Consider the following 55,670-nt stretch of genomic DNA (forward strand, 5'->3'; position numbering starts at 1 on the left):
GCCGTGCGTCGTCCGGCCAGGCTCCACGCACGCGTGCCCGCGTGCGAACGGACGTGCTGTTCTGGCTCGGATGCGCGGGCTTCGCCCTCGTCCTGGCCCTGGTCACGGCGCTCACTCCGCACCGCGTCTGGGGAGCCTGCGCGGCCGTCGGGTACGCCGTCGCCGCCGAGCTCGCCCGTCGGTCGCCGGGCCCGTGGGGCAGGCGCAGTGCGATGGCCGCGCTGCTCGGATCCGTCGTGGTGCCGCTGACGCTGATGGTCGCGGTCGGTTCCGCGCAGTCGGAGGTGCATGTCGTCGAGCACTCGGGCGTCCTGCTGCTGGACGCGGGCAGCCCGTACGTGCCGCACCCGGCCGACGTCGACGACTACGACCCGTACCTGCCCGGCATGGCGCTCTTCGGGATACCCCACGTGCTGTTCGGCGGTACGCCGCTCGCGGATGCCCGGGTGTGGTTCTGTGCGGCGTTCCTGGCGTGCCTGCTGGTCGCAGCGCGGAGGCCGGGCCGTAACTCCCTGCGGCGGAGCTGGACTCAGGGCAGGAGGGGCGCGGGATACGAGGCATCGGCCGTGGACGCCGTACTGCTCCTCGCGGCCTTTCCGGCCGTCGCGCTGCCGCTGGCCGTCGGCGGGATCGATCTGCCGGTGATCGGGCTGATGTGTCTGGGACTGGCGTTGGCCGGTCGGGGCGGATCCGGTACGGCGGCGGGGCTGGCGATGGGGGCCGCGGCCGCGCTGAAGTGGACCGCCTGGCCGCTGCTGCCGGTGGGGCTGGTGCTGCTCGCGGTGACGGCGGGGCTGTGGGTGGCCGTACGGGCCGGGGTCGTCGCCGTACTGGTGGCCGCGTCGGCCGTGGTGCCGGTGGCGTTGGCCGATCCGCGCGCTTTCGTCGAGCACGTGGTGCTCTTTCCGCTCGGCGAGGGCGGGGTGCGTTCGCCGGCGGCCAGCCCGTTGCCCGGACATCTGCTGGCCACGTACGTCCCCGGCGGCTCCGTCCTCGCCATGGCCGCCCTCGCGGCGGCCGCGTCGGCGTGGCGGTGTCATTGGCGGTACGCCCGCCCCGGACCGTCGTCGCGGCCGCGGACCGGCTGGCGATCGGGCTGGGGCCGGCGATGTGCCTGATCCCGGCGACCCGGTTCGGATACCTGGTCTACCCGCTGGTCCTTGCCGCGTGGTTCCGGCGCGCGGAGCTGGTGACGGCTGCTCGGAGGGTGGGGCAGTTGGTGCGGGGCGAACGGTTCGTGGGGGTCGGGCGTGCGTGAGGGAAGGGGCGTGTCCGGCGCGGGTCGCGGGGTTCGCGGTGATCGGACTGGTCGTGGCGCTGTGTCTGCCGTCGGTGGGGCAGCACCCGGATCGGCGCGCCTCGGTCGTCGGCACGGGAGTCGGCACGGGGATCGACAGAGGGATCGACAGGGGCGTACACGGAGTCGGCGATTCCCGGTGAGGGGTGGTGGCCGAGGCCGACTCGCGCGGGCGCAGCGGGCTCGCGTACACGCGCGCGTACGTCCCGTCCCGCTGGAACGAGGCCCTACGCGCGCGTGCCACCAGGCGGCTCCGGCGACTGCAGGGCCGCCTAGGCCGCGAGCCGCTGCGCCAGCCGCTTCGCCTTCGTGGCGGCCTCGTCCAGGGCGCGCTCACGGGAGGCCTCGAAGAGGGGGACCAGCTCGGCCATCTCGGGGTTGGCCGGGGCCATGGTGAGCTCGGGGACGATGAACTCGACGTCGGCGCCGAGGAAGTCGGCCAGGATCGCCGACAGGTAGTTCTGCACGTACTCGTAGCCCTCGCGCGGCGTGCCCGGCCCGTACGCGCCGCCGCGGCTGGCGACGACGGTGATCGGGGTGCCCTTGACCGACTGGGCGTTGCCCGCCGTACGGCCGAACAGGACCACGTTGTCCAGCCAGGCCTTCAGCGTCGACGGGATCGTCAGGTTGTACATCGGGGCGCCGATCAGCACGGCGTCCGCGCGCTCCAGTTCCTCGATCAGCTTCAGGCGCTCCGCGAAGGCGGCGGCCTGCTCGGGGCTGTGCGTGGCCGGATCGGAGAAGCCGGCGGTGTGGGCGTGGGCGGTGATGTGCGGAACGGGGCTCGTGGCGAGGTCGCGGTGGATCACCGTGCCCTCGGGGTGCTGTTCCTGCCAGGTGCGGCGGAAGGCGTCGGTGACGGCGCGGGAGGCAGAGGCGTCGGTGGGGAAGACCGAGGAGTCGATGTGCAGGAGCGTTGCCATGGGGATCTCCAGAACGAGGGACTGAAAGTTCGTACTCGACTATGGATAACACAGTCACTTACTTTTTTTCACCCCCCTACGGGAGAGCAGTACCCTGAACGCATGGCGGTGGGTGAGCAGAGTCACGACGTAGCGCGCTGCAAGCGGGTGGACGAGGGGATCACCCGCGTCTTCCAGCTGCTCGGAAAGCGCTGGACCGGCCCGATCGTGTCCGTCCTGACCGCGGGGCCCGCTTACTTCGTCGCACTGCGCCGGGCGATTCCCGGCATCAGCGAGCGGATGCTGTCCGACCGGCTCACCGAGCTGACCGCCGCGGGACTCGTCGTACGCGAGGTGTACGAAGGGCCGCCGCTGCGGGTCATGTACCGGCTGACGGAGGCTGGTGCCGCACTGGAGCCCGCGCTGGACGAGCTGGGCGGGTGGGCGAAGAAGTATCTGGCCGAGGGGGAGCGGCCGGAGGGGTGCTGAGGCCGTGGCTCCGTGCAGGGACCGTGCCGGTTTTCCACAGCGTGTTTTCCACAACCGCGTTTTCCACATCGGTGGAGTTGTCCACAGGGTCTGACGCGTTTCGGCCACCGGCGGTAACGTCGGCACGAGTTGATGTTCGTGTGTGAGCGGGGGAGGCGGTCGCCATGACCGAGGCCGGTGCGGAGACTGCGGCGGAGGCGGCTGCCCTGACGTCGGAGTCGGAGGCGGGAGCGGCACCGCGACCCGTGGTGCGCCGGCTGCCCCGGGTGGGCGGCTTCGCCGAGTGGCCCGGGGGCGGGTCGCCCAAGGAGGAGGGCAAGGCGCTGCGCAGGCGGGTCCCGCGCGGTGAGCACGCGGTTCTCGATCTGGACGCCGCCCGGCCCGACGCCGTGACCGCAGTCGAGGAGTCCAACCTGGGCCGGCTTCCCGAGCTCACGCCGATAAGGGTCGGCCGGATGGCGGCGACGCCCTTCGCGTTCCTGCGCGGCTCGGCGGGGCTCATGGCGTACGACCTCGCCCGCACCCCCATGACCCGCATCCGCGCCCAGATCTGCGGTGACGCGCACGCGGCGAACTTCGGTCTCTACGGCGACGCGCGCGGCGGACTCGTCATCGATCTGAACGACTTCGACGAGACGCTGTACGGCCCCTGGGAGTGGGACCTCAAGCGGCTCGCGGCCTCGCTGGTGCTCGCGGGCCGGGAGGCGGGTGCGGACGAGGACGCGTGCCGCAAGGCGGCGCACGACACGGTAGGTGCCTACCGGCGCACCATGCGGCTGCTGGCCAAGCTCTCGGTGCTGGACGCGTGGAACGCGATCGCGGACGAGGAGCTCGTCTCCCACACCGACGCCCATGACCTGCTCGGCACGCTGGAGCGGGTCGCGGAGAAGGCGCGGGCCAACACCAGCGGGCGCTTCGCGGCGAAGTCGACGGAGCCGACCGAGGACGGCGGCCGCCGGTTCGTCGACGCACCGCCGGTACTGCGCCGGGTGCCGGACGCGGAGGCGGCGGCGGTCGCGGCGTCGCTGGAGAGCTACGTCGCCACGCTCTCCGAGGACCGTCACCCCCTTCTCTCCCGCCATGCGGTGCACGACGTGGCGTTCCGCGTGGTGGGCACGGGCAGCGTGGGCACCCGCTCGTACGTCGTCCTGCTCCTGGACCACCGGGGCGAGTCGCTGGTCCTCCAGGTGAAGGAGGCCCGTCCCTCGGCCCTCGTCCCGCACCTGGTGACGGCCGGTTTCGAGGTGCCGGAGGTGGCGCACGAAGGGCGGCGCGTGGTCCTCGGGCAGAAGCGGATGCAGGTGGTCAGCGACATCCTGCTGGGCTGGACGACGGTCGACGGGCGCCCCTTCCAGGTGCGCCAGTTCCGCAACCGCAAGGGCAGCGTCGACCCGGCCGCCCTGGCCGCCGATCAGGTGGACGACTACGCCCGCATGACCGGCGCCCTCCTGGCCCGCGCCCACTCCCACAGCGCCGACCCGCGCCTGATCTCCGGATACTGCGGCAAGAACGAGGAACTGGACGAGGCGATCGCCACATTCGCCGTCACCTATGCCGACCGCACGGAGGCGGACCATGCGGCACTGGTGGCGGCGGTGCGGGCGGGGCGGATCCCGGCGGAGCTCGGGGTGTGACTCGGCGCGGATGCGTGGTCGGGATGCCTGCGGCGGCGCGCCGACGGTCGGAGGCTGCGCTTCTCGACGCCGGTCCGCGCCAGTCAGCCCGTCCGGCGTTTGAGGACGAGGCCCGTTCAGGGCCGAAGCGGGGTCTGGGGCGGCAGCCCCAGCAGGCCCGCAACAACGCCGGTGCTGTCTGGGCGGCAGCGCCCGGGCTCGGCTGACGCGGTCACCGGGCGGCGGTGCCCGGGGCTCGGCTCGGCTGACGCGGTCACACGTGGCCTACGCTGGTCGGGTGACGACGCCCGAAGCTGAGCAGTCCCAGGCCGAGCCCGCAGGTGCGGGGACGCGGGGCGGTGCCGAGGTGCCCGCCGGTGAAGCCGAGCAGGGTGGTGAGGCGCGGATGACGGTCGAGGACGGTGCGGCGCGGCCCGAGGAGCGGCTGGAGCGGGCTGTGCGGGCTGCCGAGCAGGCGTTGATCGAGTACGAGATCGCGGTGGAGACCTTCCGCGTCGAGGTGGAGAACTTCTCCCGGCTGCACCACCAGAAGCTCGGCCCGATGTACGCCCGACTCGACGAGCTGGACGCCTGTATCGCCGAGGCGACGGCCGCTCGCACCGGCGACCCCGAGGACATCCGCAAGGCCGACGAGGCACGCGCTCGGGTGCTGCCCATGCCCGGCGTCGAGGAACTGTTCCACGGCTGGATGGACGGCGACGGGCTGTCCCCGGAGGCCGCGGCGATGCTCACGGACCAGTCGGTACGGCCGCCCCAGCGCGTGCGCCCCAGCGACGAGGCCCGGAAGCTCTACCGGGAACTGGCCCGCAAGGCCCACCCCGACCTCGCCCAGGAGGACGCCGAGCGGCGGCGGCGCGAGGAGTTCATCACCCGCGTCAACGCGGCCTACGCCCGCGGCGACGAGGCGCTGCTGCGGGAGCTGGCCGAGGAGTGGGCCGCCGGACCCGCGCCCAAGGAGCAGGGCCCCACCCCTGCCGAGGAGCTCTACGCCCGCCTCGAATGGCTCGCCCAGCGCAAGGAGATGCTCACCCTGGTCGCGAAGGACCTGGAGGAAAGCGCGATCGGCGCGATGCTCCGCCTGGCCCCCGACGACCCGGACCGCCTCCTCGACGAGATCGCCGAGCAACTTTTGGCGCAGGTGGCGGAGCGGGAAGCGGAACTGGCAGCACTGCTCGGGTAGGCGGTGCGGACACGCCCTCAAGCGGCGCGGGGCTGTATTGATATGCGGCTCCGCCGCGTGGGCGCGACAAACCAAGACGAAGCCCGCACTCTCCGGACGGCCGTTCCACCCACCCCCTCAGGAGCCCGGCACCGGCCAGCGCAGCGTCCGGTAGCGTCGAAGCCATGAACTTCGGATCCCCCGTACCCACAGTCGAGGTCACCGACCTCAAGGACGACGACTTCCTCCTGGACGTCCGCGAGGCCGACGAGTGGCAGGCGGGCCACGCCGAAGGCGCCCTGCACATCCCGATCAGCGAGTTCGTCGCCCGCTACGGCGAGCTGACCGAGGCCGCCCCGCAGGACGCCCGCGTCCATGTGATCTGCCGCTCCGGCGGCCGCTCGGCGCAGGTCGCGATGTACCTGGTCCAGCAGGGCATCGACGCGGTGAACGTCGACGGCGGCATGCAGGTGTGGTCGGCGGTGGGACGCCCCGTGGTGAACGACGAGGGCCAGCCCGGCTACGTCCTGTAGGTCGGCCGGCGTCCGCCGGCTACCCCAGCGGATGCGCCGCCAGCAGATCCCCCAGCGCCTCCTCGTGCGCCGCCGCCGGGCCGAGCGCCAGCTCCAGGTGCTTGGCCCAGGCGTGGTACCGGTGCAGCGGATAGCCGACGTCGGCGCCGAAGCCGCCGTGCAGGTGCTGGGCCGTCTGCACGATCCGCCGTACGCCCTCCGAGGCCCAGATCTTGGCCACGGCCACGTCTCCCGAGGCGGGCAGCGCCCCCGGTGCCCCCGAGGCGATCCGCCAGGCGGCTTGCCACAGCGCGGCCTCCATCGCGCGCAGGTCGATGTAACGGTCCGCGGACTGCACGGCGACCGCCTGGAACGTGGCGATCGGATGCCCGAACTGTTCCCGCTTGCTCGCGTACTCCGAGGTCATCGCCAGCACCCGTTCGCCCAGCCCGAGCGCCAGCGCACACGTCCCGGTGGCGAGCAGCTCCCGCAGCCACTCCCACGCCCCCTCGGCGTCGATGACCTGCCGCGCCGCGAGCCGCACCGACTCCAGCCGCAGCTCCCCCAGCCGCTCCCCGCTGGTCGAGAACTGCTCGCCGAGTGAGACGCCCTTCGCACCGCGCGGTACCACCGCGAGAACGGTCCGGTCGGCGGCCGTACGGGCCGGCACGACGACGAGATCGGCGTCGTACGCCCAAGGCACCGCGGTCTGCATCCCGTCCAGCACCCACACCGAACCGTCCTCCCGCGCGGTCACCGCGAGCTCCGCCGGGTCGTGGCCGGTGCGGCCGTGCGCGGCGACCGTCAGCACGACCTCACCCCGCCCGGCCGGCGCGAGCACCTCGGTCTTCAGCTCGGGACCGCCGTACTCCTGCACGGCTGCCATCGCGGCGCTGCTCTCCAGCAGCGGCACCCGGGCCAGCACCTTCGCCGACTCGCGCAGCACCAGGCACAGCGCGATGGAGTCCAGGCCCGCCCCGCCGTACTCCTGCGCGAGGAGCAGGCTCAGCAGGTCCGCGTCCGCGAGCCGGCCCCACAGGGGGCGGTCGAAGTCGTCGGCGACGGCACCCGGCGTGAGCGCGGGAGAGGGCACGGCGTCCGGCGCGACCCCGGCGAACACCCCGCGCGCCGCCTCGGCCGCCGCCTGCTGCTCCTCGGTGAAGGTGAAGTCCACGGTCCCTGCCCTTCCACACACGCACGGCGATCTGACGGTGCGTCAAGATAGAACAGGTTCTAGAAGAAGGGAATGCCGCGTCGGCGACCCGTGTGGAGGACCCGCGTAGGGTCCCGTATCACGCCCGTACGGGCTTGTGGGACCCCCGTATGGTGTGGACGACCGCGGCCCGTCAGGGGCTGTGCCCGGCGGGTGGGCCTGAGTACCGTTCCCGTGCGAGCGCTTCAGGCAGGACGGAACGGACCGGAATCGGGGAAAGAACGGCATGGCAGACGCGTACGACGCAGGCTCGGCCGCCCCCCAGGGGCAGGAGCAGGAGCCGCAGGACGCGCTGCCCGCCGTCCCGCCCCCACCTGCGCCTTCAGCCGTTCCGCCCTCACTCGCGCCTTCCAGCGTCCCGCTTTCGACCGCGTCTGCCGCTGTCCCGCTTTCGCCCGCGCCCTCCGCCCTCGCGCCCTCACCCGCGCTTTCCGCCCCGCCGCCCCCCGAGCCCCGCACGGGCGTGGCCGCGCTCTCCCTGCGGTACCAGATCGGTGCCGCCCTCGCCCTCGCGCTGGTGGCGATCGCCGTCTGCGTCCACGTGGGCCTCGTCTTCTTGCATGTCGCCCCGCCCAACACGGTCACCAAGCAGCACGGACGGGCGATCGACGACTGGATATACCCGGAGTTCGAACAGAACTGGAAGCTGTTCGCTCCCAATCCGCTGCAGCAGAACATCGCGGTGCAGGTCCGCGCCGAGATCGGAACGGCCGACGGCGACAGCCGCACCACCCGCTGGTACGACCTGTCCGCCCAGGACGGCCGGGCCATCGACGGCAATCCGCTGCCCAGCCACACCCAGCAGAACGAGCTGCGCCGGGCCTGGGACTTCTTCGTCGCCACGCACGACGTCCAGAACCGCCCCATGGGCCTGCGCGGCGCCCTGTCCGAGACGTATCTGCGGCAGATAGTGGAGCTGCGCCTCGACCGCGCCGGCGCGGCCGGTGAGGGCGGCGTCGTCGAACGCGTCCAGGTCCGCTCCCGGACCACCAACGTCCGCCCGCCGAAGTGGAGCGACGAGCAGGTCTCGGACCGGCCGACCTACCGCGTGCTGCCGTGGTGGTGGGTCCCGGCCGACGAAGCCGACGAAGCCGACGCAACCGAGGGGAACGCCCGGTGAACCGCTTCTCCCTCGCCATCTCCTCCGGCATCGCCCGCGTCACCGAGTCCGCCCTCGGCCCGTACCAGACGGCCGTGATCCGCATCGGCTTCGCCGCCACCTGGCTGCTGTTCCTGCTGCGCGAGTTCCCCCACCGCCAGGAGATGTACGGCCCCGACGGCCCCTGGGACTTCGATCTGGCCCAGCAGCTGATCGGGACGAACGGCTCCTTCACCGCCCTGATCTGGTCGAGCGGCCGGTTCTGGTTCGAGACCGTCTACGCCTTCGCCGTCCTGACCAGCGTTCTGCTGCTGCTCGGCTGGCGCACCCGCACGATGTCCGTGCTGTTCATGGTCGGCGTGCTCTCGCTGCAGAACCGCTCCATCTTCATGGGGGACGGCGGCGACAACGTCCTGCACCTGATGTGCGTCTACCTCGTGTTCACGCGCTGCGGCCAGGTCTGGTCGCTGGACGAGCGCCGGGCACGGCAGGAGCGCGAGGCACGCGCGCGTGGCGAGCGCGTCGGTCCGGACCGGGTCGGTCCGGCCCTGTGGAGCGTGCTCGGGTTCGCGCTGGTCGCGGTGACCGCGGCGGGCCGCCTCGACGGCGACCTGACCGTGCCGCTGATCCTGTGGGGTGTCTGGCTGGGACTGGGCCTGTGGTGGATCGTGGTCCGCCGTGCGCGGACCGCCCAGCCCCGCATCCTGCTCGACGTCATCGGCAACATCGTGCACAACGGCGCCCTGCTGGTGATCATGGCCGAGGCATGCCTGATCTACGCGACCGCCGGCTGGTACAAGATCCAGGGCTCCCGCTGGCAGGACGGCACCGCCGTCTACTACCCGCTGCACCTCGACTACTTCTCACCCTGGCCCGCCCTCGCGGACCTGCTGTCCTCCAGCGGCACGATGGTGATGCTCATCACCTACGGCACGGTGATCGTGCAGGTCGCGTTCCCGTTCACGCTGTTCAACCGGCGGGTCAAGAACGTCCTGCTCGCCGCCATGATCACCGAGCACGCCGTGATCGCGGTCGTCCTCGGACTGCCGTTCTTCTCGCTGGCGATGATCGCGGCGGACGCGGTCTTCCTGCCGACGTCGTTCCTGCGCCGTCTGGGCGGCTGGGCGGCACGCGCGCGTGGACGGCTCCCGCTTGCGCTTCGGCGCGGCGACGACCGTATGCCCCCGCCCGCGCCGCGCACCCCGGAGGACCCCGAGCACGCGCACGTAGGCTTCACGGCATGACCGTGACCTCCTGGAACCGGCTCGCCGAGACCTCGGTACTGCTCGACGGCTTCCACGCGCTGAAGCACGCCGTGCGCTTCGGCGCCGAGGTCCCGGTGGCGGTCGCCGTCGACCGGGAGGGCACGCTCGCCCTCGCCGAGGAGCTGGCCCCGGACGTCCGGGAGACGCTCGAGGCGCTCCTGACCGAGGTGCCGGAGGCGACGTACGCCTCCCTCGTGCCCCGCCCGCACCCGACCGGGGTGGCCGCCTTGGCGGTACGTCCGTCCCGCACGGCCAACCTCGAGAAGCTGGCGCGCACCCCGCGCACCGCCCCGGTCGTGGTCCTCGACAACCCGCGCAACCTCGGCAACGCCGGGGCCGTGATCCGCCTGGCCGCCGGGTTCGGCGCGACCGGCGTGGTGACCACCGGCACCCTCGACCCCTGGCACCCGACGGTCGTGCGCGGCGGCGCGGGCCTGCACTTCGCGACGGCGGTGGAGCGCCTGGGCGTGGCCGAGCTGCCACCGGGGCCGCTCTTCGCACTGGACCCGGAGGGCGACGACATCCGGGGCACCAAGCTCCCGGACGACGCCGTCCTCGCGTTCGGTTCCGAGCGCAGCGGCCTGTCGGCCGAACTGCGCGCGCGTGCCGACCACTTGCTGTCCCTGCCGATGCGCCCCCAGGTCTCCAGCTACAACCTGGCGACGAGCGTGGCGATGACGCTCTACCACTGGAGTCTCACCGGGGGCGCTGTCCGGGCCTAGCCCCCGGCTCAGGCCTCCCGCCGCACCTCGACGACCCGGAACCGGTTGGCCACGAACGCCCCGTCGCACAGCGCCGAGTTCGCCGCAGGGTTGCCGCCCGACCCGTGGAAGTCGGAGAACGCGGCCGTCTGGTTGACGTACACGCCGCCCGTGAGGTTCAGCGACAGCTGGGCCGCCTCCTCCAGGCACACCTCCTGCACGGCCTGCTCGACCTCGTCGTCGGTGGTGTACGCCCCCACCGTCATCGCACCCTTCTCGCGGACCGTGCGCCGCAGCAACTCCACCGCATCCGCAGCGGAATCGACCGCGACCGCGAACGACACCGGCCCGAAGCACTCGCTCATGTACGCGGCCTCGTCGTCCGGCTTGGCCCCGTCCAGCTTCACGATCACCGGCGTACGGACCACCGCGCCGGGGAACTCCGGGTTGCCGACCTCCCGCGAGGCGAGGGCGACTTCGCCCAGGCCCGCCGCCGCCTCCAGACGCGCCTTGACGTCCGGGTTGACGATCGCCCCCAGCAGCGCGTTCGCGCGGGCGTCGTCGCCGAGGAGGCCGTCGACCGAGCGGGCGAGGTCGGCGACGACCTCGTCGAAGGTCCGGGGGCCCTCCTCGGTGCGGATGCCGTCGCGGGGGATGAGCAGGTTCTGCGGGGTGGTGCACATCTGGCCGCTGTACAGGGACAGCGAGAAGGCCAGGTTGGAGAGCATCCCCTTGTAGTCGTCGGTGGAGTGGACGACCACCGTGTTGACGCCGGCCTTCTCCGTGTAGACCTGCGCCTGGCGGGCGTTGGTCTCCAGCCAGTCACCGAACGCGGTCGAACCGGTGTAGTCGATGATCCGGATCTCCGGGCGGGTGGCCAGCGTCTTCGCGATGCCCTCGCCGGGCCGCTCGGCGGCCAGCGCGACCAGGTTCGGGTCGAAGCCCGCCTCGGCGAGCACCTGGCGCGCGACCTGCACGGTCAGCGCGAGCGGCAGCACCGCGCGCGGGTGGGGCTTGACGAGGACCGCGTTGCCGGTGGCGAGGGAGGCGAACAGGCCCGGGTAGCCGTTCCAGGTCGGGAAGGTGTTGCAGCCGATGACCAGGGCGATCCCGCGCGGCACCGGCGTGAACTGCTTGGTCATGGCGAGCGGGTCGCGCTTGCCCTGGGGCTTGGTCCACTCCGCAGTGTCGGGCGTGCGGACCTGCTCCACGTACGCGTACGCCACCGCCTCCAGACCGCGGTCCTGCGCGTGCGGGCCGCCCGCTTGGAACGCCATCATGAAGGCCTGGCCGGAGGTGTGCATGACCGCGTGCGCGAACTCGTGCGTCCGGTCGCTGATCCGCTTGAGGATCTCCAGGCACACCACCGCGCGCATCTCCGCACCCGCGTCCCGCCACTGACGCATGCCGGACCGCATGGCCGGCAGCAGGACGTCGATGTCCGCGTGCGGGTACTCGACACCCAGCTCGATGCCGTACGGAGAGGTCTCGTCGCCCACCCAGCCGTCCGTGCCGGGCTGGCCGAGGTCGAGGCGGCCTCCGAGCAGGGCGTCGAAGGCGGCCTTGCCCGCCGCCGCGTCCAGGCTGCCGTTCTCGCCGTAGGCCTTGGGGTGCTCGGGGTGCGGGGACCAGTACGCGCGCGTGCGGATCGCTTCCAGCGCCTGGTCGAGAGTGGGCCGGTGCTTGGCGATGAGCTCGTGGGTGGTCAGTTCGGCGGGGGCCATGCGGGACCAACTCCTCGTTTCCTGAGCTCTCCGTTGAGCTCATGACCTGGGCAGAAACATGGGCAGGAACAGCCAGTCAGAGTTAGAGTAACCGAACGATCGGTCGGGACAAGGGGGTCCGCCGCATCTGTGGAAAACCCCGTGCGGGAGGATCGCGCACATGACAGCACTCGACCTCAGCAGCCCCGTGGCCGTCGTCGGCACCGGCACCATGGGCCAGGGCATCGCCCAGGTCGCGTTGGTCGCGGGCCATCCCGTACGGCTGTACGACGCCGTGCCCGGGCGGGCCCGGGACGCGGCCGACGCGATCGGCGCGCGCCTCGACCGGCTCGTCGAGAAGGACCGCCTCACCGGCGCCGACCGCGACGCGGCCCGCGCGCGGCTGCTGGCCGCGGAGAACCTCACCGATCTCGCGGACTGCGCCCTCGTCGTCGAAGCCGTCCTGGAGCGCCTCGACGTCAAGCAGGAGCTGCTGCGCGAGCTGGAGGGCATCGTCGGCGAGGACTGCCTGCTCGCCACCAACACCTCGTCCCTGTCCGTCACGGCCATCGGCGGCGCCCTGCGCAATCCCGGCCGCTTCGTCGGCCTGCACTTCTTCAACCCGGCGCCGCTGCTGCCGCTCGTCGAGGTCGTCTCCGGGTTCGCCACCGACGTCACCTCGGCCACGCGCGCGTACGAGACGGCACGCTCCTGGGGCAAGACGCCGGTCGCGTGCGCCGACACCCCCGGTTTCATCGTCAACCGCATCGCCCGGCCCTTCTACGCCGAGGCCTTCGCGGTCTACGAGGCGCAAGGAGCCGACCCGGCCACCATCGACGCCGTGCTGCGTGAGTGCGGCGGCTTCCGGATGGGCGCGTTCGAGCTCACCGACCTCATCGGGCAGGACGTCAACGAGTCCGTGACGCACTCCGTGTGGCAGTCCTTCTTCCAGGACGTGCGCTTCGCGCCCTCGCTCGCCCAGCGGCGTCTGGTCGAGTCCGGCCGGCTCGGCCGCAAGAGCGGGCACGGCTGGTACGACTACGCGGAGGACGCCGAGCGCGCAGAGCCGCACACCGCCGAGAAGGCGAACCCGCCCGCCTACGTCGTCGCCGAGGGCGACCTGGGCCCCGCCTCCGAGCTGCTCGCACTGATCCGCGAGGCGGGCATCGCCGTGCGCGAGGAGGACGAGGACCACGGCACCCGCCTGGTGCTGCCCGGCGGCGGCCAGCTCGCGCTCGCCGACGGCCAGACCTCGGTGGAGTTCCGGGACGTCGTCTACTTCGACCTCGCCCTCGACTACCGCCGGGCCACCCGCATCGCCCTGTCCGCCTCCCAGGACACCTCGCCGCAGACGCTCGCCGAGGCCACCGGCCTCTTCCAGGCGCTCGGCAAGGACGTCAGCGTCCTCGGCGACGTCCCCGGCATGATCGTCGCCCGCACGGTCGCCCGGATCGTCGACCTCGCGCACGACGCCGTCGCCAAGGGCGTGGCCACCGAGGAGGACATCGACACCGCGATGCGCCTCGGCGTGAACTACCCGCTCGGCCCCTTCGAATGGAGCCGCAGGCTCGGCCGCAACTGGGCCTACGCCCTCCTCGACGACCTGCACCTGCGCGACCCCTCCGGGCGGTACGCGCCGTCCCTCGCGCTGTACCGCCACGCGTACGCCTCCGACAAGCGCGAGGGCAGCACCTCATGACCCGGGAGGGCAGCACCGAATGACCACCGCCAAGCGCGACACGTACACGCCCGAGACGCTGCTCTCCGTCGCCGTTCAGGTCTTCAACGAGCGCGGCTACGACGGCACCTCCATGGAGCACCTGTCCAAGGCGGCCGGCATCTCCAAGTCGTCGATCTACCACCACGTCACGGGCAAGGAGGAGCTGCTGCGCCGCGCCGTCAGCCGGGCGCTCGACGGCCTCTTCGGGATCCTCGGCGAGGAGCACGCGCGCGTGGGGCACGCCGCCGACCGGCTGGAGTACGTCGTACGGCGCATGGTCGAGGTGCTCATAGCCGAGCTGCCCTATGTGACGCTGCTGCTGCGGGTGCGCGGCAACACCGAGACCGAGCGCTGGGCCCTGGAGCGGCGCCGCGACTTCGACCACCGGGTCGCCGACCTGCTGAAGGCGGCCGCCGCCGACGGGGAGGTGCGCGCCGACGTGGAGGTGCGGCTGGCGACCCGGCTCGTCTTCGGAATGATCAACTCGATCGTGGAGTGGTACCGCCCGGACGGCCGCGGCATGAACGAGCGCGAGGTCGCCGACACGGTGGTGCGGCTGGTGTTCGGCGGGTTGCGCCAGGAGGGCTGACCGGCGCCTCCCGCGGCGGCCGTCTGAGTACGCGCGCGTGGCCGGGTGAGTACGCCGCCCGATGCGCGCGGGCGGTCCGGGCTGGTGAGCTGTGCCGTATGACCGAGAACGACGCCCAGCTCCTCGCCGCCGACCCGACCTGGTGGAAGGCGCCTGTCGTGGCCACGCTGCTCGGGCTGCCGCTCCTCGTGTGGGAGCTCAGCTTGTACGGCGTCGACAGCTACCTCAGCGGCCCCGAAGTGATGATCTACGGGGGCTTCGCGCTGCTCGCGATCGCCTGGACGCTGCCGCGCCGTCGCTCGGCGCGCATGCTGCGGATCACGGCGGCCTGCTGCGCTCTGGGGTGCGCGGTCCTTCCCTTCGTGTTCCTGGTGATGATGGCCATGGCGATGGCCTCCGGCTGACGGCCGGGACGCCCGGCTCAGCCCTGGGGCTCCAGGTCCTCCTCCTCGAACACCAGCAGCGTGCGCGTGCTGAGCACCTCCGGGATCGCCTGCAGCCGGGTGAGGACCAGCTCGCGCAGCGCCCTGTTGTCGGGCGTGTGCACCAGGAGCAGGACGTCGAAGTCGCCGCCCACCAGGGCGATGTGGGAGGCGCCGGGCAACTGCCGGAGCTGCTCGCGCACCGTGCGCCAGGTGTTCTGGACGATCTTCAGGGTGATGTACGCCGACGTGCCGTGACCGGCGCGTTCGTGGTTGACGCGGGCACCGAAGCCGCGGATGACGCCGTCCTCGATGAGGCGGTTGATGCGGGCGTAGGCGTTGGCGCGCGAGACATGGACCCGCTCGGCGACCGACCGTATCGACGCGCGGCCGTCCGCCTGGAGCATCTGCAGGATGTCCTGATCGATGGCGTCGAGCGGACGCGGCGGCAGGGCGGTGCCGCCGTCCGGGCTCTCGGCCATTTGTTCAGGCGTCATGTCCCCCCACCTTCCCGCCGTGGACGTACTGCGTTCATTGGAGGCTGTGGAGAACCGTTTGTCCACAGCCTGAGGGGGCCTGTAGCCAAAATGTGCCGACGACCGAACAATCGGTAGGTGAGGCGCATCACTGCAGCTGCGCCTTCCGTAGCCGCTCCCACGAGGAGGTGCCGTCATGACGGTCATGGAGCAGCGAGGCGCGTATCGGCCATCGCCGCCGCCCGCCTGGCAGCCCCGCATGGACCCCGCGCCGCTGCTGCCCGACGCGGAGCCGTATCGCGTGCTCGGCACGGACACGGCCGCGAAGGCCGACCCGGACCTGCTGCGCCGGCTCTACGCCGAGCTGGTGCGGGGCCGCAGGTACAACGTGCAGGCGACCGCGCTCACGAAGCAGGGTCGCCTCGCCGTGTACCCGTCCAGCACGGGCCAGGAGGCCTGCGAGGTCGCCGCCGCGCTGGCGCTCGAGGAGCGTGACTGGCTCTTCCCCAGCTACCGCGACACGCTGGCCGCCGTGGCCCGGGGTGTGGATCCCGTCGAGGCGCTGACCCTGCTGCGCGGCGACTGGCACACCGGCTACGACCCCCACGAGCACCGCGTCGCCCCCCTGTGCACGCCGCTCGCCACCCAGCTCCCGCACGCCGTCGGTCTCGCACACGCCGCCCGCCTCAAGGGCGACGACGTGGTCGCGCTCGCCATGGTCGGCGACGGCGGCTCCAGCGAGGGCGACTTCCACGAGGCGCTGAACTTCGCCGCCGTATGGCAGGCGCCGGTCGTCTTCCTGGTCCAGAACAACGGCTTCGCGATCTCCGTCCCGCTCGCCAAGCAGACCGCCGCCCCGTCGCTGGCCCACAAGGCCGTCGGGTACGGCATGCCCGGCCGCCTGGTCGACGGCAACGACGCGGTTGCCGTGCACGAGGTGCTCTCCGACGCCGTACGGCACGCCCGTGCGGGCGGCGGCCCGACGCTGATCGAGGCGATCACCTACCGCATCGACGCCCATACCAACGCCGACGACGCGACCCGCTACCGCGGCGACTCCGAGGTGGAGACCTGGCGCGGACACGACCCGATCGCGCTCCTGGAGCACGAGCTGACCGAGCGCGGCCTGCTCGACGAGGACGGCAGGCAGGCGGCCCGGGACGCCGCCGAGGCCATGGCCGCCGACCTGCGCGAGCGCATGAACCAGGACCCGGCGCTCGACCCCGGGGACCTGTTCGCTCACGTGTACGCCGAGCCCACCCCGCAGCTGCGCGAACAGCAGGCCCAGCTGCAGGCCGAGCTCGAAGCCGAGTCGGAAGGGTCGCACCGATGACCACCGTCGCCGTCAAGCCGGCCACCATGGCGCAGGCCCTCACGCGCGCGATGCGCGACGCCATGGCCGAAGACCCCGCCGTGCACGTCATGGGCGAGGACGTCGGCACCCTCGGCGGCGTCTTCCGCGTCACCGACGGTCTCGCGAAGGAGTTCGGCGAGGACCGCTGCACCGACACCCCGCTGGCCGAGGCGGGGATCCTGGGCACGGCGGTGGGCATGGCCATGTACGGCCTGCGCCCGGTCGTGGAGATGCAGTTCGACGCGTTCGCCTACCCGGCGTTCGAGCAGCTCATCTCGCACGTGGCGCGCATGCGCAACCGCACCCGCGGCAAGATGCCGCTCCCGATCACCATCCGTGTCCCCTACGGCGGCGGCATCGGCGGTGTCGAGCACCACAGCGACTCCTCCGAGGCGTACTACATGGCGACTCCGGGGCTCCATGTCGTCACCCCGGCGACCGTCGCCGACGCCTACGGTCTGCTGCGCGCCGCCATCGCCTCCGACGACCCGGTGGTCTTCCTGGAGCCCAAGCGGCTGTACTGGTCGAAGGACTCCTGGAACCCGGAGGACCCGCAGACCGTTGAACCGATTGGCCGCGCGGTGGTGCGGCGCTCGGGCCGGAGCGCCACGCTCATCACGTACGGACCGTCCGTGCCCGTCTGCCTCGAAGCCGCCGAGGCGGCGCGGGAGGAGGGGTGGGACCTGGAAGTCGTCGACCTGCGCTCGCTGGTGCCGTTCGACGACGAGACGGTCAGCGCCTCGGTACGGCGGACCGGACGGGCGGTCGTCGTGCACGAGTCGGGCGGGTTCGGCGGCCCGGGAGGGGAGATCGCGGCCCGGGTCACGGAGCGCTGCTTCCACCATCTGGAGGCGCCGGTGCTGCGCGTGGCCGGGTTCGACATCCCCTACCCGCCGCCGATGCTGGAGCGTCACCACCTGCCCGGCGTGGACCGGATCCTGGACGCCGTGGGGCGTCTGCAGTGGGAGGCCGAGAGCTGATGGCACAGGTGCTGGAGTTCAAGCTCCCCGACCTCGGGGAGGGGCTCACCGAGGCGGAGATCGTGCGCTGGCTGGTGGAGGTCGGCGACGTCGTCGCCGTCGACCAGCCGGTCGTCGAGGTCGAGACGGCCAAGGCGATGGTCGACATCCCCTGCCCCTACGCCGGCGTGGTCACCGCCCGCTTCGGCGAGGAGGGCACGGAACTGCCCGTCGGGGCGCCGCTGCTGACGGTGGCGGTGGGGGCGCCTGCCTCCGGCACGGAGACCGAGGGCTCCGGGAACGTGCTGGTGGGGTACGGCACCTCCGAGGCACCGGCGCGCCGCAGGAGGGTGCGTCCGGGAGAGCCGGCGCCCGCCGTACCGGTGGAGGCCGCCTCCGCCAACGGCAGGGCCGCCACCCGGGAGGTGCCCGAGGGACCGGTGCCGGTCATCTCGCCCCTCGTCCGCCGCCTCGCCCGGGAGAACGGCCTGGACCTGAGGGAGCTGCACGGCTCCGGACCGGACGGGCTCATCCTGCGGGCCGACGTCGAGTACGCCCTGCGTGCGGCCGCCGCACAGGGACGCACCACCACGCCGACGCCCGCACCGCACGCACCCGTGACGTCGCCCCCGGCACCCGCTCCGGCACCCTCCGCCGCCGTTCCCGCTCCGCAGTCCCCCGCCCGTTCCTCCGCGCCCCCCGCCGGCATCCGCGTCCCCCTCAAGGGCGTCCGCGGTGCCGTCGCCGACAAGCTCTCGCGCAGCCGTCGGGAGATCCCGGACGCGACCTGCTGGGTGGATGCCGACGCGACCGAGCTCATGCGGGCGCGCGCCGCGATGAACGCCGCGGGCGGGACGAAGATCTCCCTCCTCGCCCTGCTGGCCCGTATCTGCACCGCCGCCCTGGCCCGGTTCCCCGAGCTCAACTCCACGGTGGACATGGAGGCCCGGGAGATCATCCAGCTCGACCATGTGCACCTCGGGTTCGCCGCGCAGACCGAACGAGGGCTGGTCGTCCCGGTCGTGCGGGACGCGCACGCACGCGACGCGGAGTCGCTGACCGCGGAGTTCGCCCGGCTGACCGAGGCGGCCCGTGCGGGCACCCTCACTCCGGCGGAACTCACCGGCGGCACCTTCACCTTGAACAACTACGGCGTGTTCGGCGTCGACGGCTCCACACCGATCATCAACCACCCCGAGGCCGCGATGCTCGGCGTCGGCCGCATCATCCCCAAGCCCTGGGTGCACGAGGGCGAGCTGGCGGTGCGGCAGGTCGTGGAGCTCTCGCTCACCTTCGACCACCGGGTCTGCGACGGCGGCACGGCAGGAGGCTTCCTGCGGTACGTGGCGGACTGTGTGGAACACCCGGCGGTGCTGCTGCGCACGCTGTGACGGGCCCCAGCGGCCGACCGTTCGACGCCGCCACCCGCGGTCGGCTGCTTCCCCCGCGTTCCCTGTGATCGGGAGGGCACGCATACTCGGGGGGTGACCGCGTACGACTCGACGGGCGCGCAGGGCGCCGCCGATGCCGGGGACGACGTCGCGTACGACGCCGTCGTGCTCGCCGGCGGTGCTGCCCGGCGGCTCGGCGGCGCCGACAAGCCCGCCGTGCGCGTCGGCGGACGCGCCCTGCTCGACCGGGTGCTCACCGCCTGCGCCGACGCGCGCACCACCGTCGTCGTCGCCGCTCCCCGGCCCACCGCACGACCCGTGACCTGGGCGCGCGAGGACCCGCCCGGCGGCGGCCCGCTCGCCGCACTCGACGCCGGGCTGCGGCACACCACGGCGGAGCGGGTCGTCGTCCTCTCGGCCGACCTGCCCTTCCTCGACGAGGACACGGTCCGGCGGCTGCTGGCCGCCCTGCGCACCAGCGGCACCGACGGCGCGCTGCTCACCGACGCGGGCGGCCGCGACCAGCCGCTCGTCGCCGCGTACCGTGCGTCCGCGCTGCGCCGCGAACTGGCCGCGCTCACCCGTCCTGAGGGCGGTGGCCTCACCGGTCTCCCCCTGCGCCGGCTGACCGGCGCCCTCGATCTCACTCGCGTCCCCGACCCCGTCGCGTCCTTCGACTGCGACACCTGGGACGACATCGCCACTGCCAGGGCACGCATCAGGGAGCATGGGCACGTGTTGGATGAATGGATTTCCGCAGTCAAGGACGAACTGGGCATCGACCTCGACGTCGACACCAAGGTGCTGCTGGACCTCGCCCGCGACGCCGCGCACGGCGTGGCACGGCCCGCGGCCCCGCTGACCACCTTCCTCGTCGGGTACGCGGCGGCGCAGGCGAAGGGCGGCGAGGGAGGCCCCGAAGCCGTCGCCGAGGCCTCCCGCAAGGCGGCGGCGCTCGCCGTTCGCTGGGCGGACGAGGCGGCCGCCGCCAAGCCCGACGCGGCCCCCGACGCCACGCCCGACACCACCCGCCCGGACGCCGGATGACCGGCCGCGGCATCCGGGCGGACGAGGACGCCGAGGACCTCGACGTCGAGGAGGTGCTCGCCCTGGTGAACGACCACAACGGCCATCACACCCCCGGCGGCCACGTGCCCACCTCCGCCCCGCCCTCGCCGGGCCCCCACAACCCGGACCGCCACCACAAGGCCACCCACTGGCCCGAAGCCCGCGAGATCGCCGCCCGCGCCGCGCGTACCGCCGCCCGGGCGGCCCACCGTGCGCCCGTCTCGGTCGCCCTCGACGCCGCTCTCGGACTCACCCTGGCCGCCCCCCTCACCGCGCTCACCGACCTGCCGTCCTTCGACACCTCGGCGATGGACGGCTGGGCGGTCGCGGGCCCCGGCCCCTGGGACGTACGGGACGAGGGCGTCCTGGCCGGGCACGGCGAGCCCGAGCCGCTCACCGACGGCGAGGCCGTCCGCATCGCGACCGGCGCCCGCATTCCCCCGGACACCACCGCCGTCCTGCGCAGCGAGCACGGCCGCACGGACAGCAAGGACCGTCTGCACGCCACCCGGGAGATCGAGCCCGGCCAGGACATCCGCCCACGCGGCCAGGAGTGCCGTAACGGGGACCAACTGCTCGCCACCGGCACCCTCGTGACCCCGGCCGTGCTCGGACTGGCCGCGGCCGCCGGATACGACACCGTCACCGCCGTACCCCGCCCCCGCGTCGAAGTCCTCGTCCTCGGCGACGAGTTGCTGACCGAAGGGCTCCCGCGTGACGGTCTGATCCGCGATGCCCTCGGCCCGATGCTGCCGCCCTGGCTGCGCGCCCTCGGCGCCGAGGTCACCGCCGTACGCAGGCTCGGCGACGACGCCAAGGCCCTGCACAAGGCCCTCACCCGCTCCGACGCCGACCTCATCGTCACCACCGGCGGCACCGCGGCCGGCCCCGTCGACCACGTCCACCCCACGCTGGAGCGCATCGGCGCCGAACTCCTGGTGGACGGTGTCAAGGTGCGGCCCGGCCACCCCATGCTGCTGGCCCGCACCAAGGAGAACCAGCACCTCGTCGGCCTGCCCGGCAACCCTCTCGCCGCCGTCTCCGGCCTGCTCACCCTCGCAGAACCGCTGCTGCGAACCCTCGCCGCCCGCCCGGCGCCCGAGTCCTACACCCTCCCGCTGAAGGAAGCGGCGCACGGGCATCCGTACGACACCCGGCTCATCCCCGTCGTGCTGCGCGGTGACCATGCCGTGCCCTTGCACTACCACGGCCCGGCCATGCTGCGGGGCATGGCGGCGGCCGACGCCGTCGCCGTCGTACCGCCGGGCGGTGCGCGGGCAGGTCAGGAGACGGAACTGCTCGATCTGCCCTGGGCGAGCGCCGGCATCGAGGTGTGTTTCACGTGAAACTTCCGGGCCAGGACGCGATCGCCCGTCAGGCGGACGAACGGGTCGCGACCCATCGGGTGAAGCTTCCGAAGAAGATCGTGGAGCATCCGTTCCGTCAGGTCGCCAAGAGGGTCGCACTGGCTCTGGCGCTGCTCGTGGCGACCGCCCTGATCGTCTACGCCGACCACGAGGGCTACAACGACAACTCCGACAGTGCCGTCGACCTTCTCGACGCCTTCTACTACGCGACCGTCAGCCTCTCCACCACCGGATACGGCGACATCACCCCGGTCAGTGACGCCGCCCGGCTCACCAACATCTTCGTCATCACGCCCCTGCGTGTGCTGTTCCTGATCATCCTGGTCGGCACCACGCTCGAGGTCCTCACCGAACGGACCCGGGAGGAATGGCGTCTGACCCGCTGGAGGTCTTCCTTGCGCGACCACACCGTCGTCGTCGGCTTCGGCACGAAGGGACGCTCGGCGATCCAGACCGTCATCGCGACGGGCCTGAGCAAGGACCAGGTCGTCGTGGTGGACCCCAGTTCCAAGGTGATCGACGCGGCGGTCGCCGACGGATACGCCGGTGTCGTGGGCGACGCGACGCGCAGCGAGGTGCTGAGGCGGGCCGAGGTGCACAAGGCACGCAAGATCATCATCGCGACCCAGCGCGACGACACGGCCGTCCTGGTGACGCTGACGGCCCGGCAGCTCAACCGCGGCGCGAAGATCGTGGCCGCGGTGCGCGAGGAGGAGAACGCCCCGCTGCTGAAACAGTCCGGCGCCGACGCGGTCATCACCAGCGCCAGCGCGGCCGGCCGGCTGCTCGGCCTGTCCGTGCTCAGCCCCGCCGCCGGCATGGTCCTGGAGGACCTGATCCAGCAGGGCAGCGGGCTCGACATCATCGAACGGCCGGTCATAAAGGCCGAGGTGGGCAAGAGCCCGCGGCAGACGGAGGACCTGGTGGTCAGCGTCGTACGGGGGCACCGGGTGCTCGGATACGACGATCCGGACGTCGGGACACTGGAGTTGACGGACCGGCTGATCACCATCGTGCGGGCGACGCCGGGCAGTCAGGTCGCACCTGATGACCGGCGTCTGCCCCCTGGGATGCAGCCCATCTGACGTCCCTCGGCCTCTTTGACGCCCGGCCCGGCTACTTGCGGTTGTACAACCGCATCGTGATCGGCCCGAAGACCAGCACGAACAGACCCGCCCAGCCCAGCGACCAGGCGATCTCGTCGGCCGGCCAGTCGCCCGCCATCAGCGCGCGGACGGCCGAGGACAGATGGGTGATCGGGCTGTTGTTGACGAACGCCTGCAGCCAGCCCGGCATGGTCCTCGGGTCGACGAAGACGTTGGACAGGAAGGTGAGCGGGAAGATCACCATCATGCTGACGCCCATCACCGACTTCTCGCTGCGCAGCATCAGCCCGAACATCGTCCAGATCCACGAGAACGCGAACGAGAAGACGACCAGCAGCGCGATACCGGCGAGCACGCCGCCGACCCCGCCGTCCGGGCGGTAGCCCAGGATGATGCCCACGGTGAGCATCACGACGGACGCGATCGTGTAGCGCAGGGCGTCGCCCAGCAGATAGCCGACCATGGTCGACGGCCGCCAGATGGGCAGCGACCGGAAGCGGTCGAAGACGCCCTTCTCGATGTCGGTGTTCACCGAGACACCGGTGTACATCGTGATCATCACGACCGACATCACAAGAATGCCCGGCAGCAGGAACTGGATGTACTCCTTCGGCGACCCGGCCAGGGCCCCACCGAACAGGTAGGTGTACATCAGCACCATCATGATCGGGAACGCGGTGACGTCGAAGAGCTGCTCCGGCACATGCTTGATCTTCAGGACCGCACGCCAGCCGAAGGTCATGGAGGCCGACCACGCGCTGGGCCGCGGCGGCCGCTCCCCGGCGACGAGCAGCGCGGCGAGCGACTCGGTGCTGACCGGTGCGAGGTCCTTGCTCTCGGAGGTCGTCGCGGTGCTCATGCCGCCACCCCGCCCTTCTTGTCGTCGGCGTTGTCATTGGAGCCGGAGCCGGAGCCGGAGCCGGAGTCGGAGCCGGAGTGGGAGTCGGCGTCGGGGGATTTCTGGCCGTCTCGGGAGGCGTGGGTGTCGTGTCCGGTGAGGGCGAGGAACACCTCGTCCAGGCTGGGCTGGCCCAGCGAGAAGTTGTCGACGGTGATGCCGGCCCGGGCGAGTTCGTTCAGCGCGCGGGCGGCCTGCTCGGCCGCGGTGTCGTCGCTCGCCGCCGCACTCAGACGGGCGGTCAGGGCGACCGGGTCGGGCTCCGGCTGCACCTGCGCGTCGAGGGCACGGAGCAGCAGCTCCGCCGCGAGGGTCCGCTGGGCGGGATCGCGCAGCCGCAGATGGACGGAACCGGCGCCGACGGACGCCTTCAACTCGCCCTTGGTGCCCTCGGCGATGACCTTGCCCTGGTCGATGACGGCGATACGGGAGGCCAGCTGGTCGGCCTCATCCAGGTACTGCGTGGTCAGCAGCACGGTGGTGCCCTGGGTCACGACCGCGCGCACGATGTCCCACACCTGGTTGCGGCTGCGCGGGTCGAGACCGGTCGTCGGCTCGTCGAGGAAGAGCAGGTCGGGGGTGTTGAGGATGGACGCGGCGATGTCGATACGGCGCCGCATGCCGCCGGAGTAGTTCTTGACCTGCTTCCCGGCCGCATCCGTCAGTCCGAAGGCCTCCAGGAGCTGCGTGGAACGCTCCCGCGCGGCCTTCTTGCCGTGTCCGAGGAGCCGGCCCAGCAGGACCAGGTTCTCGGTGCCGGTGAGGTCCTCGTCCACGGAGGCGTACTGACCGGTGAGGCTCACCCGGCCGCGCACCTCGTCGGCCTCGCGCACCACGTCGTGGCCGAAGACGTGGGCCTCGCCGCCGTCGGGTCGCAGGAGGGTGGCGAGCATCTTCACCGTGGTGGTCTTGCCGGCGCCGTTCGGGCCGAGGACGCCGTAGACCGTGCCGGCCGGGACCGCGAGGTCCACGCCGTCGACGGCCCGTGTCTCACCGAACGTCTTCACCAGACCCGCGGTCTCGATGGCCAGGCCGGAGGTGTGCTGGCTCATGGTGGGGTGTCCTTCCGCGTGCGTGGGCTACGCATGGGGAGACCTTTACCGTCGCGCAAACTCATCGGTCGCGCACGGCGATTTCGGATGGGGCCCGCGCACGGACGCTTGCAGGGCCCATGGACGCCTCCAGGACGCAGGGACATGGGACGGGAGACCGAGGAGTAGCGTCCTGCCATGCATGCGATCACGATTCCCGAACCTGGTGGGCCCGAGGCGCTGGTGTGGGACGAGGTCCCCGATCCCGTGCCCGGTGAGGGCGAGGTACTGGTCGAGGTGGCGGCCGGTGCCGTCAACCGCGCCGACCTCCTGCAGCGGCAGGGCTTCTACAACCCCCCGCCCGGTGCCTCCCCCTACCCCGGCCTGGAGTGCTCCGGCAGGATCACCGAACTCGGCTCCGGTGTCTCCGGCTGGGCCGTCGGCGACGAGGTGTGCGCGCTGCTCTCGGGCGGCGGCTACGCCGAGAAGGTCGTCGTACCGGCGGGGCAGCTGCTGCCCGTGCCCAAGGGCGTCAGCCTCACGCGGGCCGCCGCGCTGCCCGAGGTGGTCTGCACGGTCTGGTCGAACGTGTTCATGGTCGCCCACCTCCGCCCCGGCGAGACCCTGCTCGCGCACGGCGGCTCCAGCGGCATCGGCACCATGGCCATCCAGCTTGCCAAAGCCGTCGGCGCCAAGGTCGCCGTGACCGCGGGCAGCAAGGAGAAGCTGGACCGGTGCGCCGAGCTGGGCGCCGACGTCCTGATCAACTACCGGGAGCAGGACTTCGTCGCCGAGATCAAAAAGGCCACCGACGGGGCCGGTGCCGACGTCATCCTCGACAACATGGGCGCCAAGTACCTCGACCGCAACATCCAGGCCCTCGCCGTCAACGGACGCCTGGCGATCATCGGCATGCAGGGCGGCGTCAAGGGCGAGCTCAACATCGGCGCGCTCCTGGCCAAGCGCGGCGCCATCAGCGCGACCTCGCTGCGGGCCCGCCCGCTCGCCGAGAAGGCGGCGATCGTGGCAGCCGTACGCGAGCACGTGTGGCCGCTGCTGGACGCCGGCCACGTACGCCCGGTCGTCGACCGGGAGCTCCCCATGAAGGAGGCCGCCGAGGCACACCGGGTGGTCGAGGAGAGCGGGCACGTCGGAAAGGTGCTCCTCGTCGCGTCGTAGGGCGACTCGATGCGTGCGGGCGGGCGGCGGCGACAAGGCGCCGCCCGCCCGTCTCGGCAACCGAGGATCCGTCCTCCCACGGCACCCGCTACGCGCGCCGCAGCCGCAGGCCCACGAAGGCGAGGCCCAGGCCGAGCCCGATGAGCACCAGCCCGGTGCCGAGGGGCAGGATCTCCCGTACGGGTTCGGCATGCGCCACGGGCTGCCGTACGGGCCGGTCCGGCGGGGTGGACGGTCCGGTGGTGGTGTCCCCGGCGGGGTGATCGACGGCACCCGCGCTCTCCTGCGCACTCCCGCCGTCGTCCTCGCCCTCCGCCTCCGGCAACGTCGATCCGTCCTCCTCCTCGTCCCTGTCGTGGCCCGCACCGCCGTCCTGCTCGCCCCTCGTCGCCTCCTCGTCCTCCAGCGGCCCCTTCTTCCGCCCCGGCCGCTCGCGTCCCTCACCCGCCCGGCTCCCAGCCCTGGACGGGTTGTCGGAGGGTGCGGCAGGAGAAGTGACAGGACCGTGAGCGGGAGCGGCGGATGACGGCCGTGCCTTGGACGGACGTGCCTTTCCGGATTCCGTCGGCTTACCCGAGCCGGGCGCCCCGGACTCGCCGCGCGCGGCGGAGGAAGCAGAGGAAGCGGAGGAAGCGGAGGAAGGGGAGGAAGCGGAGGAGTCCCCGGACTCCTCCCGTTCCTCTGCCCTCGGTCCTGAGGCCGACGAAGGCCGGGATTCGGACGAGGAGCCGGAGGATTCCCCGGAGGACCCCTCAGCGCCGTCCCCAGAGTCCTCCGGCGCAGGCGTGGAGCCGGAGGAAACCCCGGGATCAGCCGTATCCCGCCACCCCTCAAGGCCGTACGACACCCCAGCGCCCCACAGCCCCACCGCCAGCCCCATCACCACCACGACCAGCGCTCTCGCCATCCCCACCCCCGTCCCGGTCACACAGGGCAATGCGGCGTGCGCCCGCAAACCGCCGGAGGCAGCTGGCGGCCGCACCCGTCGCTTGCGCACCCGTCGCTTCCGCACCACGGTCGGCCATGGAGTCATGCGAACAAGCCTCACAGCACCCCGCACACCCGGCATTCCGGACTCCGCCACCCGACCGAATCCGGCGCACAATCCGGTTATGTCGATACGACACGGGCTGCTGGCGCTCCTGGAACCCGGCGCCCGCTACGGCTCACGGCTGCGCACCGAGTTCGAGAAGCGCACGGGCGGGACCTGGCCGCTGAACGTCGGCCAGGTCTATACGACCCTCGGCCGGCTGGAGCGGGACGGTCTGGTCGTCCAGGACGGCGTGGACGACGCCGACCGGGTGCTCTACGCGCTGACGGACGCGGGCCGCGCCGAGCTGCGGGCGTGGTTCGCGCGGCCCGTGGAGCGGGCGAGCCCGCCCCGCGACGAGCTGGCGATCAAGCTGGCGATGGCGGTCGGGGCGCCCGGGGTGGACGTACGGGAGGTCGTGGGGGTGCAGCGCAGGCATGTGGCCGAGGCCCTGCACGACTACGTACGGCAGCGGGCCGAGGCGCTCGCGCGGACGCACGAGCATCCCGAGGAGACGGCCCGACTGCTCGTCCTGGAGCAGCTCGTCTTCCACGCCGAGGCGGAGAGTCGCTGGCTCGACATCTGTGAGGCCCGCCTGCTGCGGCTCAACCGGGCCGGGGAGTGACGGAAAGTACCTCACCGTAAACGGTGGATCTCTCCCCAGCGGGGGCACCACGATGATGAGCTGTACGGGTGCGAGAGAATGGCGGCATGGAGATGCCGAGGAACGAAAGGCCGTCCGAGACGCCCCAGATCCTGGTCGTGGGCCAGGACGGGATGGCGCTCACCGGCGGCAACGGAGACGAGGACTCCCGCGAGGTTCCGGTGACGGAGATGGTGGAGCAGCCGGCGAAGGTCATGCGGATCGGCAGCATGATCAAGCAGCTGCTCGAGGAAGTGCGTGCCGCTCCCCTGGACGAGGCGAGCCGGGTCCGGCTGAAGGAGATCCATGCCAGTTCGGTGAAGGAACTGGAGGACGGTCTGGCTCCGGAGCTCGTCGAGGAGCTGGAGCGGCTCTCCCTGCCGTTCACCGACGAGGCGACGCCGAGCGACGCGGAACTGCGGATCGCGCAGGCCCAGTTGGTCGGCTGGCTGGAGGGCCTCTTCCACGGCATCCAGACCACGCTGTTCGCCCAGCAGATGGCGGCGCGTGCCCAGCTGGAGCAGATGCGCCGCGCCCTCCCGCCGGGCGTCGGCGGCCACGAGGACGGCGAGCACCACCAGGGCGGCCGCTCGGGCGGGCCGTACCTGTAACCGCCGGCCCCCGTTCCGCGAAGGGCCCGGCAGCCGATGCTGCCGGGCCCTTTCACATCGTCACTCGGGATTGCCGGTCGAGACCTCGAACGTGATCGTCGGCGGATCGTCCGGATCGAAGTCCGTGCGCGCCTTGGGAGTCTGCCGCATGACGGTGCCCTGGCCGAACGTGTTCTCGTTCACGTCCTTCTTCTCGTAATCCCAGCCCGCGGCGTCGAGGCACTCGACGACCGACGGCCAGTACTTGAACGTGAAGTCCGGCATCGTCACCTTGTCGGGGTCGAGATACGACTCCTGTGGCTCGGTGCACTCGGTCGTCTCGATCGTCTTCGAGCTGTCGCCCTCCCGGTAGCCCGCCGCCTTCGTCACCGAGGCCGTCGCGGTCGGGCCGCTTCCGCTTCCGCCCCCGCCCTTGTCCTCGCTGTCACCGTTCAGCGCCAGCGCCGCGATCAGGCCGACCACCGCGACGATGGACACGACGATCGAGCCGATGATCACCGGCCGGTTGTTCCTGCCGCCGCCCGAAGGGGCCCCCGGCTGCGGCGAGATGGTGTACGGCGGTGGGGTCGGATGGCCGTGCTGCGGGGAGAAGGCGGCGGGCGGCGGCGTCTGGTAGCCGGGCTGCTGCGGATAGCCGTACGCCGGGGAAGGCATCGACGGCGGCGGGGTGCCGTACGGATGCGGGGCCGGGGTCTGCGGGGCCGGGGTCTGCGGAGTCTGCTGGTACGGCGTCTGGACGGGACCCGAGGGCGGGGGCGTCTGGCCGACCGGCGGGAACACCGCGGCGCCCACGCCCTGGCCGCTCTGCGTCTGCGCGCCCGGCACGATGCTCGGCGGGGCAGCCTGGAAGGAGGCGGCCACGCGCAGGCATTCGTCGCGCATGGCCTCCGAGCTCGGGAAGCGTTCGTTCGGGTTCTTCTTCAGCGCGCGGGCGACCAGCGCGTCCACGGCCGGCGGCAGCGCGCGGTTGATGGAGGAGGGAGCCACCGGCTCCTCCTGCACATGCGCGTACGCGATCGCCAGCGGCGAGTCCGCCTCGAACGGAAGCCGCCCGGTGACCAGTTGGAACAGCATGATGCCGACCGAGTACAGGTCGGATCGGGCGTCCACGGCCCGGCCCAGCGCCTGCTCCGGCGAGAGGTACTGCGGGGTGCCGACGACCATGCCGGTCTGGGTCATCGACGTCACACCGGACTGCATGGCGCGCGCGATGCCGAAGTCCATCACCTTGACGACGCCGCGCTTGGTGACCATCACGTTGCCCGGCTTGATGTCCCGGTGGACCAGGCCCATCTCGTGGCTGATCTCCAGTGCGGCCAGCACATCCGCGGTGATCTTCAGCGCCTTGTCGGCGGGCATCGCGCCGAACTGCCGTACGTCCTCGTCGAAGACGGAGCTGAGGGGACGGCCCTCGACGTACTCCATGACGATGTACGGCGTCGTCATACCGCCCAGCTCGTCCTCGCCGGTGTCGAAGACGGAGACGATATTGGTGTGGGTGAGTTTCGCCACGGACTGGGCCTCGCGGCGGAAGCGCTCGCGGAACGCCTGCTCGCGGCCGAGCTCGGTGTGCAGCGTCTTGATCGCGACCTGCCGGTCGAGCACGGTGTCGTACGCGAGATGCACCGAGGCCATGCCGCCCTCGCCGAGCAAGTCGCGCAGCTGATAGCGGCCGCCGGCGACTGCCCGCCCCGCGTACCGGCCCTGCGCGCCGTCCTGGCTCATGTTCTGCGTCCCCCGTAGCCTCTTGGGCGCCTGCGATCGCCGTGGATCGCCGGATCCGAGTGATTCCGACGATCCGAGTGATCCAATGTGCTGATTCCCGGCCAAGTCTGCCCCACGGCACTGACAGGTCAAGCACGGTGCCCGTTCCGTGACCGTACGCGAAGGAAGCGGCGCGGAAGCGTTACAGGGGAAGTACGGCCGGTACACAGAATTTGCACGAGGGGACGGGGTACCGGTTTGATGGCCGGTCCGTCTCCTTCCGGTTTGGGGCGACCGTCTCGGACCGACGCCTTGCGCGGAGGCTGTAGCGTGGCCGACGGAGACCGTAACAACACCGCGCGCACCGCGGGCAGAAACGACGGCGAGGACTGATGGCACAGCAGCAGCGCGCTCAGGGCCCGTCCGACCCCGAGGCGGCTGGCGGCGGTATGTCAGACGCGCCGGAGATGTGGGGTAACGGCGGGCTTGTCGGGGACGGCCGTTATCGGCTGACCCGCAGACTCGGCCGGGGCGGCATGGCCGAGGTGTTCGCGGCCGAGGACGTGCGCCTCGGACGCACCGTGGCGGTCAAGCTGCTCCGCTCCGATCTCGCCGAGGACCCGGTCTCCAAGGCCCGCTTCACGCGCGAGGCCCAGTCGGTGGCGGGCCTCAACCACCATGCGATCGTCGCCGTGTACGACTCCGGCGAGGATTTCGTGAACGGCCAGAGCGTGCCGTACATCGTCATGGAGATCGTCGAGGGGCGGACCATCCGCGACCTCCTGATCAACGCCGAGGCGCCCGGCCCCGAGCAGGCCCTGATCATCGTCTCCGGCGTCCTCGAGGCGCTCGCCTACTCGCATCAGCACGGCATCGTGCACCGCGACATCAAGCCGGCCAACGTCATCATCACCAACAACGGCGCCGTGAAGGTGATGGACTTCGGCATCGCCCGCGCCCTGCACGGTGCGCAGTCGACGATGACGCAGACCGGCATGGTCATGGGCACCCCGCAGTACCTGTCGCCCGAGCAGGCGCTCGGCAAGGCGGTCGACCACCGCTCCGACCTGTACGCGACGGGCTGCCTGCTCTACGAACTGCTCGCGCTGCGGCCGCCGTTCACCGGCGAGACCCCGCTGTCCGTGGTCTACCAGCACGTCCAGGACATCCCGACACCCCCGTCCGAGGTCTCCGACGCGGCGCCGCCCGAGCTCGACGGCCTCGTCATGCGCTCGCTCGCCAAGGAGCCGGACGACCGCTTCCAGACGGCCGAGGAGATGCGCGGCCTCGTCCAGTACGGCCTGCAGATGCTGTACGACCAGGGTGGCCACACCGGCACCTGGAACACCGGCCCGGTGACGATGCACGACGGCCGGCACACCCCGGCGGGGGGCTTCGCGCACACGACCGTCATGGGGCACCCCGGCGACTCCGGCTCCGGCACGACGCAGATCCCGCAGCCGATCCTGCCCGCCGGCTACGGCGGCGGGGACGACGGCGGCTTCGAGGGGCACGGCAACCGGGGCAGCGGCCGCGGCAAGCTGTGGATCCTGGCCGTCCTCGCGGTGATCGCGATCGCGGCGGGCGTCGCGTGGGCGATGAACAAGGACAACGGCATCAAGGACGACCCCGGCACCACACAGACGCCGACCACCTCGCAGACCAAGGACCAGGACAGGGCCAGCGAGACGCCGAGCGACGAGGCGACCGAGGAGCCGACCGACGACTACACGGACGACGGCACCGGCACGGGCACCGACCCGGACTACACGCCGTCGTACGAGCCGACGGAGGAGCCGACCACGGCCGAGCCCACGGAGCAGCCGACGGAGGAGCCGACCGAGGAGCCCACGGAGGAGCCGACGGACGAGCCGACGGAGGAGCCGACGGACGAGCCCACGGAGCAGCCGACGCTGCCGACCCCTACGGGCGGCACCGCAGGCTGACCGAGCCGTCGACACCGACCGCCGGCAACAGCGACCCCCACGCGCGCGTGCGGCCCGGAAACGGGCTCCACGCGCGCGTGCCGTTTGACGGCAGGGCCATGCCACATCCCGCATCTCCCTCTCGGCGACTCTTCCCGTGACCTGGGTCACCGATATAACGTGCCGTTGTTCCGGCCCCCTGCAAGGCTGTGACCAGGGCTTGTTCCCGGCTTTCGCGATTTACTTGGATATCCAAGCAAAATCGCAGGTCAGGAGGGGTTTCACAGAAATGTGGAGCACTGGGTAACGTGCCTTTTGCAGGGCGCTCGCCGGGGCACCTGTCACCCTGTTCCCCTACGAGCCGCACCCACCCTGTGCGTCCGTAGGGCTGCAGGTGAGCCGCACTGGCACCCGGCGAACCCGGGTAGCCGGACCGACGGAGGAGCACACGTGACCGTGGAGAGCACTGCCGCGCGGAAACCGCGACGCAGCGCCGGTACCAAGAGCACGGCCGGCAAGACCACAACCACCAGGAAACCGACGAGCAAGGACCCCGAGCTCGTCCAGCTGCTGACGCCAGAAGGCAAGCGCGTCAAGAACGCCGAGTACGACAAGTACGTCGCCGGCATCACTCCCGAAGAGCTCCGCGGCCTCTACCGCGACATGGTGCTCACCCGCCGCTTCGACGCCGAGGCCACCTCCCTGCAGCGCCAGGGCGAGCTGGGCCTGTGGGCGTCGCTGCTCGGCCAGGAGGCCGCCCAGATCGGCTCCGGCCGGGCCACCCGCGAGGACGACTACGTCTTCCCGACCTACCGCGAACACGGCGTCGCCTGGTGCCGCGGGGTCGACCCGACGAACCTGCTCGGCATGTTCCGCGGCGTGAACAACGGCGGCTGGGACCCGAACAGCAACAACTTCCAGCTCTACACGATCGTCATCGGCTCCCAGACGCTGCACGCCACGGGCTACGCGATGGGCATCGCCAAGGACGGCGCCGACAGCGCGGTCATCGCCTACTTCGGTGACGGCGCCTCCAGCCAGGGCGACGTCGCGGAATCGTTCACCTTCTCCGCTGTCTACAACGCCCCCGTGGTGTTCTTCTGCCAGAACAACCAGTGGGCGATCTCCGAGCCGACCGAGAAGCAGACCCGGGTGCCGCTCTACCAGCGCGCGCAGGGCTTCGGCTTCCCGGGCGTCCGCGTCGACGGCAACGACGTCCTGGCGTGCCTGGCCGTGACGAAGTGGGCGCTGGAGCGCGCCCGCGCCGGCGAGGGCCCCACGCTGGTCGAGGCGTACACGTACCGCATGGGCGCCCACACCACCTCCGACGACCCCACCCGCTACCGCGGCGACGAGGAGCGCCTGGCCTGGGAGGCGAAGGACCCGATCCTGCGCCTTCGCCGGTACCTGGAGGCCTCAAACCACGCGGACGAGGGATTCTTCGCGGAACTGGAGACGGAGAGCGAGGCGTTGGGCAAACGAGTGCGCGAGGCGGTCCGCGCCATGCCGGACCCGGACCACTTCGCCATCTTCGAGAACGTGTACGCGGACGGGCATGCGCTCGTCGACGAGGAGCGCGCCCAGTTCGCCGCCTACCAGGCGTCGTTCGCGGACGTAGAGGGGGCCTGACATGGCAGCGGAGACGGTAAAGAACCTGGCTCTGGCCAAGGCGATCAACGAGTCGCTGCGCCGCGCCCTGGACTCCGACCCCAAGGTCCTCATCATGGGCGAGGACGTCGGCAAGCTCGGCGGCGTCTTCCGGGTCACGGACGGCCTGCAGAAGGACTTCGGCGAGAGCCGCGTCATCGACACCCCGCTCGCTGAGTCGGGCATCGTCGGCACCGCGATCGGCCTGGCCCTGCGCGGCTACCGCCCGGTCGTGGAGATCCAGTTCGACGGCTTCGTCTTCCCGGCGTACGACCAGATCGTCACGCAGCTCGCGAAGATGCACGCGCGCTCGCTGGGCAAGGTCAAGCTGCCGGTCGTCGTCCGTATCCCCTACGGCGGCGGTATCGGCGCGGTGGAGCACCACTCCGAGTCCCCCGAGGCGCTCTTCGCGCACGTGGCCGGCCTGAAGGTCGTCAGCCCCTCGAACGCGTCGGACGCGTACTGGATGATGCAGCAGGCCATCCAGAGCGACGACCCGGTGATCTTCTTCGAGCCCAAGCGGCGCTACTGGGACAAGGGCGAGGTCAACACCGAGGCCATCCCCGGCCCGCTGCACAAGGCGAAGGTCGTCCGCGAGGGCACGGACCTCACCCTGGCCGCGTACGGCCCGATGGTGAAGCTGTGCCAGGAGGTCGCCGACGCGGCGGCCGAGGAAGGCAGGAACCTGGAGGTCCTGGACCTGCGCTCGGTCTCCCCGCTCGACTTCGACTCCATCCAGGCCTCCGTCGAGAAGACCCGCCGCCTGGTCGTGGTCCACGAGGCCCCCGTGTTCTTCGGCTCGGGCGCGGAGATCGCCGCCCGGATCACGGAGCGCTGCTTCTACCACCTGGAGGCCCCGGTGCTGCGCGTGGGCGGCTATCACGCCCCGTACCCGCCGGCGCGCCTGGAGGAGGAGTACCTGCCGGGCCTGGACCGGGTGCTCGACGCCGTCGACCGTGCCCTGGCGTACTGAGGAGAGGGGCATGACGACGATGACTGAAGCGTCCGTGCGCGAGTTCAAGATGCCCGACGTGGGCGAGGGACTCACCGAGGCCGAGATCCTCAAGTGGTACGTCCAGCCGGGCGACACGGTCACCGACGGGCAGGTGGTGTGCGAGGTCGAGACGGCCAAGGCGGCCGTCGAGCTGCCCATCCCGTACGACGGGGTGGTCCGCGAGCTGCACTTCCCCGAGGGCACGACGGTGGACGTCGGTACGGCGATCATCGCGGTGGACGTGACGGGCGGGACGGCCGCTGCCGCTCCGGCGCCGGTCGCGCAGCCGGAGGCTCCGAAGGAGGAGCCCAAGGCGGCGGGCTCGGGCCGTCAGCCGGTGCTGGTCGGCTACGGCGTGGCCGCGTCCTCGACGAAGCGCCGCCCGCGCAAGGGGGCGGAGGCTCCGCGCCAGGAGGCCCCGGCGGCGGCGCAGGCCCTGCAGTCCGAGCTGAACGGGCATGGTCCCGCGGTCGTGGACCCGGCTGTGGAAAGGCCCCGGCCGCTGGCGAAGCCGCCGGTGCGCAAGCTGGCGAAGGACCTGGGCGTCGACCTGGCCACGGTGACGCCGACCGGCCCCGACGGCATCATCACGCGCGAGGACGTCCACGCGGCGGCGGCCCCGCAGGCCCCGGCCGCCGCACCGGAGCCGCAGGTCGTCCCGGCCGCCGCTCCGGCCGCGGCCCCCGCGCCGGTCGCCACCTACGACACGGCCCGTGAGACCCGTGTCCCGGTGAAGGGCGTCCGCAAGGCGACGGCGGCCGCGATGGTCGGCTCGGCGTTCACGGCACCGCATGTCACGGAGTTCGTGACGGTGGACGTGACGCGCACGATGAAGCTGGTCGAGGAGCTCAAGGAGGACAAGGAGTTCGCGGGTCTGCGCGTGAACCCCTTGCTGCTGATCTCCAAGGCCCTGCTGGTCGCCATCAAGCGCAACCCGGACATCAACGCGTCCTGGGACGAGGCGAACCAGGAGATCGTGCAGAAGCACTACGTGAACCTGGGCATCGCGGCGGCGACCCCGCGCGGCCTCATCGTCCCGAACATCAAGGACGCCCACACCAAGACGCTGCCGCAACTGGCGCAGGCGCTCGGCGAGTTGGTGTCGACGGCGCGGGACGGCAAGACCGGCCCCGCCGCGATGCAGGGCGGCACGGTCACCATCACCAACGTCGGCGTCTTCGGCGTCGACACCGGCACCCCGATCCTCAACCCCGGCGAGTCCGCGATCCTCGCGGTCGGCGCGATCAAGCTGCAGCCGTGGGTCCACAAGGGCAAGGTGAAGCCGCGCCAGGTGACGACGCTGGCGCTGAGCTTCGACCACCGTCTGGTGGACGGGGAGCTGGGCTCCAAGGTCCTCGCCGATGTGGCGGCGATCCTGGAGCAGCCGAAACGGCTGATCACCTGGGCGTGAACCGAGGACGGCCCCCGCATCGAGCGGGGGCCGTCGTCATTCCGGTGCGGGCGTGATGCCGCGGCGGATCAGTCGCGCTGTGCGCCCTGCGGCAGGGTGCGCAGCTGCATCGTGCTCGCCGAGCTGGAGCCGAAGGCGTAGTCCATCAGCTTCGCGGCGTCCGTGAAGCGGTACTGGTCGTTGAGGAGGACGCCGACGACCGTCTTGCCGTCGCGGGTGCCGGCGAAGACGAGGCAGGGGCCGGCCGGGGTGTTGGTGCCGGTCTTCACACCGATGGCGCCGCTGTAGGAGCCCAGCAGCTTGTTGGTGTTGTACCAGGTGTAGGTGCGGGTGCCACCGGTGCTCGTCGTCGCGTACTGCACCGTCTTCTGCTTCTTCACGATGCCCGCGAACGTCGAGTACTTCATCGCGCTGCGCGTGAGCTTGGCGAGGTCGCGCGGAGTCGTGTAGTTCGTGTTCTGCGTCGAGTTGCCGTCGAACGAGTCGAAGTGGGTGTTCGTCAGGCCGAGGGCGTCGGCCTTGGTGTTCATCTTGCTGATGAAGGACTTGGTGCGCGCCGAGACCGTGGTGCCGGAGCCGAAGGTGTCCGCGAGGGCCATCGCGGCGTCGCAGCCGGACGGCAGCATCATCGCGTGCAGCAGCTGGCGGATGGTGACCTTGTCACCGGTCCTCAGGTCCGCGGTGCTCGCGCCCTTGGCGGCGACGTAGTCGCGGTAGGCCTGCTTGATGGTGATCTTGCGGTCGAGGTTCAGATCGGGCGTGCTCAGCACGACACGCGCCGTCATGATCTTGGTGGTGCTGGCCATCGGCCGCTTGGTGTCGGCGTACTTGCTGTAGAGCGTGGAGCCCGTCGCACTGTTGAGCATGAACGCGCCCTTGGCGCTGACCGTGGGGGCGGTCGCGGCCTGGGCGGGCGCGGACAGGGCGCCGCCCGCGACCAGCGCGCCGGTGGTGGCGACGACGGCTGCGGCTCTGCGGATACGTACGCCCTTGATGCCGGTTATCACTATGAACGCTCCGGATATGCGAAATGCCCGTAGACATTTGCGATGTGGAGGGGGGAGGCGCTCAGGAGACACGCGAGGAGCGTCAAGGGTTGTACGGCGGGCCGAAGTCACGCATGTGACGAGGGCGACCACTGGTGAGTGGTCGCCCTCCGTCACGTGAACGCGAAGGTCAGCTGATCCGCGCGTAGCCGTAGTTGATGAGCTTCTTCACGTCCTCCGTGCGCTTGGCCTCGTTGGGGGCCGTGAGGACGGCGCCGATCACCGACTCTCCGTTCTTGGTGGCGGCGAAGACGAGGCAGTACTTGGCCTCGGTGCCGGAGCCGGTCTTCACGCCGAGTGTGCCGTTCCAGCCGAGCAGGAGGTTGGTGTTCTTCCACGCCGCCATCGTGCGGACGGAGCCGGTCTTCGTGATCGTCTTCGCCGTGTACGACTTGGTCTTCACGACCGTCTTGAACGTGGAGCTCTTCATCGCGCTCCGGGCGACCTTCGTCAGGTCGCGCGGGGTCGAGTAGTTGGAGCCGTTGCTGATGCCGTCGAACGAATCGAAGTGCGTGTTCGTCATGCCCAGGTTCCGGGCCGTGGTGTTCATCTTGCCGATGAACGACTTCACGCGCGCCTTCACCGTCGAGCCGGAACCGAACTTGTCGGCGAGGGCCATCGCGGCGTCACAGCCCGACTTGAGCAGCATCCCGTACAGCAGCTGACGGACGGTGACCTTGTCGCCGACGATCAGGTTGGCCGTCGAGGGATACCCCTTGGCGACCATGTAGTCGCTGACCTCCTTCTTGATCGTGACCTTGGCGTCCAGGTTCAGGTTCGACTGCGACAGCACCACCTTGGCGGTCATGATCTTCGTGGTGGAGGCGGTGAGCCGCTTGGTGTCGGCAGCCTTGGTGAAGAGGGTCTTGCCGGTCGCGCTGTTCATCAGGTACCCGCCCTTGGCACTGATGCTGGGCGTCGTCGCGGCCTGCGCGGGTGCCGCGGTGAGAGCTCCGGTGACGAGCAGCGCGCCGGTGGTCACGGCGACGGCTGCGGTTCTGCGGATACGGGAGCCCTGGGTGGCGGTTATCAACTGAAATACCCCGATTACGTCGAATGCCCCTGAGTGCGGCCGAGTTGGAGGGGGAGAGGCGGTCAGGCCGCACGTGTGTGACACGTAAGTAGCACAGAAGGTTGTGGGGCGGATGTGCCGGGTCCCTCATTCGGCTCCCTCTGTTCCGCATGCTGGACGAAGCCTCCGATGGGTACGTGTTGTATCTAAGCTGTGGGCATGGCTTCCTCCCCGCCCGCGTCCCTGAAGCAGCCCCCCGCCGCCGACCGCGTCTACACCCACGTCAAGCAGGGCGTCCTGGAGCGCCGTTACGAGGGCGGGACCCTGCTCACCGAGGGCGAGCTCGCCGAGGCCGTCGGGGTCTCGCGCACACCGGTGCGGGAGGCGCTGCTGCGGCTGGAGGTCGAGGGGCTGATCAAGCTCTATCCGAAGAAGGGCGCGCTGGTCCTGCCGGTCTCCGCACAGGAGATCAAGGACGTCGTGGAGACGCGGATGCTCGTCGAGGAGCACGCGGCGCGCAAGGCCGTCCCCGCGCCCCCCGGGCTCATCGAGCGCCTGGAGAACCTGCTCGCCCAGCAGAAGGCCCAGGCGGCCGCCGGTGACCTCGCCGCAGCCGCCGTCACCGACCGGTGCTTCCACGCGGAGATCGTCCGCAGCGGCGGCAACGAGATCCTCTCGAGGCTCTACGACCAACTGCGCGACCGGCAACTGCGCATGGGCGTCGCCGTGCTGCACTCCCACCCGGACCGGATCGCCAAGACCCTCGCCGAGCACGAGGAGATCCTCGACGCACTGCGCTCCGGGGACGCCGAGGCGGCCGTCGGGACGGTCCACCGGCACATCGGCTGGTTCTCGCATCTCGCGCGAGGTGAGGAGCGATGAAGGCCGCCGCGCTGCCGGGCGACCCTCCGGGCGGCCGCCGCGCCGTCGCCGTCTGGGGCATAGGCGTCTCGGTCTACTTCGTCGCCGTCATCTTCCGTACGTCGCTGGGGGTCGCCGGCCTCGACGCCGCGGACCGCTTCCATGTGAACGCCTCGGCCCTGTCGACGTTCTCGATCCTCCAGCTGCTCGTGTACGCGGGCATGCAGATACCCGTCGGCCTGCTGGTCGACCGGCTCGGCACCAAGAAGGTGCTGACCCTGGGCGTGGTGCTGTTCACCGCGGGCCAACTGGGCTTCGCCTTCTCGCCGTCGTACGGCACGGCTCTCGCCTCGCGCGCGCTGCTCGGATGCGGCGACGCGATGACGTTCATCAGTGTGCTGCGGCTCGGCACCCGGTGGTTCCCGGCCCGGCGCGGTCCGATGATCGCGCAGTTCGCGGGGCTCGCGGGCATGGCGGGCAACCTCGTCTCCACGCTGATGCTGGCACGGCTGCTGCACGGGGTGGGCTGGACGGCGGCGTTCGCGGGCAGCGCGGCGGCGGGGGTCGTCGTGCTGGTGCTGTTGCTGCTGTTCCTGAAGGACCACCCCGAGGGCCAGGAGCCGGAGCCGCTTGCGCACCAGGGCGCGGCGTACGTACGACGTCAGATCGCCGCGTCCTGGCGGGAGCCGGGCACGCGGCTGGGGTTGTGGGTGCACTTCACGACGCAGTTCCCGGCGATGGTGTTCCTGCTGCTGTGGGGGCTGCCGTTCCTGGTGGAGGCGCAGGGGCTGTCCCGGGCGACGGCCGGTGAACTGCTCACCCTGGTCGTCCTGTCGAACATGGTCGTGGGGCTGGTCTACGGCCAGATCGTCGCGCGGCATCACGAGGCGCGGCTGCCGTTGGCGCTGGGGACCGTGGGGGCGACGGCGCTGCTGTGGGGCGCGACGTTGGTCTGGCCCGGGGAGACGGCGCCGATGTGGCTGCTGGTCGTGCTGTGCGCGGTGCTCGGGGCGTGTGGGCCGGCGTCGATGATCGGGTTCGACTTCGCGCGGCCGGCGAATCCGCCGGAGCGGCAGGGGACGGCGTCCGGGATCACCAACATGGGCGGGTTCGTCGCCTCGATGACGACGTTGTTCGCGGTCGGCGTGCTGTTGGATGCGACCGGGGGTGACTACGGCGTCGCCTTCTCGGCGGTGTTCGTGCTGCAGGCGCTCGGGGTCGGGCAGATTCTGCGGTTGCGGAAGCGGGCGGCTCGGCGGGAGCGGGAGCGGTTGGTGGCGAGCCGGGTGGAGACCGTGCACGTGCCGGTGTGAGCCGGTGGGGGCGGGCCGTCTCTTCCTCGCCCCCGCCGGCCCTGAAGGGGCCTCGTCCTCAAACGCCGGACAGGCTGGAATGCAGTGACCGGCGTTACGGCGTCACCGTGAAGTTGCGCAGGATCGCTGTCGTCAGGGCCGGGTCGCCCTCCGCCTTCACGCGGTCCGCGACCGCCTCCGGTGTGACGCGGCCGCAGGCCAGGCGGACGTAGGTCTCCCAGTCGAGGGTGAGGGTGGCGGCGGGGCCGAGGGCGGGGGCCGTTTCGAGGGTGCCGCGGCCCTGGATGTCGACGCGGATCGTGCGCAGGAACTCGATCGGGCCGTGGACGTCGAAGACGATCGCCGAGCTGCGGGGGGCGTCGGCCTTGGTGGCGACGATGTCGGGGAGCTTGCCGAGCAGGACGTCGCGGGCCACCTGGGCGCCGGGGGAGTCGAGGTTGCCGGGGCGGCCGAGGGCGGTGCGCAGGTCCTGTTCGTGGACCCAGATGTCGAACGCGTGGGCCCGCATGGACTCTTCGAGGGTGAGCTCGGACCCGAGCGGGCCGCGCACCTTCGTGCCGGGGTCACGGGACTCGTTCCGCAGCTGGCGGTTGCGGCGGATGATCGTGTACTCCAGCTCCGACGTCATCTCCGGCGCCGTGTGATGGCGGCGGACGTCGACCTGCATCTCCATGTAGCGCTGGTGGTCGTTCGTGACGTGGAAGAGGTCGCGGGGGAGGGTGTGGATGGGACGCGGGTCGCCGAGCATCTCGCAGTCCAGGCCGATGACGTGCGACACGATGTCGCGGACCGACCAACCGGGGCACGGGGTACGCCGGTTCCACTCACCCTCCACCAGCGGCGTCACCAGCTCGGATATCGCTTCGATGGAGTGGGTCCAGGCGTCGGCGTAGGGCTGGAGGGTGGGATGCAGACTCACGGAACGGGACCCCTCGGCGGTTGGTACGTCGGTACGCGGGCAGGTTGTGGCGTCATTGCCAGTGGGAGGCGGCTGCTGTCGGCGGGTGTCTTGAAACGCTAAGTTACGCTGCTGTGAGGCACCCCGGCAGTGCTTTCGTGTGACGATCGTAGGCCCGTGTGTAAGCCCGTGTGGACCGCTCGAATGCCAGGACGGTGGTAGTGTGCGCGCCTCTTTGCTCCAGATCGACGTCAACGCGGACGAATCGGTCGCCTCGCGTCGGGTGAGGGCGGCCTCGCTCGTGAGGGAACAGGCCGAAGTGGCCGACCTCGTCGTCCTGCCCGAGCTGTGGACCACCGGGGCGTTCGCCTACGAGGAGTTCGCCAGTGAGGCCGAACCGCTCGAAGGGCCGACGTACGAGGCGATGGCGAAGGCCGCGAGCGACGCGGGCGTGTGGCTGCACGCGGGCTCGATTCCCGAGCGGGATCCTGACGGGCCGCTCTACAACACCTCTCTTGTCTTCTCCCCCTCCGGTGATCTGGTCGCCGCGTACCGAAAGATCCATCGGTTCGGCTTCGACAAGGGCGAGGCGGTGCTGATGGGCGCGGGCGAGGAACTGGTGACGGTCCGTCTGCCCGAGACCACCCTTGGCGTGGCCACCTGTTACGACCTCCGTTTCCCCGAACTCTTCCGCGGCCTCGTCGACGCCGGCGCCGAGACCCTGGTCGTGCCGGCGGGCTGGCCGGAGCGCCGCCGGGCGCACTGGACGCTGCTGGCTCAGGCGCGGGCGGTGGAGAACCAGGCGTTCGTGCTCGCCTGTGGAACGGCCGGGACGCACGCGGGAGTTCCGCAGGCCGGTCACTCGATCGTGGTCGATCCGTGGGGTGAGGTGCTGGCGGAGGCCGGCGCGGGCGAGCAGGTCCTCACGGTGGACTTCGACCCGGCGAAGGTGGCGGCGACCCGGGAGCAGTTCCCGGCGCTGAAGGACAGGATGCTGGGCCTGACGGCGCCGCGCCGCTGACGGCGGCCGAGGGGCGCGCGGGTGGCGGTTCGCCGCCCCTCAGTCGTCCCCGTGCTCCTTCTCCGCGAGGTGGATCACGCACACCGCCACCGCGATCAGCAGCGCGGGGTCCGCATCGTCCCGTACGACGTCCACGCCGTACGTCTCACGGACGTGCAGCCAACGCCGGGAGACGACGGCCAGCAGCTCGCCGTCGTACTCGATCGCGAACTCCCGGTCGAGGATCTTGCCGCTGACGTCGAGTTCCGTGCTGCCGTCCGCCAGGGACACCCGGTAGTGGTTGCGCAGCAGGGACAGCCGCTTGCGGCGGATCTTCGCGAGCGGCTCGCCGTCCCGCTCGATCACCATCGTGTCGCGCAGGGAGAGCATCTTCTGGTGGATGTCGATGAGGACGCGCCCTTGCGTGTCCTTCAGCTCGAAGGTGTCCCGCAGCCGCATCGCCTTGCCGTCGACGAGGAACACCCGGTTGCCCTGGTCGTCCTCGATCCAGTAGTCGTCGCCGATGCCGAGCAGCCGGTCGCGTACGAGGAATCTCATGAGACGAGGGGTTCCCCGCCGCCCGGTCCGAAACGCCGCCTGTAGGCCGACGGGCTGAGCCCCGTCTCGCGCCGCACGCGCGCGCGGAGGTTCGCCGCGGTGCCGAGTCCGCTCCTCACCGCCACCACCTCCAGCCGCTCCTCCCCGCGCTCGATCAGCCGGCACGCGAGCGCCACCCGCTCCCCCGTCAGCCAGCCCAGCGGCGTGGTCCCGAGCTGCGCCCGGAAGCGGCGGTGCAGAGTGGCCGGCGACACCGCCGCCCGCTCGGCCAGGTCCGCCACCGTCAGCGGCTCGCCCAGCCGTTCCTGCGCCCACGCCAGCAGCGGCCCCAGCGACTCGTCCGGCACGTCCGGCACCGGCCGTTGCACGAACTGCTTCTGCCCGCCGTCGCGGTGGGCGGCGAAGACCAGCCTCCGCGAGACCGAGTTGGCCACCTCGGCGCCGTGATCACGCCGTACGACGTGCAGACACAGGTCGAGCGCGGCGGCACTGCCCGCGGCGGTCAGAATGTCGCCCTCGTCGACGAAGAGCACGTCCGGTTCCAGCAGCACCCTCGGATGCAGCTCTCGGAAGGTGTCGGCCCAGCGCCAGTGCGTGGTCGCGCGGCGCCCGTCCAGCAGCCCGGCCTCGGCGAGCGCGAAGCTCCCGGTGCACAGGCTGATCACGCGGGCCCCGCGCGCGTGGGTGCGCCGGACGGCGTCGAGCACGGCGGCGCCACGCGGGACGACGTTGTCCGGGCGGCCGGGTACGACGAGGGTGTCCGCCGCATCGACCGCCTCCAGTCCGGGCACGCCGGTCAGCGTGAAGAAGCCGTGGTTCATCCGGACCTCGGGCGTGGGCGTGCACAGCGTCACCTCGTACAGCGGTGCGGCGAGGCCCAGCTCGGGCCGCGGCAGCCCGAACAGTTCGGTGGCGACGCCGACCTCGAACGGGTTGGTGCCCTCGTCGACGATCACGGCGACGCGGTGGGTGCGCGTCGGCTGAGAGGATCCTTGCGGCATACGCGATTCCTAGCACTCACGCGCCGCCGCGGCGACCCCGGACGATGACCGCATGGAACCCATATCCCTCGAAGCGGCCCTCGCCTCCTTCTCGGAGACCTGGAGCCCGCGCATCGTGACGGCCGTCAACGACTACGACGTCCGCGTGGCCAAGGTCGACGGCGATCACGTCTGGCACGTCCACGACCACACCGACGAGTTCTTCCTGGTCCTGGACGGCGAACTGCACATCTCCCTGAGGGAGCCGCGCGGCGAGCGCACGGTCGTCCTCCCCAAGGGCTCCGTCTTCACGGTCCCCCGCGGCACCGAACACAAGCCGTACGCCCCGGCCCCCGCCGCCATCCTCGTCTTCGAACCCACCGGCACCCTGACCGTCGGCGACCGCCACGACGAGGTACCGGCCCATGTGGACGCCACGACCGGGCACGCCCTGACCTGACCGGCGCACGGGATCCACCGGTACATGAGGTGTCCCCCGGCTGAACGTCTCGTGTCTGCAAGGAAGTTGACCAACCACAGAGCCTTCCCCCGAGTCGGACTGGGCACAGGGCGCACGGCGCCGCACATCCGACTCGGAGGTCTCACCATGCTCGTCCGTTCCGCGGCACTGATCCTCGGCACGGCCCTGGCCGTTCCGCTCGCCCCGGCCACCGCCGGCGCGGCGGCGGCCCCGGCCACCGCCGAGGTCAACCAGAGCGACTGGCAGCTCACCTACAAGGCCGCCCCCGGCCAGACCAACAAGGCCGCCGTCACCGCGAAGCTCACGGCCGACCGCACCGGCATCACCTACCTGATCGACGACGTCGTCCAGATCAGCGCGGGCCACGACTGCGCCTATCCCGACAGCGCGGACCGCACGAAGGTCTCCTGCACGGTCACCCTGGTGGACAGCCAGGACCCGTACCCCGGCCTGGTCATGGATCTCGGCGACCGCGGCGACACGCTCACGTACGCCAACGCCACCGACCAGATCTACACCTACGCCGAGATCTCGCTGGGCACCGGCAACGACAAGGCGACCGACTCCGGCCGCCTCGACGGCGCCTACGTCTCCGGCGGGACGGGCGACGACACCATCACCGTGGGCGCCGAGGGCCTGGCCTGGGGCGAGGACGGCAACGACACGATCAGCGCGAGCGGCGGCGGCAACATCGTGCAGGGCGGCAGGGGCGACGACACCCTGCGCGGCGGATCCGGCGCCCAGTACCTGTCCGGCGACGACGGCAAGGACACGCTCACCGGCGGCACGGGCGACGACACCCTGTCCGGCGGCAAGGGCAACGACGTCCTGTACGGAAACAGCGGCAACGACAAGCTGTACGGCAACAGCGGGAACGACAAGCTCTACGGCGGACCGGGCACCGACACGCTCTCCGGGGGCCCCGGCACGGACGTGGTCCGCCAGGGCTGAGCGGGCCCCGGGGGGCTCGGCCGAAGTCGCGCCGGGCAAGCTCGACTTGGACGGGTGAGGGCGCGGGAACCGTTCTCTCCCGCACCCTCGAACCCGACCCTTCCGTGACAGCGGCTCAGACGCCGTAACCGTCGCTGTAGCCGTCCCGCCTGTGGTGATGTCCGGTGTCGTCCACGACCGGCGTCGAAGGCGGCACCACCACGCGGCGACGCCTTGCGATGCTGCTGAACGTCGTGGTTCCGATCAGTCCGACGATCATCAGGATGATCCCGACCAGGTCGAGATTGACACCCTGCATCTCCCAGTCGGTCGCGAACGTGAGGATGGCTCCCACGGCGATGAGGATGATGCACCCGCCGAGGCCCATGAGTTGTCGCCTCCCTGTCCGGTGGTTCCGGTGGGAGGCGGGTACCCCACCTTGCGGGAACTACCCTTCCAGGAACGCGAGCAGCGAGTTCGCGAGCAGCCACGGGTCGTCGGCGCCGCACAACTCCCGCGCGCTGTGCATCGACAGGATCGCCACCCCGATGTCGACGGTCTTGATGCCGTGCCGGGCCGCGGTGATCGGGCCGATGGTCGTGCCGCAGGGCATCGAGTTGTTGGAGACGAAGGACTGGAAGGGCACCTCGGCCTTCTCGCAGGCCGCCGCCCACACCGCCCGGCCCGAACCGTCGGTCGCGTAGCGGTTGTTGACGTTGACCTTGAGGATCGGCCCGCCGTTGACCCGCGGGTGGTGCGTCGGGTCGTGCCGCTCGGCGTAGTTGGGGTGGACCGCGTGGCCCGTGTCGGAGGACAGACAGACCGTGGCCGCGAAGGCGCGCGCCTTGTCCTCGTACGACCCCCCGCGCGCGAACACCGAACGCTCCAGGACGCCGCCCAGCAGCGGCCCGTCGGCACCCGTGTCGCTCTGCGAGCCGTTCTCCTCGTGGTCGAAGGCGGCCAGCACCGGGACGGCGGGCAGGGCCGCACCCGAGGTCGCCGCCGCGGCCAGCGCCGCGGCCGCCGCGTGCACCGAGAGCAGGTTGTCCATGCGCGGGCCCGCGACCAGTTCCTTGTCCCGGCCCAGGTAGGCCGGCGGCTCCACGGAGTGCGTCATCAGGTCCCAGCCCGTGACCTCGCCGGCCGCGAGACCCGCCGTCTCCTCCAGGAAGGCGATCAGGTCGCCGTCGCGGACGTCGTTGCCGAGGCCCCAGATCGGCTGCAGATGTCTCTGCTTGTCGAGCTTGAGCCCCTCCGCCGACACCGAACGGTCCAGGTGGATCGCGAGTTGGGGGACGCGCAGCAGCGGACGGTCCACGTTCACCAGCCGCGTCGTGCCGTCCCGCAGCGAGAGCCGGCCCGCGAGGCCCAGGTCGCGGTCGAGCCAGGAGTTGAGCAGCGGTCCGCCGTAGATCTCCACGGCCACCTGCCGCCAGCCGTGCGCCCCGGTGTCGGGCAGCGGCTTGACGCGCAGGTTGGGGGAGTCGGTGTGCGCGCCGACGATCCGGAACGGCGTGTGGGGCGCCGCGCCCTCGGGGACGTACCAGGCCACGATCGCGCCACCGCGCAGCACGTACTTGCCGCCGCTCGACCCGTCCCAGGCGTCCGTCTCCGCGACCTGCCTGAAGCCGGCCTTTTCCAGCCGCTCGGCGGTGTTCGCCACGGCGTGGTACGGCGAGGGGCTCGCCGCCAGGAAGGACATGAGGTCGTCGGTGTGGCCGCGGTCGAAGCGGGGGGGTTCGCTCATGGGGTTCACCTTAACGACGTACGAGGGCCCGCTCCCGGTGAAGAGGAGCGGGCCCTCGTAAGGGCGATGTGGATTGTCCGTGAGAGACGGGAACGCCTGGCCGGAACCCGGTGGCTAGAACGCGGCCTCGTCCAGCTCCATCAGGTCCAGCTCGACGTTCTCGGCGAGCTTGCGCGCACCGGTGACGCCCGGCAGGACGTTGGCCGCGAAGAACTTCGCCGCCGCGATCTTGCCCTGGTAGAACACCTTGTCCTTGGCGGAGGCGTTCGGCAGCTTCTCGGCGGCGACCGCGGCGCCCTTGAGCAGCAGGTAGCCGACGACGACGTCACCGGAGGCCATCAGCAGGCGGGTGGTGTTCAGGCCCACCTTGTAGATGTTCTTGACGTCCTGCTCGGTGGCCGCGAGGTCGGTCAGCATCAGGCCGACGATCGCCTCCAGCTCGACGGCCGCCTTCGCGAGCTGCTCGCGGGCCGCGCCCAGCTCCTCGCCGCCCTCGCCGAGCGCCAGGAACTTCTTGATGTCCTCGGCGAGGGAGTTCAGCGCGGCGCCCTGGTTGCGGACGATCTTCCGGAAGAAGAAGTCCTGGCCCTGGATCGCGGTGGTGCCCTCGTACAGGGTGTCGATCTTGGAGTCGCGGATGTACTGCTCGATCGGGTACTCCTGCAGGAAGCCGGAGCCGCCGAAGGTCTGCAGCGACTGCGCGAGCTGCTCGTAGCCCTTCTCGGAGCCGTAGCCCTTGACGATGGGGAGGAGAAGGTCGTTGAGCGCGTGCTCCGCCTTCGCGTCCTCGCCCGCCGCCTCCTTCACCGCGATCGCGTCCTGGATCGAGGCGGTGTAGAGCACGAGGGCGCGCATGCCCTCCGCGTACGCCTTCTGCGTCATCAGCGAGCGGCGCACGTCGGGGTGGTGGGTGATGGTGACCTTGGGCGCGGCCTTGTCCATGAAGTTCGCCAGGTCCTGGCCCTGGACGCGCTCCTTGGCGTACTCCAGCGCGTTCAGGTAGCCCGTCGACAGCGTGGAGATCGCCTTCGTGCCGACCATCATGCGGGCGAACTCGATGATGCGGAACATCTGGCGGATGCCGTCGTGCTTGTCGCCGATCAGCCAGCCCTTGGCGGGGTGCTGGTCGCCGAACGTCATCTCGCAGGTGTTGGAGGCCTTCAGGCCCATCTTGTGCTCGACGTTCGTGGCGTAGACGCCGTTGCGCTCGCCCAGCTCGCCGGTCTCGAAGTCGAAGAGGTACTTCGGGACGAGGAAGAGGGACAGGCCCTTGGTGCCCGGGCCGGCACCCTCGGGACGCGCGAGCACGTAGTGGAGGATGTTCTCCTCCATGTCGTGCTCACCGGACGTGATGAAGCGCTTGACGCCCTCGATGTGCCAGGAGCCGTCCTCCTGCTGGATCGCCTTGGTGCGCCCGGCGCCCACGTCCGAGCCGGCGTCCGGCTCGGTCAGCACCATGGTGGAGCCCCAGGTCCGCTCGACCGCGATCTGGGCGATCTTCTTCTGGACCTCGTTGCCCTCGTCGTAGAGGATCCCGGCGAACGCCGGGCCGGAGGAGTACATCCACACGGCCGGGTTCGAGCCGAGGATCAGCTCCGCGTACGACCAGATCAGGGACGGCGGGGCCGTCGTGCCGCCGATCGCCTCGGGGAGGCCCAGACGCCAGTACTCGGAGTCCATGAAGGCCTTGTAGCTCTTCTTGAAGGACGCCGGGACCGGCGCGGTGTTGGTCTCCGGGTCGAAGACCGGCGGGTTGCGGTCGGCGTCCGCGAAGGACTCGGCCAGCTCGTTCTCCGCGAGCCGCGTCAGCTCCTCGAGGATGCTTTTCGCGGTGTCGACGTCCATCTCCTCGAACGGACCCGTGCCGTACAGCTTGTCGCGTCCGAGTACTTCGAAGAGGTTGAACTCGATGTCGCGGAGATTCGACTTGTAGTGCCCCATGGTCACGGCTCCGTAGAGAGGGATCGGCGAGGCACTTGGTTCCTCGCGCTAGTTCACGTACCAACAAGTAGCTACGATGATGCTACCCGCCAGTAATAAGACGCAACCCCGATCCCGTCATCTGTGACAGGTCACACCGGAACGGTCAGTGAAGCGGTGTAGCCCTCGGCCGCGCTGCCCTTCATCGTCGCCATCTGCTGCTCGTAACCGTCGCTGAAGATGCCGTCCGTCTCCAGAGAGATGCGGCTGAGATTCGTCACACTTTGGCCGTAGCCGTCCGTGGCGTACACCGTGTCGCAGGTGTCCTCGGGGAAGGCGAGCTGAGAGGTGTTCGTGATCGACGTGGCCGCCGTGGCGTCGGCCAGGCTGCCGTAGACCTCGAAGTGGATGTGCGGCCAGCGGCCGTCGTAGCAGCCGGGGAAGACGCTCCTGAAGGTGACCTGGCCCGAGCCGTCCGTCTCCTGGACGCCCCGCAGGTAGTTCTCCTCGGTGACGCCCTCGGAGTACAGGGAGTACCTGCCGTCCCGGTCGGCGTGCCACAGGTAGACGGCGGCGCCCTTCTTCGGGGTGCCGCACCCGGAGGCCGCGTCGACGACCGTGAGCGTGACGGTGAGGGGCACGCCCTCGGCGGTGCCGCCCGCGAAGTCGCCGAAGCTCCTGGTGATGTCGCTGCGGACGATGCCGCTCTCCTTCAGGACGTTCACGCCGTTCGAGCCGTCGCCGGGGAAGGGGCCGGCCGTCTCGCCCGGGACGGTCGCGCACTCGGCGGACGAGGAGGAGCCGCCGGAGGATGCGCCGGAGGACGGGTGGGAGGAGGTGGCCGTGGAGGTCTCGTCCTCCGACGTGCAACCAGCCAGCGGAATCAGGCTCGCCCCCGCCATCAGCCGGATCATCCTGCGGCGGGCCAGTACGGGAAGGTCGTACGCGAGCCCTCTGTCGTGTTCGTGGACCTCGTCGTCATGGTGTCGGCGCATGACCAGACGTTAATGAGCGCACCTGTCGGAAACCCCGCCGTCGGCTGTCGAGTCGCTGTCGGTTCGCCAGGACCCGGTACCGGCCCACCCGCACGGCCGCTCTCGGTACGCTTGCGCCCATGTACGGCTATGACCAGAACGTCGGTGCACAGCAGCAGTACGCCCCGCCGCAGCAGCCGGGCGGCGTCGGTGGGTACGGCCAGCAGCCGCCGCTCTACCCCGAGCCGTCCCCGCCCTCGCTCGCGGACGCGGTGCGGGCCTTCACCACGGGGCAGATGTCCGCCGAGGACTTCCAGCAGGTCTTCGCGACGTCGAAGGTCTACTGCCCGCGCGGCGACAACCCCGGTTTCCTCGCCCTGCACAACACCCAGCAGCCGGTGATCCCGATGTTCACCTCGCTGAAGGAGCTGCGGCGGTACGCGGGCAAGGAGTCCAAGTACTTCGTCATCACCGGCGCCGAGGTGATCGACCTGCTCCCCACCGGCTACGGCTTCGTCCTGGACATGGAGGGCGAGCACCGGATGGTCTTCGACGCCAAGGCCGTGGAGCAGATGGTCGAGTTCGCGATGCGGCGGATGTACGGCTAGGCGGATCGCAGGGCCGGACCGGAATGACCCTGCCCGAATTCCCTGCCCGAATCCCGGCCCAGATATCTCTGCCCGGTTGTCACAGCCATGCCATAGAGTGCCCCCTGGCAGCCGCGCCCCGCACGCCACCGCCTTCCCGCGGTCCGCGTCCGGGTGCCGCGCGGCGCTCTCATCTCCCGGTAGCCCCGGGATTCCTTGTGGGGGTTCATCACTGTGCGCATGCGCAGCACTTCGGCCGCGACGGCGCTCGCGGTCCTGTTCAGCTCGGCGGCGCTGAGCGCCGTGGCGGCCGGGCCGGCCTCGGCGGCCTCGGCCGTGGTCGGCACGCCCGGCGGGCTCGTCGCGGACGGCGTCCACCAGCGGGTCTTCGTCGGTGACGCCGCGTCCGGAGTGATCGTGGCCGCCGACTACTCGGGCGCGGTGCTCGAATCGGTCAGCGGCGTCCCCGGAGTGACCGACCTGGCACTGTCCGACGACGGCAGCACCCTGTACGCCGCGGCCCGGGCGAGCCACGAGATCGTGGCCCTCGACGCGGCCACCCTCGACGTGAAGACCCGCTACCCGGTCGCCACCGGCACGGGCCCCGTGTACGTGGAGTACGCCGGCGGCAAGGTCTGGTTCAGCTACGGCGACCAGTGGGACGGCGACCTCGGTTCCGTCGACCCGGCGGTGGACCCGGCGACCGGCGCCGACCCGGTGGCGCTGGCCCAGCTCCCGACCGAGGGAACGGGCGTCGGACTGTGGGGGCAGGCCCTGCTGGACACCGACCCGCTGCGGCCGGACCTGCTGGCCGTCGGCGAGACCGGGGACTCCTCGGGCACCGAGGCCGTCCTCGACGTGTCGGGCGGCACGCCCAAGGTGATCGCCTGGCACGACACCTCGTACGCCCTGAACGACGGTCTCGGGGACATCGACCTCGTCGCGGGCAGCGACACCGTGCTCGTCAACGGCACCGACCGGCACGCCTACGCGGGCGGCACCCTCGCCAAGGCCGGTGCCTACCCGGCCGGGCAGCGGGCCGACATCGGGCGCAGTGGCCTGATCGCCCAGATCTCGGGCACCAAGGTCGCGATCTACCGGCCGAACGCCACGCAGCCGGTGCGGACGTACAGCATGGGCACCCAGGGGGCGGCCGCGCTGGCCTGGGCCCCGGACTCCTCCCGGGTCTTCGCCCTGGTCGCGAGCGGGAGCGGCTACACGCTCAAGGCGCTCACCCAGCCGACCCTCAACGTCCCCACGCTCACGGTGAACGCCCCGTCGACCGCCACCCGCGCCAAGCAGCTCACCGTCACCGGCAAGCTCTCGGCGACGATCGCGCTGCCGACCGGTGCCAAGCTCTCCGTCACCCGCACCGACCTGGAGAGCCCCGGCGGCAAGGCGCTGCCGTCCGTCACGGTCAAGGCCGACGGCACCTACTCCTTCACCGACACCCCGCCCGCCGGCGGCAAGGTCAAGTACACGGTGAAGTACGCGGGTGACGCCACCCACACCTCGGTGAGCGCCTCCGACACCGTCGACGTCTCCCGCGCCTCGACCTCGCTCAGCCTGAACAACAACGGCAAGCTGTACAGCTACGGCGCCGACGTCAAGTTCACCGCGCACCTCGGTACGACGTACAAGAACCGCACGGTCGAGATCTGGGCCAACCCCTTCGGCGGCGACAAGCCCAACAAGCTGATCAAGAGCGGGACGGTCAACTCCGACGGCAACATCTCCGCCTGGGTGGACATGACCCGGGACACCACCGTCACCGCGGTGTTCAAGGGCGACGCCCGCTACAAGCCGAAGACGGTGAAGGTCACGGCCTACGCCAAGGTCAAGATCTCCACCGCCGTCTCCAGGCACTACAAGACGGCGAAGATCGGCTCCACGACGTACTACTGGTTCCACAAGAGCACCGACCCGCTGCTCACCACGACGATGACCTACTACCCGGGCCGTCAGCAGCGCTTCGACCTGCAGGTCTACTACCAGGGCTCGTGGTACTCGGCGGACTCGGAGTACTTCTCGCTCGGGACGAACGGGAAGTCGGCCGTGACCCTGCCGGCGCCCGATGAGTCGGGGATCCGGGCGCGGATGCGGTCGGTGTACGTCAACGGCTCGTCCGGCGACACCGTGAACTCGACGACGTACGGGTCCTGGAAGTACCTGTACTTCAGCAACTGAGACCGTCCGGCTCGGACGGGGAGGCCCGGAGGGAATGCCCTCCGGGCTTTTCCCGTTGGGGATGGCAAGAAGTTCAACAATCAACTAAACTGGTCGCACAAGGAGGTACCGACATGCCTGCAGTGACCGTCGAGAACCCGCTGACGCTGCCCCGCGTCGCCGCGCCCGCGGAGGCCGTGGCCCGTCCCGTGCTCGCCGTCACGACCGCGCCGAGCGGTTTCGAGGGCGAGGGCTTCCCGGTGCGCCGGGCGTTCGCCGGGATCAACTACCGCTACCTGGACCCGTTCATCATGATGGACCAGATGGGCGAGGTGGACTACGCGCCGGGCGAGCCCAAGGGCACCCCCTGGCACCCGCACCGCGGCTTCGAGACCGTCACGTACATCATCGACGGGATCTTCGACCACCAGGACTCCAACGGCGGTGGCGGCACCATCACCAACGGCGACACCCAGTGGATGACCGCGGGCTCGGGCCTCCTGCACATCGAGGCCCCGCCGGAGTCGCTGGTCATGTCCGGCGGTCTCTTCCACGGCCTGCAGCTGTGGGTGAACCTCCCGGCCAGGGACAAGATGATGGCGCCCCGCTACCAGGACATCCGCGGCGGCAACGTCCAGCTGCTCACCACCCCCGACGGCGGCGCACTGCTGCGCGTCATCGCGGGCGAACTGGACGGCCACCAGGGTCCCGGTATCACCCACACCCCGATCACGATGATCCACGCGACCCTCGCCCCGGGCGCGGAGATCACGCTGCCGTGGCGCGAGGACTTCAACGGCCTCGCGTACGTCCTCGCCGGGCGGGGCGCGGTGGGTGCCGAGCGGCGTCCGATCCAGCTCGGCCAGACCGCGGTCTTCGGCGAGGGCGGCTCGCTGACGGTCCGCGCGGACGACAAGCAGGACTCCCACACCCCGGACCTGGAGGTCGTGCTGCTGGGCGGGCAGCCGATCCGGGAGCCGATGGCCCACTACGGTCCGTTCGTCATGAACACCAAGGACGAACTCATGCAGGCCTTCGAGGACTTCCAGAAGGGCCGGCTGGGGACGGTCCCGGCGGTCCACGGGATGAGCGCGAGCGGGCCGACCGAGGCCTGACGGCTGCGGTAGGACGAGGCCCGGGGCCGCACACCGTGGTGCGGCCCCGGGCCTTTCGCCATCCGTCACCCCCCGGGACTGTCACGCCCGGCTCCGTCACCCGCCCGGTCCGCCCGCGCACGACAGCCCCGCCCCGCCCGTGATCCGCTGGACATGTGCAGGCCTCCACCCCGCTGCTCCCCGACCCCGTCCGGCGGCTCGCCGCCTGGTGCGCCGTCGTGCTCCTCGTCGCCGGGGTGGTCTACGTCGGGATCCGGCTGGCCGTGGAGTTCCGTACGGCTGTCGTGCCCGTGCTGCTGGCGCTGCTCGGGACGGCGCTGCTCGGGCCGTTGCACCGGCGGCTGGTGAAGGCCAGGGTGAACCGGTCCGTCGCCGCCGGTCTCACCTGCGTCGCCGTGGTGGCCGTCGTCGGCGGGGCGGTGTACATCGTCGTCGCCGCGATCGTCGAGACCGGCGACCAGATCGTCGCCGCGCTCAAGCAGGCGGCCCAGGACGTCGCCGACCACTTCGGGGCCGCCGGGACCTCGCTGGACGACCTCGCCTCCAACGCCAAAGAGCTGCTCACCAAGTTCGGAGGGACGGCGGCCTCCGGGGTCATCAGCGGGGTGAGCGTCGTCGGCGAGGTCATCGCCATGGCTGTGCTGGCGCTGCTGCTCGTCTTCTTCTTCCTGCGGGACTCCCATCGGGCCGCCGGTGCGCTGCGGTCCGTCGTTCCCCGTAAGAGCGGCGACACCGTGGAGGCCATGGCCCGGCGGGCGTTCCGGGCCGTGGAGGGGTTCATGCGGGGGACCACCTTCATCGCCTTCATCGACGCCGTCTGCATCGCCGTCGGGCTGCTCGTGCTCGACGTTCCGGGTGCGGTCGGGCTCGGGGCGCTCGTCTTCGTCGGGGCCTACATCCCCTATCTCGGAGCCTTCATCTCGGGAGCCGTCGCCGTGCTGGTCGCGCTCGCCGACCGGGGGTTCGTGATCGCGCTGTGGGTGCTGGCGATCGTCGTCGCCGTACAGCTGCTGGAGGGGCATGTGCTGACGCCGATGATCCAGAGCCGGACGGTGCAGATGCACCCGGCCCTGGTCATGGTGGCGATCACGGCGGGGGCCTCCGTGGCCGGCGTCCTCGGCATGCTGCTCGCCGTACCGCTCACCGCCGCCGTCACGGGCGTCGCGGACGAGCTGAGGGAGCGTTACGCAAGCCCGGAGTCCCCCGAGCCGCCGGAGACCGGGCCGCCGACGCCCCCGGAACCGCCGACACCCCCGGAACCGCCGACGCCCCCGGAACCGTCGGCGCCCTTGGACTCGTAGAGCTCGAACCACGTGCTCTTGCCCTCGCCCCGCGGGTCCACGCCCCACGCCTCGGCCAGCAGCTCGATCAGCATCAAGCCCCGCCCGGACGACGCCAGTTCCCCGGGCCGGCGCTTGTGCGGCAGGTCGTCGCTGGTGTCCGTCACCTCCACGCGCAACCGGCGGTCACCCGGCTCACCCCGCACCTCGGCGAGGAGCAGGGCGTCGGCGTCGGTGTGGACGAGGACGTTCGTCAGGGTCTCGGACAGCAGCAGGACCGCGGAGTCCACCTGGTCCGCGGAGGCCCAGTCGTGCAGCAGCTCCCGCAGCTGCTGGCGGGCCACCCTGACCCGCTCCGGCTCGGCCTGCGCGACGGTGAGCATGGTGCGCCGGACCGTCGGCCGGACGGCGATCGTGTCGCCGCAGCCGCAGCCCTCCCCCTGCCGGCACAGCAGCAGTACCGCTATGTCGTCCTCGCGCCGGTCGGCGAGCGGACCCGTGGTGTGGTGGGAGGACGGGCCGTGGACGGCCTGGACCAGGGCGTCGGCGAGCGTCTCCAGGTCGCCGTCGTGCCCTTCCAGGATCGCGCGGATGCGCTTCCAGCCGGTCTCCAGGTCGTGCCCGCCGGTCTCGATCAGGCCGTCCGTGCAGATCAGCATCGTCTCGCCGGGTTCCAGGGTGATCCTGGTCGTCGGGTAGTCGGCGTCCGGGTCGATGCCCAGGGGGAGACCGCCGGCCGTGGGGCGGGCGAGCACCGTGCCGTCGCTCATGCGGATCGCCGGGTCCGGGTGGCCGGCGCGGGCGATGTCCAGCAGGCCGGTCGTGGGGTCGACCTCGACGTACAGGCAGGTCGCGAAGCGCAGGTCGGACGGGTCCTCGTCGAGGGAGCCGAACGTCATGCCGTGCAGGAAGCGGGAGGCCCGGGAGAGGACGGCGTCGGGGCGGTGGCCCTCGGAGGCGTAGGCGCGCAGGGCGATGCGCAGCTGACCCATCAGGCCTGCCGCGCGGACGTCATGGCCCTGGACGTCGCCGATGACGAGGGCGAAGCGGCCGTTCGGCAGCGGGATCATGTCGTACCAGTCGCCGCCGACCTGGAGCCCCCCGCCGGTCGGCACATAGCGTGCGGCGACGCTCATGCCCGGTATCTCGGGGCCCAGCTTGGGCAGCATCGAGCGCTGGAGGCCGTCCGTCAGCTCCCGCGCGGACTCGGCGGCCTCGGCGCGGGAGAGGGCCTGGGCGAGCATGCGGGCCACCGTCGTCAGCACGGACCGCTCGTCGGGCGTGAACGCGACCGGATAGGTGA

At 71.2% G+C, this 55,670-nt stretch carries 51 protein-coding genes (2 of these 51 running past the window's edge); 33 read left to right on the forward strand and 18 right to left on the reverse strand.

The genetic code is table 11. The annotated features are described in order from the left end of the window. A protein-coding gene (locus ACIBU0_RS06530) for a glycosyltransferase 87 family protein (RefSeq protein WP_398812548.1) crosses the window boundary here: on the forward strand, positions 1-1,118 show its 3' portion. 61 nt of this gene lie to the left of the window's left edge; the window shows 1,118 of its 1,179 coding nt (coding positions 62-1,179); its start codon lies beyond the left edge, outside the window; its stop codon occupies positions 1,116-1,118. A 451-nt stretch (positions 1,119-1,569) separates the two neighbouring features. Here the strand turns inward: ACIBU0_RS06530 and ACIBU0_RS06535 are convergent, their stop codons facing one another. After that, the gene (locus tag ACIBU0_RS06535; protein WP_398812551.1) at positions 1,570-2,220 is read right to left on the reverse strand and encodes an FMN-dependent NADH-azoreductase; all 651 of its coding nucleotides are present in this window, start codon (positions 2,218-2,220) and stop codon (positions 1,570-1,572) included. A gap of 102 nt (positions 2,221-2,322) precedes the next feature. On the opposite strand from ACIBU0_RS06535, the gene ACIBU0_RS06540 reads away from it, so the two are divergent. The 4 genes from ACIBU0_RS06540 (at position 2,323) to ACIBU0_RS06555 (ending at position 6,014) form a co-directional block, all read left to right on the forward strand. Beyond that, complete coding sequence (locus ACIBU0_RS06540) at positions 2,323-2,688, forward strand: winged helix-turn-helix transcriptional regulator (RefSeq protein WP_398812553.1); 366 nt, start codon at positions 2,323-2,325, stop codon at positions 2,686-2,688. 164 nt (positions 2,689-2,852) lie between these two features. Beyond that, a complete protein-coding gene (locus ACIBU0_RS06545) occupies positions 2,853-4,322 on the forward strand; it encodes a DUF2252 domain-containing protein (protein ID WP_398812556.1) in 1,470 nt (489 codons plus the stop codon). A 277-nt stretch (positions 4,323-4,599) separates the two neighbouring features. Beyond that, positions 4,600-5,502 (forward strand): hypothetical protein, encoded by a 903-nt coding sequence (locus ACIBU0_RS06550; RefSeq protein ID WP_398812559.1) that lies wholly within the window; start codon positions 4,600-4,602, stop codon positions 5,500-5,502. Between the two features lie 164 nt (positions 5,503-5,666). Continuing rightward, positions 5,667-6,014, forward strand: a complete 348-nt coding sequence (locus ACIBU0_RS06555) for a rhodanese-like domain-containing protein (protein ID WP_398812562.1) — start codon at positions 5,667-5,669, stop codon at positions 6,012-6,014. A gap of 19 nt (positions 6,015-6,033) precedes the next feature. On the opposite strand, the gene ACIBU0_RS06560 is transcribed toward ACIBU0_RS06555, so the two are convergent. After that, the gene (locus ACIBU0_RS06560; RefSeq protein WP_398812565.1) at positions 6,034-7,167 is read right to left on the reverse strand and encodes an acyl-CoA dehydrogenase family protein; all 1,134 of its coding nucleotides are present in this window, start codon (positions 7,165-7,167) and stop codon (positions 6,034-6,036) included. A 265-nt stretch (positions 7,168-7,432) separates the two neighbouring features. On the opposite strand from ACIBU0_RS06560, the gene ACIBU0_RS06565 reads away from it, so the two are divergent. The 3 genes from ACIBU0_RS06565 to ACIBU0_RS06575 are packed head-to-tail and all read left to right on the forward strand — an operon-like array spanning position 7,433 to position 10,292. Further along, positions 7,433-8,326 carry a DUF5819 family protein gene (locus ACIBU0_RS06565; RefSeq protein ID WP_398812568.1) on the forward strand — a complete coding sequence of 298 codons (894 nt, stop codon included), beginning with the start codon at positions 7,433-7,435 and terminating at the stop codon, positions 8,324-8,326. Further along, positions 8,323-9,549, forward strand: a complete 1,227-nt coding sequence (locus ACIBU0_RS06570; RefSeq protein WP_398812571.1) for an HTTM domain-containing protein — start codon at positions 8,323-8,325, stop codon at positions 9,547-9,549. The genes ACIBU0_RS06565 and ACIBU0_RS06570 overlap by 4 nt, the downstream gene beginning before the upstream one ends. Then, the gene (locus ACIBU0_RS06575; RefSeq protein WP_398812574.1) at positions 9,546-10,292 is read left to right on the forward strand and encodes a TrmH family RNA methyltransferase; all 747 of its coding nucleotides are present in this window, start codon (positions 9,546-9,548) and stop codon (positions 10,290-10,292) included. Before ACIBU0_RS06570 ends, ACIBU0_RS06575 begins: the two co-directional genes overlap by 4 nt. 8 nt (positions 10,293-10,300) lie before the next feature. On the opposite strand, the gene paaN is transcribed toward ACIBU0_RS06575, so the two are convergent. Then, positions 10,301-11,995 (reverse strand): phenylacetic acid degradation protein PaaN, encoded by a 1,695-nt coding sequence (gene paaN, locus ACIBU0_RS06580; RefSeq protein WP_398812578.1) that lies wholly within the window; start codon positions 11,993-11,995, stop codon positions 10,301-10,303. Between the two features lie 160 nt (positions 11,996-12,155). On the opposite strand from paaN, the gene ACIBU0_RS06585 reads away from it, so the two are divergent. The 3 genes from ACIBU0_RS06585 (at position 12,156) to ACIBU0_RS06595 (ending at position 14,687) form a co-directional block, all read left to right on the forward strand. Beyond that, a complete protein-coding gene (locus ACIBU0_RS06585; protein WP_398812581.1) occupies positions 12,156-13,673 on the forward strand; it encodes a 3-hydroxyacyl-CoA dehydrogenase in 1,518 nt (505 codons plus the stop codon). 19 nt (positions 13,674-13,692) lie between these two features. Continuing rightward, complete coding sequence (locus tag ACIBU0_RS06590; protein WP_398812584.1) at positions 13,693-14,283, forward strand: TetR/AcrR family transcriptional regulator; 591 nt, start codon at positions 13,693-13,695, stop codon at positions 14,281-14,283. A gap of 98 nt (positions 14,284-14,381) precedes the next feature. Further along, the gene (locus ACIBU0_RS06595) at positions 14,382-14,687 is read left to right on the forward strand and encodes a hypothetical protein (RefSeq protein WP_398812588.1); all 306 of its coding nucleotides are present in this window, start codon (positions 14,382-14,384) and stop codon (positions 14,685-14,687) included. A 17-nt stretch (positions 14,688-14,704) separates the two neighbouring features. Here ACIBU0_RS06595 and ACIBU0_RS06600 read toward each other — a convergent pair whose 3' ends face one another. Next, positions 14,705-15,187: an Lrp/AsnC family transcriptional regulator gene (locus ACIBU0_RS06600; protein ID WP_398813978.1), complete on the reverse strand. Its 483-nt coding sequence runs from the start codon at positions 15,185-15,187 to the stop codon at positions 14,705-14,707. Between the two features lie 190 nt (positions 15,188-15,377). On the opposite strand from ACIBU0_RS06600, the gene pdhA (ACIBU0_RS06605) reads away from it, so the two are divergent. The 6 genes from pdhA (ACIBU0_RS06605) (at position 15,378) to ACIBU0_RS06630 (ending at position 22,405) form a co-directional block, all read left to right on the forward strand. Then, positions 15,378-16,514, forward strand: coding sequence for a pyruvate dehydrogenase (acetyl-transferring) E1 component subunit alpha (gene pdhA, locus ACIBU0_RS06605; RefSeq protein ID WP_398812591.1), 1,137 nt, complete (start codon positions 15,378-15,380; stop codon positions 16,512-16,514). Next, complete coding sequence (locus tag ACIBU0_RS06610) at positions 16,511-17,515, forward strand: alpha-ketoacid dehydrogenase subunit beta (RefSeq protein ID WP_398812593.1); 1,005 nt, start codon at positions 16,511-16,513, stop codon at positions 17,513-17,515. The genes pdhA (ACIBU0_RS06605) and ACIBU0_RS06610 overlap by 4 nt, the downstream gene beginning before the upstream one ends. Then, entirely contained in the window at positions 17,515-18,885 is a 1,371-nt protein-coding gene (locus ACIBU0_RS06615) for a dihydrolipoamide acetyltransferase family protein (protein WP_398812596.1), read from the forward strand. Before ACIBU0_RS06610 ends, ACIBU0_RS06615 begins: the two co-directional genes overlap by 1 nt. Before the next feature lie 93 nt (positions 18,886-18,978). After that, positions 18,979-19,932, forward strand: a complete 954-nt coding sequence (locus tag ACIBU0_RS06620; protein WP_398812599.1) for an NTP transferase domain-containing protein — start codon at positions 18,979-18,981, stop codon at positions 19,930-19,932. Next, complete coding sequence (locus tag ACIBU0_RS06625) at positions 19,929-21,299, forward strand: molybdopterin molybdotransferase MoeA (protein WP_398812602.1); 1,371 nt, start codon at positions 19,929-19,931, stop codon at positions 21,297-21,299. Before ACIBU0_RS06620 ends, ACIBU0_RS06625 begins: the two co-directional genes overlap by 4 nt. Next, positions 21,296-22,405: a potassium channel family protein gene (locus ACIBU0_RS06630; protein WP_398812605.1), complete on the forward strand. Its 1,110-nt coding sequence runs from the start codon at positions 21,296-21,298 to the stop codon at positions 22,403-22,405. The genes ACIBU0_RS06625 and ACIBU0_RS06630 overlap by 4 nt, the downstream gene beginning before the upstream one ends. A 31-nt stretch (positions 22,406-22,436) precedes the next feature. Here ACIBU0_RS06630 and ACIBU0_RS06635 read toward each other — a convergent pair whose 3' ends face one another. Both ACIBU0_RS06635 and ACIBU0_RS06640 read right to left on the reverse strand, forming a co-directional pair. Further along, on the reverse strand, positions 22,437-23,285 hold the full coding sequence (locus ACIBU0_RS06635) for an ABC transporter permease (RefSeq protein WP_398812608.1): 849 nt from the start codon (positions 23,283-23,285) through the stop codon (positions 22,437-22,439). Continuing rightward, positions 23,282-24,376 (reverse strand): ATP-binding cassette domain-containing protein, encoded by a 1,095-nt coding sequence (locus tag ACIBU0_RS06640; protein WP_398812611.1) that lies wholly within the window; start codon positions 24,374-24,376, stop codon positions 23,282-23,284. Before ACIBU0_RS06640 ends, ACIBU0_RS06635 begins: the two co-directional genes overlap by 4 nt. A gap of 177 nt (positions 24,377-24,553) precedes the next feature. Here ACIBU0_RS06640 and ACIBU0_RS06645 point away from each other — a divergent pair, with 177 nt between their 5' ends. Further along, complete coding sequence (locus tag ACIBU0_RS06645; protein ID WP_398812614.1) at positions 24,554-25,534, forward strand: NAD(P)H-quinone oxidoreductase; 981 nt, start codon at positions 24,554-24,556, stop codon at positions 25,532-25,534. 88 nt (positions 25,535-25,622) lie between these two features. Here ACIBU0_RS06645 and ACIBU0_RS06650 read toward each other — a convergent pair whose 3' ends face one another. Next, positions 25,623-25,859 (reverse strand): hypothetical protein, encoded by a 237-nt coding sequence (locus tag ACIBU0_RS06650; RefSeq protein WP_398812617.1) that lies wholly within the window; start codon positions 25,857-25,859, stop codon positions 25,623-25,625. Between the two features lie 787 nt (positions 25,860-26,646). Between ACIBU0_RS06650 and ACIBU0_RS06655 the strand changes: the two genes are divergently transcribed. Further along, on the forward strand, positions 26,647-27,189 hold the full coding sequence (locus ACIBU0_RS06655) for a PadR family transcriptional regulator (protein ID WP_398812620.1): 543 nt from the start codon (positions 26,647-26,649) through the stop codon (positions 27,187-27,189). An 86-nt stretch (positions 27,190-27,275) separates the two neighbouring features. Beyond that, complete coding sequence (locus ACIBU0_RS06660) at positions 27,276-27,818, forward strand: bacterial proteasome activator family protein (RefSeq protein ID WP_398812623.1); 543 nt, start codon at positions 27,276-27,278, stop codon at positions 27,816-27,818. 60 nt (positions 27,819-27,878) lie between these two features. On the opposite strand, the gene ACIBU0_RS06665 is transcribed toward ACIBU0_RS06660, so the two are convergent. Then, positions 27,879-29,543, reverse strand: a complete 1,665-nt coding sequence (locus ACIBU0_RS06665; RefSeq protein ID WP_398812626.1) for a protein kinase — start codon at positions 29,541-29,543, stop codon at positions 27,879-27,881. A gap of 371 nt (positions 29,544-29,914) precedes the next feature. Between ACIBU0_RS06665 and ACIBU0_RS06670 the strand changes: the two genes are divergently transcribed. The 4 genes from ACIBU0_RS06670 (at position 29,915) to ACIBU0_RS06685 (ending at position 35,499) form a co-directional block, all read left to right on the forward strand. Then, positions 29,915-31,468: a protein kinase gene (locus ACIBU0_RS06670; RefSeq protein WP_398812629.1), complete on the forward strand. Its 1,554-nt coding sequence runs from the start codon at positions 29,915-29,917 to the stop codon at positions 31,466-31,468. 429 nt (positions 31,469-31,897) lie between these two features. Beyond that, positions 31,898-33,076 (forward strand): pyruvate dehydrogenase (acetyl-transferring) E1 component subunit alpha, encoded by a 1,179-nt coding sequence (pdhA, locus tag ACIBU0_RS06675; RefSeq protein ID WP_398812632.1) that lies wholly within the window; start codon positions 31,898-31,900, stop codon positions 33,074-33,076. A 1-nt stretch (position 33,077) separates the two neighbouring features. After that, entirely contained in the window at positions 33,078-34,067 is a 990-nt protein-coding gene (locus ACIBU0_RS06680; RefSeq protein WP_398812635.1) for an alpha-ketoacid dehydrogenase subunit beta, read from the forward strand. Positions 34,068-34,077: 10 nt separating this feature from the next. Beyond that, on the forward strand, positions 34,078-35,499 hold the full coding sequence (locus ACIBU0_RS06685; protein WP_398812638.1) for a dihydrolipoamide acetyltransferase family protein: 1,422 nt from the start codon (positions 34,078-34,080) through the stop codon (positions 35,497-35,499). Between the two features lie 68 nt (positions 35,500-35,567). Here ACIBU0_RS06685 and ACIBU0_RS06690 read toward each other — a convergent pair whose 3' ends face one another. Both ACIBU0_RS06690 and ACIBU0_RS06695 read right to left on the reverse strand, forming a co-directional pair. Then, positions 35,568-36,506 (reverse strand): D-alanyl-D-alanine carboxypeptidase family protein, encoded by a 939-nt coding sequence (locus ACIBU0_RS06690; RefSeq protein WP_398812641.1) that lies wholly within the window; start codon positions 36,504-36,506, stop codon positions 35,568-35,570. A gap of 169 nt (positions 36,507-36,675) precedes the next feature. Beyond that, positions 36,676-37,578: a D-alanyl-D-alanine carboxypeptidase family protein gene (locus tag ACIBU0_RS06695; RefSeq protein ID WP_398812644.1), complete on the reverse strand. Its 903-nt coding sequence runs from the start codon at positions 37,576-37,578 to the stop codon at positions 36,676-36,678. A 198-nt stretch (positions 37,579-37,776) separates the two neighbouring features. Here ACIBU0_RS06695 and ACIBU0_RS06700 point away from each other — a divergent pair, with 198 nt between their 5' ends. Both ACIBU0_RS06700 and ACIBU0_RS06705 read left to right on the forward strand, forming a co-directional pair. Then, positions 37,777-38,439, forward strand: a complete 663-nt coding sequence (locus tag ACIBU0_RS06700; RefSeq protein ID WP_398812647.1) for a GntR family transcriptional regulator — start codon at positions 37,777-37,779, stop codon at positions 38,437-38,439. Beyond that, positions 38,436-39,731 carry a nitrate/nitrite transporter gene (locus tag ACIBU0_RS06705; RefSeq protein ID WP_398812650.1) on the forward strand — a complete coding sequence of 432 codons (1,296 nt, stop codon included), beginning with the start codon at positions 38,436-38,438 and terminating at the stop codon, positions 39,729-39,731. The genes ACIBU0_RS06700 and ACIBU0_RS06705 overlap by 4 nt, the downstream gene beginning before the upstream one ends. A 94-nt stretch (positions 39,732-39,825) precedes the next feature. Here the strand turns inward: ACIBU0_RS06705 and ACIBU0_RS06710 are convergent, their stop codons facing one another. Next, positions 39,826-40,650: a maleylpyruvate isomerase family mycothiol-dependent enzyme gene (locus ACIBU0_RS06710; RefSeq protein ID WP_398812653.1), complete on the reverse strand. Its 825-nt coding sequence runs from the start codon at positions 40,648-40,650 to the stop codon at positions 39,826-39,828. A gap of 202 nt (positions 40,651-40,852) precedes the next feature. Here ACIBU0_RS06710 and ACIBU0_RS06715 point away from each other — a divergent pair, with 202 nt between their 5' ends. After that, complete coding sequence (locus tag ACIBU0_RS06715) at positions 40,853-41,650, forward strand: carbon-nitrogen family hydrolase (protein WP_398812656.1); 798 nt, start codon at positions 40,853-40,855, stop codon at positions 41,648-41,650. Positions 41,651-41,689: 39 nt separating this feature from the next. On the opposite strand, the gene ACIBU0_RS06720 is transcribed toward ACIBU0_RS06715, so the two are convergent. Both ACIBU0_RS06720 and ACIBU0_RS06725 read right to left on the reverse strand, forming a co-directional pair. After that, positions 41,690-42,187, reverse strand: a complete 498-nt coding sequence (locus ACIBU0_RS06720) for an LURP-one-related/scramblase family protein (protein WP_398812659.1) — start codon at positions 42,185-42,187, stop codon at positions 41,690-41,692. Beyond that, positions 42,184-43,188 carry a helix-turn-helix domain-containing protein gene (locus ACIBU0_RS06725; protein ID WP_398812662.1) on the reverse strand — a complete coding sequence of 335 codons (1,005 nt, stop codon included), beginning with the start codon at positions 43,186-43,188 and terminating at the stop codon, positions 42,184-42,186. Before ACIBU0_RS06725 ends, ACIBU0_RS06720 begins: the two co-directional genes overlap by 4 nt. Before the next feature lie 52 nt (positions 43,189-43,240). Between ACIBU0_RS06725 and ACIBU0_RS06730 the strand changes: the two genes are divergently transcribed. Together ACIBU0_RS06730 and ACIBU0_RS06735 are read left to right on the forward strand one after the other, a co-directional pair. Beyond that, on the forward strand, positions 43,241-43,627 hold the full coding sequence (locus ACIBU0_RS06730) for a cupin domain-containing protein (RefSeq protein ID WP_398812665.1): 387 nt from the start codon (positions 43,241-43,243) through the stop codon (positions 43,625-43,627). A gap of 147 nt (positions 43,628-43,774) precedes the next feature. Beyond that, a complete protein-coding gene (locus ACIBU0_RS06735) occupies positions 43,775-44,599 on the forward strand; it encodes a calcium-binding protein (RefSeq protein WP_398812667.1) in 825 nt (274 codons plus the stop codon). A gap of 115 nt (positions 44,600-44,714) precedes the next feature. Here ACIBU0_RS06735 and ACIBU0_RS06740 read toward each other — a convergent pair whose 3' ends face one another. The 4 genes from ACIBU0_RS06740 to ACIBU0_RS06755 form a co-directional block, all read right to left on the reverse strand. Continuing rightward, positions 44,715-44,966 (reverse strand): DUF6458 family protein, encoded by a 252-nt coding sequence (locus tag ACIBU0_RS06740; protein ID WP_398812670.1) that lies wholly within the window; start codon positions 44,964-44,966, stop codon positions 44,715-44,717. A gap of 60 nt (positions 44,967-45,026) precedes the next feature. Further along, positions 45,027-46,325 carry a M18 family aminopeptidase gene (locus ACIBU0_RS06745; protein WP_398812673.1) on the reverse strand — a complete coding sequence of 433 codons (1,299 nt, stop codon included), beginning with the start codon at positions 46,323-46,325 and terminating at the stop codon, positions 45,027-45,029. Between the two features lie 114 nt (positions 46,326-46,439). Next, positions 46,440-48,266, reverse strand: a complete 1,827-nt coding sequence (locus ACIBU0_RS06750; RefSeq protein ID WP_398812676.1) for an acyl-CoA dehydrogenase — start codon at positions 48,264-48,266, stop codon at positions 46,440-46,442. A 131-nt stretch (positions 48,267-48,397) separates the two neighbouring features. Further along, positions 48,398-49,240, reverse strand: a complete 843-nt coding sequence (locus ACIBU0_RS06755) for an intradiol ring-cleavage dioxygenase (protein WP_398812678.1) — start codon at positions 49,238-49,240, stop codon at positions 48,398-48,400. Between the two features lie 119 nt (positions 49,241-49,359). Here ACIBU0_RS06755 and ACIBU0_RS06760 point away from each other — a divergent pair, with 119 nt between their 5' ends. From ACIBU0_RS06760 to ACIBU0_RS06775, 4 genes are all read left to right on the forward strand, one after another. Then, the gene (locus ACIBU0_RS06760; RefSeq protein ID WP_234763985.1) at positions 49,360-49,827 is read left to right on the forward strand and encodes an SseB family protein; all 468 of its coding nucleotides are present in this window, start codon (positions 49,360-49,362) and stop codon (positions 49,825-49,827) included. 219 nt (positions 49,828-50,046) lie between these two features. Beyond that, entirely contained in the window at positions 50,047-51,993 is a 1,947-nt protein-coding gene (locus ACIBU0_RS06765) for a YncE family protein (protein ID WP_398812682.1), read from the forward strand. Between the two features lie 113 nt (positions 51,994-52,106). Then, positions 52,107-53,087, forward strand: a complete 981-nt coding sequence (locus ACIBU0_RS06770) for a pirin family protein (protein WP_398812684.1) — start codon at positions 52,107-52,109, stop codon at positions 53,085-53,087. A gap of 155 nt (positions 53,088-53,242) precedes the next feature. Continuing rightward, positions 53,243-54,388, forward strand: coding sequence for an AI-2E family transporter (locus tag ACIBU0_RS06775; RefSeq protein WP_398812687.1), 1,146 nt, complete (start codon positions 53,243-53,245; stop codon positions 54,386-54,388). Here the strand turns inward: ACIBU0_RS06775 and ACIBU0_RS06780 are convergent. Then, positions 54,271-55,670 carry the 3' portion of a SpoIIE family protein phosphatase gene (locus tag ACIBU0_RS06780; protein WP_398812690.1) on the reverse strand. The gene runs 820 nt beyond the window's last position, so 1,400 of the gene's 2,220 nt are visible here — the last part of the coding sequence; its start codon lies beyond the right edge, outside the window; it ends in the stop codon at positions 54,271-54,273. The two genes, ACIBU0_RS06775 and ACIBU0_RS06780, sit on opposite strands and share 118 nt — an antisense overlap.

The organism is Streptomyces sp. NPDC049627 (assembly GCF_044465645.1).
Taxonomy (GTDB): Bacteria; Actinomycetota; Actinomycetes; order Streptomycetales; family Streptomycetaceae; genus Streptomyces.

Excerpts from the sequence above, each read along its gene's own strand:
- ACIBU0_RS06535 (WP_398812551.1), bottom strand. The coding sequence starts at position 2,220 with ATGGCAACGCTCCTGCACATCGACTCCTCGGTCTTCCCCACCGACGCC.
- ACIBU0_RS06540 (WP_398812553.1), top strand. The coding sequence starts at position 2,323 with ATGGCGGTGGGTGAGCAGAGTCACGACGTAGCGCGCTGCAAGCGGGTG.
- ACIBU0_RS06545 (WP_398812556.1), top strand. The coding sequence starts at position 2,853 with ATGACCGAGGCCGGTGCGGAGACTGCGGCGGAGGCGGCTGCCCTGACG.
- ACIBU0_RS06555 (WP_398812562.1), top strand. The coding sequence starts at position 5,667 with ATGAACTTCGGATCCCCCGTACCCACAGTCGAGGTCACCGACCTCAAG.
- ACIBU0_RS06565 (WP_398812568.1), top strand. The coding sequence starts at position 7,433 with ATGGCAGACGCGTACGACGCAGGCTCGGCCGCCCCCCAGGGGCAGGAG.
- ACIBU0_RS06575 (WP_398812574.1), top strand. The coding sequence starts at position 9,546 with ATGACCGTGACCTCCTGGAACCGGCTCGCCGAGACCTCGGTACTGCTC.
- paaN (WP_398812578.1), bottom strand. The coding sequence starts at position 11,995 with ATGGCCCCCGCCGAACTGACCACCCACGAGCTCATCGCCAAGCACCGG.
- ACIBU0_RS06585 (WP_398812581.1), top strand. The coding sequence starts at position 12,156 with ATGACAGCACTCGACCTCAGCAGCCCCGTGGCCGTCGTCGGCACCGGC.
- ACIBU0_RS06590 (WP_398812584.1), top strand. The coding sequence starts at position 13,693 with ATGACCACCGCCAAGCGCGACACGTACACGCCCGAGACGCTGCTCTCC.
- ACIBU0_RS06595 (WP_398812588.1), top strand. The coding sequence starts at position 14,382 with ATGACCGAGAACGACGCCCAGCTCCTCGCCGCCGACCCGACCTGGTGG.
- ACIBU0_RS06600 (WP_398813978.1), bottom strand. The coding sequence starts at position 15,187 with ATGGCCGAGAGCCCGGACGGCGGCACCGCCCTGCCGCCGCGTCCGCTC.
- pdhA (WP_398812591.1), top strand. The coding sequence starts at position 15,378 with ATGACGGTCATGGAGCAGCGAGGCGCGTATCGGCCATCGCCGCCGCCC.
- ACIBU0_RS06610 (WP_398812593.1), top strand. The coding sequence starts at position 16,511 with ATGACCACCGTCGCCGTCAAGCCGGCCACCATGGCGCAGGCCCTCACG.
- ACIBU0_RS06615 (WP_398812596.1), top strand. The coding sequence starts at position 17,515 with ATGGCACAGGTGCTGGAGTTCAAGCTCCCCGACCTCGGGGAGGGGCTC.
- ACIBU0_RS06625 (WP_398812602.1), top strand. The coding sequence starts at position 19,929 with ATGACCGGCCGCGGCATCCGGGCGGACGAGGACGCCGAGGACCTCGAC.
- ACIBU0_RS06635 (WP_398812608.1), bottom strand. The coding sequence starts at position 23,285 with ATGAGCACCGCGACGACCTCCGAGAGCAAGGACCTCGCACCGGTCAGC.
- ACIBU0_RS06640 (WP_398812611.1), bottom strand. The coding sequence starts at position 24,376 with ATGAGCCAGCACACCTCCGGCCTGGCCATCGAGACCGCGGGTCTGGTG.
- ACIBU0_RS06645 (WP_398812614.1), top strand. The coding sequence starts at position 24,554 with ATGCATGCGATCACGATTCCCGAACCTGGTGGGCCCGAGGCGCTGGTG.
- ACIBU0_RS06655 (WP_398812620.1), top strand. The coding sequence starts at position 26,647 with ATGTCGATACGACACGGGCTGCTGGCGCTCCTGGAACCCGGCGCCCGC.
- ACIBU0_RS06660 (WP_398812623.1), top strand. The coding sequence starts at position 27,276 with ATGGAGATGCCGAGGAACGAAAGGCCGTCCGAGACGCCCCAGATCCTG.
- ACIBU0_RS06665 (WP_398812626.1), bottom strand. The coding sequence starts at position 29,543 with ATGAGCCAGGACGGCGCGCAGGGCCGGTACGCGGGGCGGGCAGTCGCC.
- ACIBU0_RS06670 (WP_398812629.1), top strand. The coding sequence starts at position 29,915 with ATGGCACAGCAGCAGCGCGCTCAGGGCCCGTCCGACCCCGAGGCGGCT.
- ACIBU0_RS06680 (WP_398812635.1), top strand. The coding sequence starts at position 33,078 with ATGGCAGCGGAGACGGTAAAGAACCTGGCTCTGGCCAAGGCGATCAAC.
- ACIBU0_RS06685 (WP_398812638.1), top strand. The coding sequence starts at position 34,078 with ATGACGACGATGACTGAAGCGTCCGTGCGCGAGTTCAAGATGCCCGAC.
- ACIBU0_RS06700 (WP_398812647.1), top strand. The coding sequence starts at position 37,777 with ATGGCTTCCTCCCCGCCCGCGTCCCTGAAGCAGCCCCCCGCCGCCGAC.
- ACIBU0_RS06705 (WP_398812650.1), top strand. The coding sequence starts at position 38,436 with ATGAAGGCCGCCGCGCTGCCGGGCGACCCTCCGGGCGGCCGCCGCGCC.
- ACIBU0_RS06720 (WP_398812659.1), bottom strand. The coding sequence starts at position 42,187 with ATGAGATTCCTCGTACGCGACCGGCTGCTCGGCATCGGCGACGACTAC.
- ACIBU0_RS06725 (WP_398812662.1), bottom strand. The coding sequence starts at position 43,188 with ATGCCGCAAGGATCCTCTCAGCCGACGCGCACCCACCGCGTCGCCGTG.
- ACIBU0_RS06730 (WP_398812665.1), top strand. The coding sequence starts at position 43,241 with ATGGAACCCATATCCCTCGAAGCGGCCCTCGCCTCCTTCTCGGAGACC.
- ACIBU0_RS06735 (WP_398812667.1), top strand. The coding sequence starts at position 43,775 with ATGCTCGTCCGTTCCGCGGCACTGATCCTCGGCACGGCCCTGGCCGTT.
- ACIBU0_RS06740 (WP_398812670.1), bottom strand. The coding sequence starts at position 44,966 with ATGGGCCTCGGCGGGTGCATCATCCTCATCGCCGTGGGAGCCATCCTC.
- ACIBU0_RS06745 (WP_398812673.1), bottom strand. The coding sequence starts at position 46,325 with ATGAGCGAACCCCCCCGCTTCGACCGCGGCCACACCGACGACCTCATG.
- ACIBU0_RS06750 (WP_398812676.1), bottom strand. The coding sequence starts at position 48,266 with ATGGGGCACTACAAGTCGAATCTCCGCGACATCGAGTTCAACCTCTTC.
- ACIBU0_RS06755 (WP_398812678.1), bottom strand. The coding sequence starts at position 49,240 with ATGCGCCGACACCATGACGACGAGGTCCACGAACACGACAGAGGGCTC.
- ACIBU0_RS06760 (WP_234763985.1), top strand. The coding sequence starts at position 49,360 with ATGTACGGCTATGACCAGAACGTCGGTGCACAGCAGCAGTACGCCCCG.
- ACIBU0_RS06765 (WP_398812682.1), top strand. The coding sequence starts at position 50,047 with ATGCGCAGCACTTCGGCCGCGACGGCGCTCGCGGTCCTGTTCAGCTCG.
- ACIBU0_RS06770 (WP_398812684.1), top strand. The coding sequence starts at position 52,107 with ATGCCTGCAGTGACCGTCGAGAACCCGCTGACGCTGCCCCGCGTCGCC.